Source organism: Roseomonas nitratireducens (genome assembly GCF_017813355.1).
In the GTDB taxonomy this organism is placed as follows: domain Bacteria; phylum Pseudomonadota; class Alphaproteobacteria; order Acetobacterales; family Acetobacteraceae; genus Neoroseomonas; species Neoroseomonas nitratireducens.
Genome location: NZ_JAGIYZ010000021.1, coordinates 1 through 53,848 on the forward strand (window position 1 = coordinate 1; position 53,848 = coordinate 53,848).

Here is a 53,848-nt window from a genome sequence, read left to right on the forward strand (position 1 = left end):
CGGACCATCCGCGACGGACGCGGTTGATCACTGTGGCGGCGTTCAGCCCGTGGGCGCGGGCGGCTGCGGCCAGGGAGGCGTATTCGAGATCCTTGAAGGTGACCGGGGCGGGCATGGCGCCGGCCAGTGTAGCGAGGCGCCTGGGATCATGCGCGCCCCGCCGGCGGCAGGGTGGTCCAGTCGGGCGGCTGCGGCGGCTGCGGGTCAGAGGCGGCGGCGATGCGCGCGACGGCGGCGCCGATGTCTGGCGCGATGCCGGTGGCCTCCCGGAGCCATGCGGCGGCGAGGGTGGCGATGCGCGCGGCGTCGGCACCGGGCGCGGCGACGGCGATGGCGTTCGCCGCAGCGTCCATGGCGGCATCAACAGCGGCCCGCGCGGCGGCGGCACGCTCCGTTGCCTGGATGACAAGGATCGCGGCCTCGGTCGGCGCCGTGCCGCCGGACTGCTGTTCGAGGATCTGCAGAAGTGCGCGGCGGGCTTCGTCGGTGGTCATGCGGATGGTTCCTGCTGCGCCTTCCTGGCTGCGCGGCGTTCGGCAGCCTTGCGCTTGCGCTCGGCCTCCTGGGCGGCGCGCATCGCTGCGGCGCGTCGCATCCACTCGCGCTGTTCGGCCTCCCGCTTCACCGCAGCGATCTTCGCCGCTTCTTCCTCAGGGGTCATGGCAAGCGCGGCCCGATGGTCCGTCAGGTATTGGAAGGCCTCGGTGGCGCGCGCCTCCTTCGCCGATCCGTGCCAGCGGTCGGGATGCACGGCTTCCAGCAGCAGGCGGAACATGTTGTGCGGAAAGCGACCGCGGAGCGCCGCGACGGTCGCCTCGGCTTGCGTAGCGCGTTTCTCGAGTGCGGCGATCCGGATGCCGACGGTGCGCTCGGCCTCCTGGCGCCATTCCTCCAATCGACGCGTCACCTCGGCATGGATGCGGCCCTCGAGTTCGCGGTCCAGCCGACGCTTGTGCGCTTCGATCGCCTGTTCCAGCCGCGCGCGCGCCGTGCCGCTGAACGAGGCGGGGTCCGGCGCATCGGTCGACAGTGGTGACGGCGGCGAAGGCGGTGGTGCCGCTGCCGGGGCCGGGGCCTGGGGCGGCGGCGCTGGCGTGGGCCGCCGAGGGTTCAGGATCCTTTGCCGCGACGCCGGCCGATCCTGGGCGGTGGCCTCCGCGACCTCGCGTTCGATGGCGGCCGGGCCTGCGCGGTGCATCTGCTTCGCCTGGGCCGCAGCCTTTCTGCTGCCCAGGACGTCCGCGATCTTCGGAGTGGCATTTGCACCATCGGGAACTTTGCCTCCCGTGTGCTGGTTTCCCCGGTCGCCGCCGGGCCGCTGCAATTCGCCGCGCGCCTGGGCGGCTTCCAGTTCGGCGCCGACGCGCGCCTCAGCCAGGAAGATGACGCGAGCGATGCCGTTCTGCGCCGCGCGCGCGGCCTTGATCCGGACCGCATAGACACGAAGCGCCTCGGCCGTGGCCTGTATCTTCAGCACCTCGGGCAACGTGCGCGCTTCCTTCAGCGCGGCGATGGCGAGATCGCATTGCGCCTCGATGCTGACGAGGGCGCCGTCCTGGCGCTCCCGTTCGGATGCCGCGTCGCTCATGACGCACGCTGCGTGTAGATGAGGCGGCGAGCCGGCGGCGGTGGTTCGGGCGCTGGCGCGATCTGCGCGCGCGCAGGTATGACGGCGGTAGTCACGGCGATGCTCTCCTGAAGCAGCGTTGTTGATGAGTGCGGTCGGCGGGGTGGTGCCCGCCGGCCGTGCGCCCGCGTTTCACAGGGACCGGGCGCCCGTTCCACACCAATCGAGAGAGCGATCGGCAGGACTGCACGTTTGCTCTGCATCGCGCGTGGAGTGCGCCGCGCTGCGTGATCTGGATGCCTGTGTGATCTGCGCCGGCATCGTCATCGCCGCCCCAGGGCTGCGCCGGCGATCGCACTCAGAAGCCCCTCCGGTGGCGGCCATTCCCGACCGCCTGCCACCCAGCGGTCGAACGCGATCCTGCGCAGCGAGGCGTGCTCGTAGCGCGCAGCCGGATCGTGGGTCGTCAGCAGGTCGTCCTGAACCACCTGGCTGTCGCGATCCGCGGCGACGGCGTCGAAGATGCCCGGCGCGGTCATGCCTGCCTCCCGCCCTGGGCGCGCAGCGCGACGACATTGTCGGGCGCCGCCGCCTCATCGCGCATGGAGCGCGCCACCTTGGCGAAGTAGCGGTAGAAGCGACGCCCGACCGCATCCAAGTCAGCGCCGGTGGCGCGAGCCTCCTCGTCCAGCAATTCGCGGCCGCCCTTCATCCGCGCAGCCGATGCGGAGGCCGCGCGCAGCGCATCGCGTGACAGGCCCTCTGCCGACAGGTCGGCGACCGCCTGCAAGACCCACCCGCCGAAGGCGCCGTCCTGGCCGGCCAGCGCCAGCCCGTGCAGCACATCCTCGGCGGTGTCCTGCTGATCGGCCGTCAGCGCCGCCCAGGTGGTCGGCGCCGATGGCATCAGGGCGGGGCGGTGCCCGTTGATCGGCAGACCGGGCTGACGAGGCGTGTGCGGCTTCCCGCCCTCGGTTCGGAACCGCACCGCGTTCTGCACCCAGGTCCGCCACGAAGCCGACCAGTCTGCACTCGGCTTGCCCCTGGCGAGGTGGTGGTCCCGGAAGCGCGGCGCCTCGGCATCGGGGTCGACATCCCGATCCCGGGCGAAGGCTGCATCGGCTGGTGATGGCGACCACCCAGGGGGTAGGTGCGACCGCCTTGCCGCCACCACTCGCCCCCCCTGCCCCCCATAGGGTTGGGTTCCTTCCTGGTTCCTTCCTGGTTCGGGTCGCATGGTGCGACGGGTCCCGTCGCATGGTGCGACGGGTGTAGTCGCATGGTGCGACGGGTCAGGGGGGTAACCCGTCGCATGGTGCGACGGGTCGGCAGGCGGCAACCCGTCGCATGGTGCGACGGGTCGGGCCGGTTCCTGGGGGGGGTCAACCTCGGTGCCGGGCGGGTCGCGATGCTCGTCATTCGGCATCCCAGGCCCGAGCAGCGTGTAGCGGTTGCCCTTCCCCTTCTGCTTCCTGACACGCAGGAGCCCGTTCCGGACCGCCTCGTCTATGCAGCGAAGGATGGTGTCCTTCGACATGTCGCTTTCCTCGACGAGTAGCGGAAGCGACGGGTTGCATTGCCCGCTCCCCTCGTTGTGGTGGTCGCCCAGCCGCAACAGGAAGTGCCGGCAGGCCCCCGAGACTCCGCGGACGGCGAAAGCCCAATCGCGAGCATTGCGGCTCATGCGACGATCTCCCGCAGCACGTCCCCGATGCGGGAGAGTTCGTCCTCCACCGCGACGCGCACATGCCCGCGACGGCCCTGGCGATGCTTTTCCACGAACAGGTCCATCCGGCCCCGCTCGCGGTCCAGTTCATCGTGGAACCGCGCCGCTCGGTCCGCGAATTTCTCCTCGCTCTCCCTGTCGCCTCGGACTGGGCGCCGCTTCTCAAGGTGCCGCTCGGCCCGATGCAGCAAGATCACCACATCGGCATCCTGCTCGATGGAACCCGACCACCGCAGATCGGCCAGCGTGGGCCGTGGATCCTCCCGGTTCTCAATGTCCCGGTTCAACTGCGCCGCCACCACGACAGGCACGTCCAGCGCCTGCGCCGCGCGCTTCATCGCCTTGCTGTTCTGCTCGGTGACGGCGACCAGCCCCTCGCGACCCATGCCGGCAGGCGCCTTCAGCAGCCCCAGGTAGTCCACCACCAGCAGCCCGACCTTGTGGCGCCGGACCATCGCCTGCGCGCGCATCAGCACATCGGCCGCCGTCATGTCCTGGCCGGCAACGATGTGGATGCGGTCCAGCGCGGCATCGCCGCGCGCCTGCCGAAGCGCGTCCCATTCGGCCTCGGACAGCGACCGCGCCACCTCGGGCCGCAGGCGGTCGCCAGGAATTCCGGCGAGGTTCGCCAGCAGCCGCACGCGCCAATCCTGGCGGGTCATTTCCAGCGACACGATGCAGGAACCGACCCCGCGCCGCGCGGCACTCAGGGCGATCTGCCCCGCCAGCATGGACTTCCCGATGCTGGGCCTCGCGCCGATGACGACCATCTGGCCGGGGTGCACGCCGCCCAACAGCAGGCGGTCCAAGTCGCGCAGGCCCGTCGCCACCGCCCGCGAGGGCGTGGGCGTGCTGACGGCGCGCTCCATGTCGGACAGCAATTCGTCCACGGCATCGCGGGCGCATTGTTCGCCCTCGCCGGAACCCACCGCCGCCACACCGGCCAGCGCGGCCGATGCGTCCGAGAGGATTTCGGCGCCGGCTTCGTCCTCGAGGCGTTCGATCACCGCGCGCTTGAGAGCGTCTGCAATCTCATCGGCGCGCCGGCGACGCCATCGGTCGACCACCTGTCGCGCCAGGAACCGTAGTTCCGACGCTGGCCAGAGATTCCCCAGCAACCCGGCGAGGTAGGCCGGCCCACCCACCTCGGCCAGCAGGCCCGCCGCCTCATACGAGGCCCGCAGCGTGACCACATCGGCCACCCCGCCCTTGCCGACGATGCGCACAATGTCGGCGTAGATGCGCGCGCACAGGGGGTCGCTGAAGTGCTCTGGCCGCAGTATGTCGCCCACGAGGTCTAGGCGCGCATTGTTCGCGAGCAGCGTGCCGACGATGCCCTGCTCATGCTCGGCGGTGGAGAGCAGGACCGCGCTTGCCGGCGGCGCGCCGAATACATGGACCCCGCTCATTCCCCGCCCTCCATGCCGCGCGCGATGCGCGCCAGGACGCGGTCAACAACGAAGCCAAGCGGCTGGAACCCAGGCATGCGGAATTGTTCGCCCCTATCAGGCGTTCGGCTTGCCGCGCGGGCTGTTGAGGGAGGTTCGCCGGGCCGACCCGGCGCGGATGGCTCGGGGTCGGCGCTTGCCTTGCCGACTCGGCTCGCCGCCGCCCGCTGCCGGCGCGGCGCGCGGCCGCTAATCGCCGGACGGATCACAGGCATGGGGTTGTCGATCTGGCTGGCGATCCGAAGCAGCGAGCGCCGCCGCTGGATTTCGCGGCGCGAGTCCTCTGGCGTCATGGCGTCGGCGTGCGCCTGGACCTCGGCTATGCGCCGCCGGACCAGCGCAAGGTTGGTGACCTGATGCGGGTCTTGCACGTGAAGGCTCCTGTCTGGAGCCGCCGCTTCACCCTTCCAACGTCGCCGCCGCGATGATATTTACTCCGGCGGTTCTCCTGATCGTGGCGGCGTCTTGGTAGGGCGAAGTGACGACAGGTGGTTGTGAGGCGCCCGGCTTTCGCGAGCCGGGCGTTTCGCGTTCTAGGTGGGCGGTTCGCTATCCCGCCGGGGGCCTCCTTGCCTGGGCTGAATCGGCCCGTTGCGTGCCTGCCCCCACCCTCACGCCCGGCGGCGCGCCGGGTCAACCGCCACGCGGGGCGTGCCAGGGCGCGGCAGGCCATTCACGAGATCGGGCGTCTGCACGACCCACAGCCCGCCTTCGCATGGCACCGCCATCGCCTTCACCACGTAGCCGCGCTCCAGCCAGAAGGCCTCGATCTGCGCGGCGATGCGCGCGGAGCCCTCGCGGCTCGTGGCGCTCTTGCCCGCCAGCGTGTCGCTCATGCCAACCTCCCCGCAGCGGCCAGCAGCGTGTCGTCCAGCCCGGCGCCGGCCGCGACCATCCGATCCGCCAGCGCCAGCCACGCCTTCGCGTGATCCCGGTTGGCCGGGTCGGCCTGCGCGATCCGGGCCGCGACGCGAAGGTCGGCCACGGTGGCGTGCTGCGGGAACACCGCCTTGCCGTTGTCGACGGTCAGCATTCGGGGCAGGCGCACGCCGTCGCATTCGACGTGATCCAGGCCGTCGCCCACCTGATCGGTGCGCGGCAGCGCGTCCTTCGCCATGAACTCCGCGACCATGTTGGTGAGGCCCTGCATGAACAGCGCCTCGCGCTTGGTAGGATCAAGCATGTCGGCCAGCAGGCCGATGATCATGCCAGGATTGACCGCGTAGCCCTGGCGCATCAGCGCGACGAACTCCGCGTCGGCCATGCCGCCGGTGGCCTCGTTGATCCGTTCCAGCAGCGCGTCCAGGCGAGCCGGGCTGGTGTCCTCGGCGCCGCTCACTGCGTCTGCTCGCCGCCGAATGCGCGCTCAGCGGTCCATGTCGGATCGCCCGAGGCCTCGCGACCCAGGCGCTCGAACTCCGCGCGCGGAACCAGCCGCCGCGAGCCTCCGATGTTCACCGACCGGATCACGCCCTGGCGGATCATCCCATAGACGCCGCTCTGGCTGATCCCGAGCAACGAAGCGGTCTCGGCCGTGGTGAAGGTCAGGCGCTCGGGCACGAGGCGGGGCTTCGTGGCGCGCCGGCGGACTACGGGCTGTGACATGGGGCTCTCCTGCCAATTTGCGCAACACTGCGCGCTGTGTGAGCATTGGCACCGCACCGCAGAGGGCGGCCCTTGTCAATGCTGTGGCCGCCATCTGCGTTGCGAGAATTGCAGGAGAACCACCCGATGCAGCGTATTCCCCTGGACTGGATGCCCGGCGACCAGCGCCGCCGCAGCCAGCCCCCCGAACCCGAGCCGCGCGGCTGGACCGCGCCCACCTCCGACAGCGCCATGGACAACCTCGAAACCGGCATCGCCCGTCTGCTCGCCGCCCTATGGGACGAGCCCGACGAGCGCGGCCGCTACCCCTGGCGCGACGCCGCGCAGCCCGGTCAGCCCGACTTGGTCTGGATGGGGCGCGAACTGGACGATGCCGCCGCCCGGCATGAGGTGCAGGTCAAGTTCAGCAACCTGTTCTCCACCGCGAAGCCCGAAGCCCTCGCCGCCGAGTTCATCGGCACCAGCCCGCGCGCCGCGACCCTGCTGGTCTGGCGCGCCGCCGTCCGACAGGGCCGCGACCTGGGCACCTGCGAATGGTGCGGCGGCCTGTTCGCCCATGGCTCCCGACCCGGCCCGCTGTTCTGCCGCCAGGACCATGCCCTCGCCGCCGCCGCCCATCGGCGCCAGACCAGCGGGGGGCGCTGATGGCCTCGGTTGAACGCCGCATCACCGTCGCCAAGGGCGGCGGCAAGATCACCCGCTGGCTATGCCGCTGGTCCGAAACCCAGGACGGCGAGCGCCGGCAGCGCGTGCAGACCTTCGGCACCAAGCAGGAGGCCATGGACTGCGCCGCCCGCATGACCGGCCTGGAAGCGCGCGGCATCCCCGCCACCGCCCGCATGACCTTCCGGCAGCATGTGGACCTGTGGCTCGCCGCCTGCGCCGCCACCCGCAAGCCCGCGACCGTGGAGCATTACCGCCAGAAGATCGGCATGGTGCTTCCCCACCTCGGCCACCTCGAACTCCGCAAGATCGGGGTGGAGCATGTGGAAGAAGCCGTGCGGAAGGCTGCCATCGGACAGGGCGGCAGACCCCTCGCCCCGCGCACAGTCCACCATGTCCATGCCGTGCTGCGGAACTGCCTGGGCGATGCGAAGCGGCTGCGCAGGATCAACGACAATCCGGCCCGCGATGCCCGCGCCCCGTCAGTGCCCAGGAAGCGCATGACCGCGCCGACCCTGGACGAGATCGCCGCCATGGCCGACGCCGCCCGCGATGCGCCCACCCGAACCCTGATCCTGCTCGCAGGCCTGACCGGCATGCGCCGGGGCGAACTGGCGGCGCTGCGCTGGAGCGCGGTGGACTTCGCCGAGCGGTGGATCTCGGTCCATGCCGTGATCGAGCAGGCCGGCCGCGCCGATACTGCCCGCCTTCGCGAGGGCGCCAAGACCGAGGGGAGCGTCAGGCGAATCGCCATGTCGGCCGCTGTTGAGGGGCTGCTGCGCGCCCACCGCGCACACGAGGCCGAACTCGCCCTCGCCTGCGGCGTGCGTTTGCCCAGCGATGCCTACCTGTTCCACCAGCCCAGCGGGTTCTCGGACCATTGGACCCCGAGCGCCCTGACGGCGAAGGCTGCGCGAGCCCGCGATGCCGCTGCCGTGCGCCGGGAGGTCCAGCCCCTCCATGGGGCGCGGCACCGCTATGCGACCTCGTTGATGGGCGTGGTCCCCGACTCGCTGCTTGCCGCCGCCCTTGGTCATAGCGATCCGCGGACCACGCGGGCGATTTACCAGCGCGCCGAAGAAGCGGGCGAGCGAGCGACCGCCGATGCGGCGGATGCGGCCCTGGGCGGGCTACTCCGGCGCCCTGGGCGCTGACACAACCGTGGCACACAATGCGCGCGAACTGCCCGCGAAGGGCGCATGCCCTGCGACCCGTGCGAGGTTTGCTGCGGTTTCCGAGCAATGCTGCCGGCCGTTGCAGCGTAGCGATGCGGGGACGAGGGCTGCAAAACCCTCTACAGCGGTTCGATTCCGCTCCGGACCTTGCCGCGCGGGTGGGTTTACACCGGTGGCGCCCCGGACTATACGCGGCGCCCGGCTCCGTTCCCCGATAGCTCAGCTGGTAGAGCGCGGGACTGTTAATCCCTAGGTCGTTGGTTCGAGTCCAACTCGGGGAGCCACCTTTCTCGGTCATCCCACGCGTGACACTGCCCCTGGCGCAAGCCAGGCGAGTTCGCCGCCCGCGAAGACCGCGACCGGCGCCGGCCGCGCCGGATCCACCACCACCACATCCCCGCGCATCCCAGGCGCCAGCCGTCCGCGATCGGCAAGCCCGCAGGCTTCGGCCGGGTTCGCCGAGACCAGCGCCCAGGCCCGCGGCAGGTCCATCGCGCCGCGGCGGACCATTGCGAAGGCCGCTTCCAGCATCGCCGGCCAGACGTAGTCGGAGGCAAGCACCGTCACGATCCCGCGCTCGGCCAGCGGCGCGGCGGACGCCCAGCCAAGATGGCTGCCGCCCCGCACCACGTTGGGCGCGCCCATCACCACATGCTCGCCCGCCCCGCGCGCCGCGATCGCGACCTCCTCGGCCATGGGGAATTCGCAGATCGTCGCGCCATGCGCGCGGTAATGCGCGCGGTCATCCAGGGTCGCGTCGTCGTGGCTCAGCACGGGGATGCCGGCGCGCCGCGCGGCCTCGGCCAGACGGCCCCGCGCCGCGGGGATCTCGCCGCGCCGGGCGATGACCGATTCGGCCAGCGCGCGGAACGCATCCGCCTTCATCCCGGCACGCCCGGCATACTTCGCCATGTGGGTCGAATCATCGAGGCCCGCGCGATCGCCGGCGTGTGGTCGTTGAATCCGAGCAGGTGCACCGACCCATCCGCGATGCCGTCGAGCGCGTCGTCTAGCGCGTCGAGATTGTCCGCCTCGAAGCGGAGATGCACGCGAAGGTCGGTCGCCGATGCCGCGCGCGCCGCCGGCAGCGCCGCCTTGAGCGCGCGCCACGAAGCCAGCGACCGCAAGCCAGGCTCCCAGGACAGGGTCACGCCGAGATAGGCGGTGGTGATGCCGCAGGCCACGAGCTGCGCCGCCGAATCGCGCAACGCGAGGCCGATCGGCAGGTCGACACCCGGCCGCGGCTGCATCTGCCGCTCATGCGCATCGCCATGGATGTCGACCAGGCCCGGCAGCACCAGCAGCCCCGAGGCGTCGAAGCCCCGCGCGCCGGCCGCCGGCCTTTCCGTCACCACGCCGTCCGCCAGGGCCAGTGCGCCATCCACCATCGTCCCGTCCCGCAGGACGGTGCCGCCGTTCAAGTTCCAGGTCATCGGATCAGGGTTCCACGACAAGTTGCACGCGGCCGGCCGCGTAGACCGCGAGGGTGAAGTCCACGGGCTCGCCGTCCGGGTCGACATTCAGCGATTCCGCGACGAGCACGGGACGGGAGCGCGATTGCTGCAGGAGGTCCGCTTCCTCCGGCGTCGGCAGGCGCGCGGTGATGCGGGAGGACCGGCGCCGGTAGTCCGCGACGCCGCAGGCCGCCAGCGCCGCCGTGATCGAGCCGTCCAGACCGAGCGCCTCGGCCGCCGCAGCACAGCGCGGCAGCGGAAAATGATGCTGGCCGAGCACGACGGGCCGTCCGTTCGAGAGCCCCAGGCGATCGACCCGCAGCACGAGCCGCCCGCGACGCAGCCCGAGCGCCTCCGCCACCTGCGTTTCCGCCGCGACCTCCGCGATCCGCAGGACGCGCCCGGCGGGTTCCCGGTTCAGCCGGCGGATCACCTCCGAAAAGCGCGTGCGCGGGCCGAGACGGTAGTCGACCACATCCTCCGCCACGAAGGCGCCGCGCCCCTGCTCGACGCGGATCAGCCCGCGCGCCTCCAGATCCTCGAGCGCGCGGCGCACGGTGTGACGGTTCACGGCGAAGCGTGCGGTCAGCATCGCCTCGGTCGGCAAACGTTCGCCTGCGCCCTTGCCGCCGCCGGCGATCTCGCTTTCCAGCGCCGCCGCGATCTGTCGCCACAGCGCCACGCCCTGGCCACGGGCGAGCGGCGTTCCTGTCATCGAAACTTCAACCATGAGCGGTCAGGTCCGTGGGATATCCGTGTGGACTTTGTGCCGGGCGGATGTCTATTTGTCTAGATAAGCCCGATGAGCATCATGGACACCGCCCAGACCGAACAGCGCCGCCATTGGATGGCCGTGCTTGCCCGCGCCTCCGGCGAGGAGATCGCCGGACTTCTCGCCACCCTTCCGCCCCTGCCGCCGCACGCGACCCTGCGCCCGGCCGAGACCGGCCTCGTCATGGTGCGCGGCCGCGCGGGCGGCGATGGCGCGCCCTTCAACCTCGGCGAGATGACCGTCACGCGCTGCGCCGTGCGCCTCGGCGAGCAGGTCGGCCACGCCTACGTCGCCGGGCGCGACAAGCGACAGGCGGAACTCGCCGCGCTGCTCGACGCCGCGCTGCAGGACCCCGCCCGGCGCGACGCGCTGATGGGCGGCGTCGTCGTGCCGCTCGCCGCCGGGCAGGCGGCGCGGCGGGATTCGGAAGCGCGCCGCGCGGCGGCGACGAAGGTGGAATTCCTCGCCATGCAGACGACGCGATGAGCATGCTGACCCCAGGCTTCGCCGATCCGGTGCTCGACGCGCAGGCCGCCTTCCGCGCGGTGCTGGACGCGATGAGCCGCCCGGGCCGCCTGCAGAATGCGGGCCGTGGCCTCACGCCCCCTGCCCCGCTGGCACCGGCCGCCGCAGCCGTGCTGCTCAGCCTGGCCGACGCGGCGACGCCGCTCTGGCACGATGCCGGTGCGGAGGCCGATGGCTGGCTGCGCTTCCACGCCGGCGCGCCGGTCGCGTCGGCGCCGCAAGATGCAGCCTTCCTGCTTGCGACAGGCGCGCCGCCGGCGATCGCGATGCTGGATGCCGGCATCGAGGAAGAACCCGAACGCGGCGCGACCCTGCTGATCCAGGTCGAGGCGCTGGAGGAAGGCAACGGGCTGCGCCTCACCGGCCCGGGGATCGAGCACGAGCACCGCCTGCTGGTGCGCGGCCTGCCCGAAGGGTTCGTCGCCGCCTGGGCCGCGAACCGCGCGCTGTTCCCGCGCGGCGTCGATGTCATCCTCTGCGCGGGGGACCGGCTCGCCGCCCTGCCGCGCACCGTCGCGATCGCGGAGGGCTGAACCCATGTATGTCGCGGTGAAGGGCGGGGAACGGGCAATCTCCGCCGCCCATGCCTGGCTGGACGAGACCCGGCGCGGCGATCCGGCGGTGCCGGAACTGACCGTCGCGCAGATCGAGCAGCAGATGGGCCTCGCGGTCGACCGCGTGATGGCGGAAGGGTCGTGCCACGACCGCTTCCTCGCCGCGCTGGCGATCAAGCAGGCGAAGGGCGACCTGATCGAGGCTGCCTTCCTGTTGCGCGCCTATCGCACCACCCTGCCGCGCTTCGGCGCCTCCGAGCCACTGGACACCGGCGCGATGCGGCTGCGCCGGCGGATCAGCGCCACCTACAAGGACCTGCCGGGCGGCCAGGTGCTGGGGCCGACCTTCGACTACACGCACCGGCTGCTCGATTTCGCGCTGGCCGCGGAAGGCGCGCCGCCCGCCGCGGCGCCGGAGGCCGAGACGCCCGTCGCTTCGACGCCGCGCGTGACGGAGTTGCTGGCGCGCGAAGGGCTGATGCAGCGCGAACCGGCGGACCCCGGCGAGCCGGGCGACCTGACGCGCCAGCCCCTCGCCTTCCCCGCGCCGCGCGACGTGCGGCTGCAGAACCTGGCACGCGGCGACGAGGGCTTCGTCCTCGCGCTCGGCTATTCCACGCAGCGCGGCTATGGCGGCAACCATCCCTTCGTCGGCGAGATCCGCGTCGGGCATGTGGCGGTGGAATTCACCCCGCCCGAGTTGGGCTTCCCGATCGATATCGGGGAGATCGGCATCACCGAATGCCAGATGGTCAACCAGTTCAAGGGCAGCCGGACGGAGCCGCCGCAATTCACCCGCGGCTACGGGCTGGTGTTCGGGCATGGGGAACGGCGCGCCATGTCGATGGCGCTGGTCGACCGCGCGCTGCGGTCCGCCGAACTCGGGGAAGACGTCACCGCGCCGGCGCAGGACCAGGAATTCGTGCTGTACCACTCGGACAACATCGAGGCGAGCGGCTTCGTCGAGCACCTGAAGCTGCCGCACTACGTGGACTTCCAGTCGGAGCTCGAGAACCTGCGGACGATCCGCGCCGCACTCGTCCGCGAAGCCATGCCGGAGGCCGCGGAATGAACGCCCCGATGGAAGGCTACAACTTTGCCTATCTGGACGAGGCGACGAAGCGCATGCTCCGCCGCACCATCCTCAAGGCCGTCGCCGTGCCCGGCCACCAGATTCCCTTCGGCGCGCGCGAGATGCCGCTGCCCTATGGCTGGGGCACGGGGGGCATCCAGGTGACGGCGGCGATCCTCGGCCCCGCCGACACGCTGAAGGTCATCGACCAGGGCGCGGACGACACGACCAACGCCATTTCCATCCGCCGCTTCTTCACCCGCGTGGCGGGCGTGGCGACGACGGAGCGGACGGAAGACGCGACGATCATCCAGACCCGCCACCGCATCCCGGAGGCGCCGCTGCGCGAGGACCAGGTGCTGGTCTACCAGGTGCCGCAGCCGGAGCCGCTCTCGAAGCTCGAGCCACGGCGCGCCGAGACCAAGCGCCTGCATGCGCTGGCCGATTACGGGCTGATGCATGTGCGGCTGTACGAGGACATCGCGCGGCTGGGCCACATCGCCAAGGCCTACGACTATCCGGTGATGGTGAACGGGCGCTACCTCATGTCCCCCTCCCCCATCCCCGCCTTCGACAATCCGAAGATGCATCGCATGGCCGCGCTGCAATTGTTCGGCGCGGGGCGCGAGAAGCGCATCTACGCCATCCCGCCCTATACGGAGGTCCGGAGCCTCGACTTCGAGGACCATCCCTTCCGCCCGATCCGCGCGCCGCAGGCCTGCGCGCTGTGTGGATCGCGCGAGAGCTACCTGGACGAGGTCATCACGGACGACCGCGGCGGGCGCGTCTTCGTCTGTTCCGACACGGATTACTGCGGTACGCGCGTCGCGGCGCGGAAGGGGGCGGCATGACCGGCGCGCTGCTGACGGCCGAAGGGCTCGACCTGCATTTCGGCGCCATCCCCGCCCTGGTCGATGTCGCGATCGATGTGGCGGAGGGCGAGGTCGTCGCCATCGTGGGCGAGAGCGGATCAGGCAAGACCACGCTGCTCCGCGTGCTCTCGGGCCAGATGGCGCCGGATGCCGGCACGGTGCGCTGGCTTGGCCAGGATGTGCACGGAATGGGGGAGGCCGCGCGCCGCCGCCTGATGCGGACCGACTGGGGCTTCGTCCACCAGAACCCGCGCGACGGGCTCAGGCTCAACGTCTCGGCCGGCGGCAATGTGGGCGAGCGGCTGATGGCGGTCGGCGCGCGCCACTACGGCAACATCCGTGCCCAGGCGCTGGAATGGCTCGCGAAGGTCGAGGTGGACGCGACGCGCATCGACGATCTGCCGCGCACCTTCTCGGGCGGGATGCAGCAGCGGCTGCAGATCGCGCGCACCCTGGTGACGCGACCGCGGCTCGTGTTCATGGACGAACCCACGGGCGGGCTCGACGTGTCGGTGCAGGCGCGCCTGCTCGACCTGATCCGCGGCCTGTCGCGCGAACTGGGGCTGTCGGTGCTGATCGTCACGCACGACATCGCGGCGGCGCGGCTGCTCGCCGACCGCATACTCGTGATGCGACGCGGGCGGGTGGTGGAACAGGGGCTGACGGACCGCGTGCTCGACGATCCGCAGCATCCCTACACGCAGCTCCTCGTCTCCTCGGTGCTGGCGGCATGAGCGCGCTTCTTCGAACCGAGGGGCTGTCCAAGGCCTTCACGCTGCACCTGCAGGGGGGCACGCGCATCCCGGTCCTGGGCGGCGTCGACCTCGCCGTCCATCCGGGCGAATGCATCGCGCTCTGGGGGCCTTCAGGTGCGGGAAAATCCACGCTCATGCGCTGCCTCTACGGCAATTACGGCGCGGGGGCGGGGCGTATCCTGCTGCGCCACGGCGGGGCGGAGATCGACCTCGCCACCGCCGATCCGCGCAGCATCATCGCCGCGCGGCGGGAGACGATCGGCTATGTCTCGCAGTTCCTGCGCGTTATCCCGCGCGTCGCGACGCGCGACATCGTCGCCGAACCGATGATCGCGCGCGGCGTGCCGAAGGCCGAAGCGATAGCCCGCGCCACGGCGCTGCTGCACCGACTGAACCTGCCCGAACGCCTGCACGGCCTGCCGCCCGCCACCTTCTCGGGCGGGGAGCAGCAGCGGGTGAACCTGGCGCGCGGCTTCGCTCCGGGCTATCCCGTGCTCCTGCTCGACGAGCCCACCGCCAGCCTCGATGCCGCCAACCGCGCCATCGTCATCGCCATGATCAACGAGGCCAAGCACGCCGGCGCCGCCATCGTCGGCATCTTCCACGATGCCGAGGTGCGCGAGGCGGTCGCCGACCGCCTCTTCGACGTGCTTCCCCAGCAGGACGCCGCATGACCGCCGAGACCATCCTGACCAACGCCCTCCTCGTTCTGCCTGGCGAGGTCCTGCATGGAACCCTGGTGATCCGCGACGGGCGCATCGCGGAGGTGCAGCCTGGGCGCAGCCACGCCGCCGCCGCGCGCGACATGGAAGGCGACCACCTGATCCCCGGCGTCGTGGACGTGCACACGGACAATCTCGAGCGCCAGGTGCAACCACGGCAGAACGCCCGCTGGCCGTCACGCTCGGCGATGATCGCGCATGACGCGCAATGCGCGGCGGCGGGCGTGACCACGGTGCTGGATGCGCTCTGCCTCGGCGACCTCGGCTTCGACCAGGGGCGCGGCCAGACCTTTCTCGATGGTGTGGCGGACCTCGATGCGCTGGCCGATACGGGCCTGCTGCGCAGCGAGCATTTCCTCCATCTGCGCTGCGAACTCCCGGCGCCGGACATGAAGCCGGCCATGGAACCGGTTGCCGACCATCCGCGCGTGCGCATGGTCAGCCTCATGGATCATTCGCCGGGTGTCGGCCAGTACCGCGACATTCCCCGCTACGTCGCGATGCGCCGCAAGCAGACGCAGATGACGGTCGAGGAAGTGGAGGCGCGCATCGCCTTCCTGCTCGACCAGCGCGCGCGGCTGCGCGAACCCCAACGCGCCTGGCTGCTCGACCGCATCCGTCATCGCGACCTGCCCATCGCGTCGCATGACGACGAGACAGCGGAGGAAGTGCGGCGCAACCTGGCCGATGGCATCCGCATCAGCGAATTTCCCGTCACCATGGTGGCGGCCGAGGCGGCGCGCGATGCGGGTGTCGAGGTCATCGCCGGCGCGCCGAACATCGTCCGCGGCGGCAGCCATTCGGGCAATGTCTCCGCGGCCGAGCTGGTGCGCGCCGGGGCGGCGGATGCCTTCGCCTCCGACTACGTGCCGGCCTCCATGATCGAGGCCGCCTGGCGCACGGCGGCTGAGACCGGCATCTCCCTGCCCGCCGCCGTCGCCATGATCACCGAACGGCCCGCGCGGATGTGCGGGCTCGAGGATCGCGGCCGGCTTTCCCCGGGCCTCCGGGCGGACCTGGCCCAGGTCGGCGCGGCACACGGCATCCCCGTGGTGCGCCGCGTGTGGCGCGAGGGCCGGCGCGTCGCATGACGCCCTGGCGCGTCGCGCTGTACTGGGCGCCGGAGGAAGACGACCCGCTGCACGCGCTGGGCAGCGCCTGGCTCGGGCGCGACGCGGCAAGCGGCGCGGCGCTGGCGCAACCCGAGCTGCCGGGCCTCGACATCGCGGAACTCACCGGCGATCCGCGCGGCTACGGGCTGCACGCGACGCTGAAGCCGCCCTTCCGGCTGGCCGCGGGCTATGCCGCCGCGCGCGACGCGACGGCGGCGCTGGCCGCGCGCCTCGCGCCCTTCGACCTGCCGCCGCTCGCCGTCTTCGACCTCGATGGCTTCCTGGCGCTGCGGGAGACGGCGCCCTGCCCTGCCCTGCACGCCTTCGCCGATGCCTGCGTCGAGGCACTGGACGCCCATCGCGCGCCCCCCACGGAAGCCGAGATCGCCCGCCGCCGTCCCGAACGCCTGTCGGAGACGCAGCGCGCCCATCTGGCGCGCTGGGGCTATCCCTATGTGTTCGAGGAATGGCGCTTCCACGTCACGCTCTCCCGCCGGCTGAGCGCGGCGGAGAAGGCGGTGGTGATGCCCGCGGTCACCGATGCGCTGGGCGACGCGCCGGCCCTGCCCCGCCGCGTCGCGGCAATCAGCCTTTTCGTCCAGCCCGCCCCGGGCGCGCCCTTCACGATCGCCGAGCGTCTTCCGCTGCGCGGCTGAGTGCCGCCAGGACGCGCGCGGCGCCGTCCTCCGGCGTCGAATCGTTCATCACCGTCGCGACGTCCAGCCCCGGCGCCAGCGTCATCTCCCGCGCGAGGCGGGCGGCGATGTCCTCCGCGCTCTCCCGGCCCCGCGCGGCGAGGCGTGCGGCGAGCACCGGCACGGGCGCGGTGATCGCCAGCACGCGCATCCTGTAGCGCGACGCGGCTTCGGCCAACACGCCGCGGGAGAGGTTCGCCACCACCACGCGGCGTGCCGCGACATCCGCCTCGATGTCGCGCGGGATGCCATAGAGCAGGCCATGCGCGTTCCACCAGAGGGCGAAGGCGCCTGCCTCCCGCGCCGCCTCGAATTCCGGCAGGCTCAGCGCGCGATGCGCCTCACCACCCGCCTCGGCCGGGCGGGTGATGGCGCGCTGGACGAAGCGGAAGCGGAGATCGCCTTCCAGGCGCGCGCGCGCCAGGGCCATCAGCGTGTCCTTGCCCGCGCCGGAAGGCCCGACCACCGCGACCAGCATGCCCTTCGCTCCCGCAGGATTGACGGCCCCCCAATGCTGCGCGACGAACGTCGGCGCAAGACCGAGGAAGTGCCGGGATGTCCGCTGTCTCGCCGGAAATGATCGGCTTTCCCGCCAAGGAACCGCCCAGCATGTTCACCACCCGCCCCGAGATCATCGGCACCTTCGGCGCCGTCGCCTCCACCCACTGGCTCGCGAGCCAGGTCGGCATGGCGGTGCTGGAACGCGGCGGCAACGCCTTCGACGCGGCGGCCGCGGCCGGCTTCGCGCTGCAGATCGTCGAGCCGCACCTGAACGGACCGGGCGGCGACTGCCCGATCATCCTGCACAGCGCCCGGACCGGAACGCAGCAGGTGATCTGCGGCCAGGGCCCTGCGCCGGCGGGGCTGACGGTCGAGCACATGCGCGCCCATGGCCATGAGATCATGCCGGGCACCGGGCTGCTCGCCACACCCGTGCCCGGCGCCTTCGACGCCTGGATGCTGATGCTGCGCGACCATGGGACCTGGTCGGTGCGGGATGTCCTGGCCTACGCGATCGGCTATGCGCGCCACGGCGCGCCGATGGTCCCGCGCATCCGCGCGACGATTGAGAGCGTCCGCCCGCTGTTCGAGAGCGAATGGCCGACATCGGCCGCGCTCTGGCTGCGCAATGGCGGGCCGGAGCCGAACGGGCTCTATGCCAACCCGACGCTGGCCGACACCTATGAACGCGTGGTGCGCGAAGCCGAGGCCGCCGGCGGCAACCGGGAACGGCAGGTCGATGCCGCGCGCGACGCCTGGTATCGCGGTTTCGTCGCCGAGGCGATCGGCCGCTTCGCCGCGGCGACCGAGGCGATGGACACCTCCGGCCGGCGCCATCGCGGCGTCATCACGGCCGACGACATGGCGCGCTGGTCGGCGCCGGTGGAAGCGCCGCTGGCCTTCGACTATCGCGGCCACACGGTGCTGAAGTGCGGGGCCTGGAGCCAGGGGCCGGCGATGCTCCAGACCCTGGCGCTGCTCGCCGGCTTCGACATCGGCGCGATGGACCCGGTCGGCGCGGACTTCATCCACCATGTGGTGGAGGCGCAGAAGCTCGCCTTCGCGGACCGGGAGGCCTTCTACGGCGATCCGGACTTCGTGGACGTGCCGATGGCGACGCTGCTGTCGCCTGCCTACACCGAGGCCCGCCGCACCCTGATCGGCGAGCGCGGCTCGATGGAGTTCCGCCCCGGATCGCCGGATGGCCGCGCGCCGCGCACCGACTATGCCGCCGCGATCCGCCGCGCGCAGGAACTGGCGGCGGCCGCAGGGTCGGGCGAGCCGACGGTCTCGCGCCTCGGCGCCTCGGGCGGTGATACCTGCCATGTCGACGTCATCGACCGCCATGGCAACATGGTCAGCGCGACGCCGTCCGCGGGCTGGCTGCAATCCTCCCCCGCCATCCCGGAACTCGGCTTCTGCCTCGGCAGCCGCTGCCAGATGTTCTGGCTGGACGAGACGCTGCCGAACGGGCTCGCGCCGGGCAAGCGGCCGCGCACGACGCTCTCGCCCTCGATGGTGCTGCGCGAGGGCAAGCCGTGGCTGAGCTTCGGCACGCCGGGCGGGGAGCAGCAGGACCAGTGGCAGCCCATCATGCTGCTGCGCATGATCCATCATGGAATGAACATCCAGCAGGCGATCGACCTGCCGTCCTTCCATTCCGAGCACTGGATCAGCAGCTTCTGGCCGCGCGGCGCCAAGCCCGGGAAGGTGGTGATCGAGGGCCGCTACGCGCCCGAGGTGCTGGAGGCACTCATCGCGCGCGGCCACGTGGCGGAGATGGGCGGGGAATGGTCCGAAGGGCGCCTGACCGGCGCGCGGATCGAGCCTGACGGCACCATCCGCGCCGGGGCGAACCCGCGCGGCATGCAGGGCTACGCGGTGGGGCGCTGATGCGCGTCCTGCTCGCCATCGTCCATTTCTTTCGGGCGGAGGACGGGTCGACCCATTCCTCCACCGATGCGCATCGCCGCGACCAGCGGGCTTCCGTGCTGCGCCAGGTGATCGATTCCTGGCGCGGCACCTTCGGCGCGACGACGACGATCAACATCGAGCACAAGCGCTTCGAAAGGCTGCGCGGCAATGTCGACGGGCTCGACATCTGCGTTCTGACCAACGGCACGGACCAGTTGCTCGACGAGGACCATGCCAAGGCGCGCGGCGTGCGGCATGTGCGCGTGCAGGTCGACAACCCACGGATGCTGGGCTTCGCGACGCGGCGGCTGTTCGCCGAGGCGCGCAACGCCTACGACCTGTTCTGCTTTTCAGAAGACGATCTGCGCGTCGCCGATCCCGGCTTCGTCGGCAAGATCTTGGGGTTCCAGGACGCCTTCGGCCCGCGCCGCCTGCTGATGCCGAACCGCTTCGAGTGGAACCCGTCGGGCCCGACGCTGAAGACCTGGATCGACGGGGATCTCCGGCCCGGCGTGACCGAGCGCTGGCGCGATGCGCTGCCGGACGAGCCCTTCCTGCGCCTGGGCCGCACGGAGTTTCGCCGCGCGCTGAACCCGCACAGCGGCTTCCATGCGCTGACGGCGCTGCAACTTGCCCATTGGATGCGCCAGCCGCATTTCGCCGATGCGGATTGCAGCTTCATCGGGCCGCTCGAAAGCGCGGCGACGCTGGGGCCGATGAAGACCTTCCCGATCTACAAGGCGTTCGGGACCGACATGGGTTTCCTCGAGATCGAGCATCTCGACACGCGCTTTTCCTCCATGCGTCTTCCGGGAGCCTGACCATGCGGATCATCGACGCGCAGGTGCATATCTGGGGCAGTGGGACGCCGAGTGGCGACCATCGGCAGGTTTCAGTCTTCACGGCGGAGGAACTGCTGGTGGAGATGGACGCGGCCGGCGTGGACGCCGCCGTGCTGCACCCGCCGGTCTCCTGGGACCCGGACGCGAATGCGATCTCGGAGGCGGCGGCGGCGCGCTACCCGAAGCGCTTCGCCGTGCTCGGCCAGGTGCCGCTCGACCAGCCCGAGGCCAGCCGCGCCGCGCTGCGCGGCTGGCGGTCCCGGCCCGGCCAGTGCGGGCTGCGCTACCCGCTGGTGCGCGCCGACCAGCAACGCTGGCCCTTCGACGGCACGATGGATTGGCTCTGGCCCGTGGCGGAGGAGGAAGGCCTGCCCATCGCCACCATGGCCTGGCGCTTCCTGCCGGAATTCGCGCGCATCGCCGAACGGCATCCGCGCCTGCGGCTGGTCATCGACCATTGCGGGCTGATCCGCCACGCGAAGGGCGCGGCGGCCTTCGAGAACCTCGCCGAGGTCTGCGCGCTGGCCCGCTTTCCGAATGTCGCGCTGAAGGCGACGGGCGCGCCGGGCTACTCGCTCGATCCCTATCCCTTCCGCGACATCCATGACGGGCTGCACCGCCTGTATGACGCCTTCGGCCCGGATCGCTGCTTCTGGGGCACGGACATCACGCGCATGCCGTGCAACTGGCGCCAGTGCATCACCCTTTTCACCGAGGAACTGCCCTGGCTTCGCGGCCCGCAGATGGACCGCGTGATGGGTGGGGCGGTCTGCGACTGGATCGGCTGGACGCCGCCCGCCTAGAAGATTCCCATCGCAAGGCCGGCGCCGAGCGCCGCGCCCAATTCCTCGCAGCGGGCAAGGTCCTCGGGCGGGATCGTCTTGGGCGCGAGGATCGCCTCCGGCGTCTGGGCATGGGTGCAGACGATGAGCGGTTCCGCCACGTGCCGCAGGCGCCAACCCGTCGCGATGCGCGCCATCTGGCGCACCGCGTTCGTCCCGTCGCTGCCGGCGCAGACCATCAACGCGCAGGGGCGCCCCTCGATCCGACCGAGCGCCGCATAGTAGGTCCGGTCGAAGAAATCCTTCATCAGGCCCGAGATGGCCGCGAGGTTCTCCGGCGTCGCGAAGACGTAGCCGTCCGCGGCCAGCACGTCCTCCGCCTTCGCATCCGCCGCGCGCAGCAGCCGCACCGCGGCGCCCTGCCCCGCCGCCGCGGCCGCCACGGCATCGGCCATCTGCCGCGTGCCGCCGGTCATGGAATGGAAGACGATCAGCAGCGTCTTCGTCATCGCCGTCCCCGCGCCTACACTCGCCAGGCAAGCATAGGGGAGCGAACCGCATGACGGACAAAACCGCCCACGAGGCACTGCGCGACACCGGTCGGCAAGCGATGCGGGAGGTGCTGGGCGAAGGCTACATGGCCCGCCGCGACGCCACCACCACGCCGCTCAACCAGGCGCTGCGGCACCTGTCGGAGGAATTCCCCTACGCCAGCCTCTGGACCCGCGGCACGCTGACGCGCCGCGAGCGCAGCATGATCACCATCGGCATGCTGGTCGCGATGAGCCAGCATCACGAACTTCGCGGCCATCTCGTCGGCGCGCTGAATAATGGCTGCACGCCGGAGGAGATCGCCGAGGTCATCACGCACTCCTGCGCCTATGCGGGCTTCCCCGCCGCCATCGCCGCGATGCGGACGGCGGAGGACGTCCTGAAGGAGCAGGGGCGCGCCTGATCAGCGCGCGCGCGGCCCGGTGCGGCGCGGGGCGGGCGTGCGGCTCGCCTTCGCCGTCTCGGGCGTGGGCGTCCCGCCGGCCGCCTTCGCCGCCTGCGCGCGCAGGTCGGCGATAGTGGCGCGATTGGTCACCTGCTCGGGGTTGGTGCGCACCTCGACCAGCGCCGGCTTGCCGGAGGCGAGCGCGCGCTTGACCGCCGGCACCAGTTCCTCGGTGCGCTCGACGATTTCGCCATGGCCTCCGAAGGCCTCGATGAATTTGGCGAAATCGGGGTTGGTTAGCGCGGTGCCCGAAACGCGGTGCGGATAGGTCCGTTCCTGGTACATCCGGATGGTGCCGTACATCTGGTTGTTGAAAACCAGGATCACGGGATTGACCGAATGGTGGAAGGCGGTGGCGATCTCCTGCCCCGTCATCAGGAAGCCGCCATCGCCGACGAAGCCGATCACCGCGCGCTCGGGATGCGTGATCTTGGCGCCGATCGCGGCAGGCACCGCGTAGCCCATGGCGCCGTTGGTCGGCCCGAGGAAATCCTGCTTCTCGCCGAAATGCATGAAGCGGTTCGGCCAGGTCGCGAAGTTGCCCGCATCCGTCGTGAAGATCGTGTCCTTCGGCAGTTCCTTCTCCAGCGCCTGCAGCGCGGAGGCGAGGTTCAGCGGGCCCTCGTACTCCGGCGGCACGGCCTGCGCGACGCGCAGCGCACGCAGCTCCTTCGTCCAGGCGCTCCAGCCCGGCTTCTTCACCGCGCCCGCGGCCTTGGCGGCGGCGGCGAAGGCGTTGACCTCCGAGACGATGCCGAGCGCGGGGCGATAGACGCGCCCGATCTCCGCCTGGTCGGGATAGACGTGGACGATCGGCGTCGCGCCGGCCATGTCGAGCAGGGTGTAGCCCTGGCTCACCGGCTCCCCGATCCGGGTGCCGATGGCGATGATCAGGTCGCTTTCCTTCGCCTTGCCGACGAGGCCCGCATCGGCGCCGACGCCGAGGTCGCCGACATAGTTGGGCGAGGTCCCGTCGAACAGCCCCATGCGCCGGAAGGCGACCGAGACCGGCAGGTCGTTGGCGAGCAGCCAGTCGCGGATGTCGGCCTTGCCCTGCGCGGTCCAGCGCGATCCGCCGAGCACGGCGAGCGGCCGCTGCGCGCCGGCGAGCATCTGCATCAGCCGCGGCAGCGCCTCAGGCGCCGGGTTCGGCGGCAGCACCTCGGCCGGGCCGATGTCGGGCACGGCGGCGAGGCGCTTCTGCATCTCCTCGCTGATCGCGACCACCACGGGGCCTGGCCGGCCGGAGGTCGCGACGTCGAAGGCATGCGCCATCAATTCGGGGATGCGCTTCTCGTCGTCGATCTGCGTCACCCACTTGGCGAGCGGACCGAACATCTGGCGGTAGTCGACTTCCTGGAAGGATTCGCGATCGGTCTCCTCGACCGGAATCTGGCCGACCAGCAGCACGAGCGGGGTCGAATCCTGGAAGGCCACATGCACGCCGATCGCGGCGTGGCAGGCGCCCGGGCCGCGCGTGACGATGGCGACACCCGGCTTGCCGGTGAGCTTGCCATAGGCTTCCGCCATGTGGACGGCGCCGGCCTCGAAGCGGCAGGTCACCAACTGGAGCCGATTTCGCACCGAATAGAGGCCATCGAGCAGGTCGAGATAGGACTCGCCCGGCACGCAGAAGGCATGCGTCACACCCTGGGCCACCAGCGCATCCGCCAGCAGCTTTCCTCCCGTGCGCCCCTGAGGGGCGCGCCGCGCCTCAACCATTCGGCCGTCCTTCCCGAATCACGATCATCGTGGGGCGGAGGCTAACGCCTCCCGCCCCGCGCGTCACTCCGCCGGCTGGGGGCCGTGCCCGGCGCGCGGCTGGCTCTCGAGCGCGGCGAGCCTCGCCGCGATGGCACCGATCGGCTTGGTGTAGGGCGCGAGCAGAAGGTACAGCGCCGGCACGGCATAGAGCGTGACGAAGGTCGAGAAGCTGATGCCCCAGACGATGACGACGCCGAGCGCCTGGCGGCTTTCCGCCCCCGCGCCCGTGGCCATGGCGAGCGGGACCGCGCCGAGCACCGTCGCGATCGAGGTCATCAGGATCGGTCGCAGCCGGACGACCGAGGCTTCCAGGACCGCATCTCGGACCGTCATTCCCCTGTCGCGCAGCTGGTTCGCGAACTCCACCACCAGGATGCCGTTCTTCGCCATGAGCCCGATCAACAGGATCATGCCGATCTGGCTGAAGACGTTGAGCGACTGCCCCGTCCACCAGAGGCCGAACAGGCCGCCCGTGATGGCGAGCGGGGTCGAGAGCAGGATCACGAGCGGGTGGATGAAGCTCTCGAACTGCGCGGCGAGCACCAGGAACACCACAAGCAGGGCCATGGCGAAGGTGACGTAGAGCGCGCCCGAGGATTCCCGGAATTCCAGCGACTGGCCGCGATAGGAGATCCGCGCCTCGCTCGGCAGCACTTCCCGCGCCACGCCATCGAGGAAGGCCAGCGCGTCGCCCAGCGAGTAACCGGGCGCGAGCGAGGCGGTGATGGTGATGGCGCGCACCCGGTCCTCGCGCGCCAGGGTCTGCGCCCGCGCGCGTTCGGACAGCGTGACGACGTTCGACAGCGGCACGAGCCCGCCCGAGGAGGTGCGCACGAACACGTTCTGCAGGTCGTAGGGTGACAGGCGAAGCTCGTCAGGCGCCTGCAGCAGCACCTTGTATTCCTGCCCGCCGACGACGTAGGTCGTCACCTCGCGCGAGCCCATCATCGTCTCGATGGTACGACCCACGGCGGCGATGGAGATGCCGAGGTCGGCGGCCTTGCGGCGGTCGATCTCGACCCGCACCTCGGGCTTCGTCTCCTTGAAGTTGTGGTCGAGGTTGAGCAGGCGCGTATTCGTCCGCGCGCGTTCGAGGAAGGCGTCGCGCCACTGCACGAGCGTGTCGTAGTCGGGCCCGCCGATGACGAACTGCACGGGCGGCTGGAAGCCGCGCTGGCCGAGCGAGGGCGGGTTCAGCGCGAAGCCGCGCACGCCCGGGATCTGCGCGATGCGCGGGAAGACCTCGGCGGCGATCTCCTGCTGCTTGCGCGACCGTTCGGCCCAAGGCGACAGCCGGATGAAGATGTTCGCGACATTCCCAACCGCCGGCCGCTGGAAGCCGCCGACGGTGGCGAAGACGGCCACCGCCTCGCCGTTCTCGACGTAGCGCTGCAGCAGGCGCTCGATCTGCGTCACATGCTCCATCGTATAGCCGAAGGAGGCGCCCTCGGGCCCCGTCGTCGGGATGATGACGACGCCGCGATCCTCAGTCGGCGCGAATTCCTTGGGCAGCACGTTGTAGAGCACGACCGAGAAGGCGCAGATGACGGCCGATGCACCCATCACGAGGATCGGTGCACGCAGCGCCCGGTCAAGAGTCCAGCGCAGGGCACCATTCATGCCGAGGAAGAAGGGCTCAGTGACGCGCACAAGCCAGGTCTCGCCCTCATGCGCCTTCAGCAGCTTCGAGCACATCATTGGCGTCAGCGTCAGCGCGATGAGGCCGGAGAACAGCACCGAGGCCGCGAGCGCGAGCCCGAACTCGGTGAAGAGCCGCCCGGTGTTCCCCCCCATGAAGGACAGCGGCACGAACACCGCGACAAGGACGAGCGTCGTCGCGATGACCGCGAAGGCGATCTCCCGCGCGCCGAGCAGGGAGGCGAGCAGCGGGTCCTCCCCTTCCTCGATCCGGCGATGGATGTTCTCCAGCACCACGATCGCGTCGTCCACGACGAGGCCGATCGCCAGCACGAGGCCGAGCAGCGTCAGCACGTTCACCGAGAAGCCGAGCGCGGCCATGGCGATGAAGGACGCGATGATCGACACCGGGATCGCGACCGAGGGGATGATCGTCGCGCGCACGCTGCGCAGGAACAGGAAGATGACGCCGATGACGAGCAGCAGCGCGATCATCAGCGCGTGCTCGACCTCGTAGATCGACTGGCTGATGAAAAGGCTTTCGTCGTAGCCGACGATCGTGTCCACGCCCTCGGGCAGCGAGGGGCGGATCAGGTCCATCTCCGCCTTCACGCCATTGGCGACGGACAGGGTGTTGGCCGTGGACTGGCGGAGGATGCCCAGGCCGATCGCGGGACGCCCGTTGATCCGATAGGCGCCGCGCGTATCTTCGGCGCCGACCTCGATCCGCGCGACCTCGCCGAGCAGCACCTGAGCGCCGCCGGCGCCGCGGGTGACGACGATCTCGCGGAACTGCTCGGGGCGGCTCATGCGGCTGTCGGTGCGGACCGTCAGCTCGCGCTGCTGGCTCTCGATCCGCCCGCCCGGCAGTTCGATGTTCTCGCGCCGGATCGCGTCCTCGATGTCCTGGACCGTGAGGTTGCGCGCCGCGAGGGCCTGGCGGTCGAGCCACACGCGCATCGAGAAGCGCCGCTCCCCCTGGATCAGCACCTGCGCCACGCCCTCGACGATCGCGAGCCGGTCGACGATGCGCCGTCGCGCGAGGTCGGTCAGGTCGAGCGGTGTCAGCCGGTCCGAGGCCAGCGCGATCCACAGGATCGGGCGGCTGTCGCCGTCCACCTTCGCAACCACGGGCGTGTCAGCCTGCTCGGGCAGGCGCGCCAGCGCGCGCGCCACGCGGTCGCGCACGTCATTCGCCGCGCTGTCGACATTCCGCGTGAGGCGGAATTCGAGCGTGATCTGGCTGCGCTCGTCGCGCGACTGGGAGGAGATCGTCTTGATCCCCTCGATCCCCGCGACGGCGCCTTCGAGAATCTCGGTGATCTGGCTGTCGACGACGGGGGCGGAGGCGCCGCGATAGGTGGTGGTGATCTGGATGATCGGCGGGTCGATGGCCGGGTATTCGCGGATCGGCATGCGCAGCAGCGCGAAGATGCCGAGCACGGTGAGCATCAGCGAGATGACCGTCGCGAAGACCGGCCGCTTGATCGAGACGTCCGATAGGACCATCGCCTGCCGCCCTTCCTGTCAGCTCGTCGGTCGCGTCAGCGTCTCGACGACGCGCACGGGCAGGTCGTTGCGCAGCCTCTGGATGCCGCGCACGACCACGGGCTCGCCGGCGTTCAAGCCTTCGCGGACCTCGACTTCGCCCGGCAGGCGCAGGCCGAGCCGAACTTCCTGCCGCCGCGCGCGCCCATCGCGCACCACGAAGACGAAGGCGCGGTCGCCCACCGGGTCGATCGCCTCCTCAGCGATGAGAAGGGCGCGCTCGCGTTCCTCCAGCACCAACTCGACGGTGAGGAAGAGGCCGGGGCGCAGCGCCTCGTCCGAATTGTCGAACTCGCTGATGACGCGCACGGAGCGCGTGGCGGGGTCGATGCGCGTGTCGATCACCGCCACCGTGCCTTGGAAACGGCGGCTGCCATAGGCGTTGCTGCGCGCCGTCACGCCGCTGCCGACGCGGATGCGCGCCAGGTGCACCTCCGGCACCGCGAATTCCACCCGCACGCGCGCCGTGTCGTCGAGCGTCGTGATCGCCGTGCCCGGCTGGATCAGCGCGCCGGGACTGACCGCGCGCAGCCCGACGCGACCGGCGAAGGGGGCGATGACGCGAAGCTCCTCGAGCCGCGCATCGGCCTGGCGGACGCGCCCTTCGGCCTGGCGCGCCAGCGCTTCCAGCGTTTCCAGCCGCTGCGCCGCGATGGTCTGGCCCGCCTGCAGCTGTCGCGCGCGAACCAACTGGTTTCGCGCATCGTCGAGCAACGCGCGCGCCTGGTCGAGTTCGGCGCGCAGCGCCGCGGCGTCGAGTTGCACGAGCGTCTCGCCCGCGGGAACCAGCTGGCCTTCGGTGAAGCGGATGGTCTCGACGATGCCGGCGACCTTGCTGGTGATGGTCACGGCTTCGCGGGCGCGCACGGTGCCGACGCTCTCCACCCGCTCGACGACGGGTGCCACGCGCACCGGCTGGACGATCACGCCGACCGGCCCGCCCGGCCCGCCACCCCTGGCCGCCTGCTGCGCCGGCTGCAGGCCGAGCAACTGCGCGGGCGGCGGCACGCCAAGCTTGTCGGCGTAGAAGTGCCAACCCGCGCCGGCGCTGCCGAGCACGACCAGTATCGCGACCTGGGTGATCGTTCGCATCGTCAGCCCGCCCAGTTACCGAATCTATCTGATACCTATGGAGGAATTCGGCAAGCCTGCGGGCCGCGGGGGGGGGTCACGGCATGGCGGCTCGGATGCAGCGGGCCATCCGCCCGGGCCCCATCGGACGTGCCTCCGGCACCCCCTGCTGGCAGGCCGGCTCGGCGATCGGGCAGCGCGGCGCGAAGGAACAGGCTTCGGGCAGCTTCTCGAGGCTCGGCGGCGCGCCGGGGATGGTCGTCAGGCGCTTGCCGCGCATCCCGCCATGCACCGTCGCGCCCAGCAGACCTTGCGGATAGGGATGCAGCGGGCCCGCCATGAAGGGCCCGACCGGCCCTTCCTCGACCACCCGTCCGGCATACATCACCGCCACGCGGTCGGCGATTTCGCCCGCCACGCCGAGGTCATGCGTCACGAAGATGACGCCCATGCCGAGCCGCGCCTGCAACTCGCGCAGCAGCAGCAAGACCTGGATCTGCACCGTGGCGTCGAGCGCGGTGGTCGGCTCGTCGGCGAGCAGGAGCTTCGGCTTGCAGGCGAGCGCCACCGCAATCATCGCGCGCTGGCGCAGCCCGCCGGACAACTCATGCGGGTAGGCCGCGAGCCGCCGCTTCGCCGAGGGGATCTGGACCAGCTCGAGCAGTTCGAGCGCCCGCGCCTCCGCCGCGCTGCGCGAGGCCCCTTCATGCCGCTGCACGGCCTCGGCGATCTGCCTTCCGATGGTGAAGACCGGATCGAGCGCGGTCATCGGCTCCTGGAAGATCATGGCGACGTCGCCGCCGCGGAAATCGGCCAATTGGCGCTCGTTCATCGCCTGCACGTCGCGGCCGGCGACCTCGATGCTGCCGCCGACCTTGGCCTGCTTCGGCAGCAGCTTCATCAGCGCGCGCAGCGTGACCGACTTGCCGGAGCCGGATTCACCGAGCAGGCACAGCACCTCCCCCTGCGCGAGGTCGAGGTCGACGCCATTCACCGCATGGACCGTCGTGTCGCGGTTGACGAAGCGCACGCTCAGGTCACGGGCACGGACCAGCGGAGCGCCGGGCTCCAGCTTCAGGGCGGCGCTCATGCGGCGATCCTCGGGGCGGCGCCATGGCCGCTTCCTGGCGTGACGGCGTGGCAGGCAGCCTCATGGCCGGCGGTCAGGCCCGCGGAGGGCGGCTCGCGCTCGGCGCAGACAGCCTCGGCCATCGGGCAGCGCGTGCGGAAGCGGCAACCGGAGGGCGGGTTGACGGGGTTCGGCGGGTCGCCGGTCAGCGGCGGCTCGGTCCGTCGACGCGACGGATCCATGGAGGGGCGGGAGGCGAGCAGCGCGCGCGTATAGGGATGCGCCGGGCGCTCGTAGATCTCCTCGACCGGCCCGGTCTCGGCCACCTTGCCGAGATACATCACCAGCACCCGGTCGCTGATGTACTGCACCACGTTCAGGTCGTGGCTGATGAAGGCGTAGGTCAGGCCGAACTTCTCCTTGAGGTCCATGAGCAGGTTCAGGACCTGCGCCTCGACCGACTTGTCCAGCGCCGAGACCGGCTCGTCGAGGATGACAAGGCGCGGCTGCAGCGCGAGCGCGCGGGCGATGTTGATGCGCTGCCGCTGGCCGCCCGACAATTCGTGCGGATAGCGGCGGGCGAACTGCGCGGGGGCGAGGCCGACGGCGGCGAGCAGGTCGTGCGAGCGTTCCCGGGCCTCGGCCGCCGAGACGCCGTGCACCTTCGGCGCGAAGGCGATGGTCTCCTCGATCGTCAACCGCGGATTGAGCGAGGCGTAGGAATCCTGGAACACCATCTGCACCTGGCGGCGATAGTCGCGCAGCGCGATGCCGCCGGCCTGGTCGTTGCCGCCCACGGATTCGCCATCGAACACCATCTCGCCCGCATCCGGGTCGAGCAGGCGCATGAGCAGCCGCGCGGTGGTCGACTTGCCGCAGCCGGACTCCCCGACGATGCCGAGGGTCTCCCCCTTGCGGATCGACAGGTCCACCCCGTCCACCGCCCGCACCACCGCGACCTGGCGGCCGAACAGCCCGCCGCGGATGGGGAAATGCTTCACGAGGCCGCGGACTTCGAGCAGCGGCTGGGCGGGGCCGCCGCGATCGGGCGCCTGGGTGAGCTGTGTCATGTCTTCAGGACTAGCAACCATCGTGCCGCGACCTCCCGCCCCGGCGACTCCGTGGCCGCCGGCATGCCTGCCCAAGCCTCGGGCGTTTCGCCCATTCCAGCGGCAGCATGCCGCGTCGCCGCCGTCCGTGCTAGGAGGGCCCCGGACGGGTTGGAGGCAGGCCGATGCGGGCGATCTTCGTCATGATCAAGTGCGACATGGGCCAGGCCTATCGCGTCGCCCGGGACATGGCCGACGGCATCGAGGAACTGTCGGAGATGCATTCCATCTCCGGCCAGTACGACCTGCTCGGGAAGTTCTACCTGGAGGCCGACCGCGACATCGGGCTGTTCGTGGTGGAGAAGATCCAGACCGTGCCCGGCGTGAAGGACACCTACACGCTGCAGACCTTCAACGCCTTCTCGGGCCCCCGCGGCTGATTGTGGCGCGGCGCCACGAAGGCGCCGCCGCTTCGCCAGGGCAAGGCCCCGCGCCCGACATGGCGCGGCGGAATGATGCAGGCCTCGGGAGGTTCCCTGCCATGCGTCTCATCCCCGCCCTCGCTCTCTCCGCCAGCCTCGCGCTCGGCGCCTGCACCCATCCGGACGGTTCGACCGATTGGGGCAGCACCCTGGCCCTCGGTGGCGGCGTCGCCGCGCTGACCGGCGTCGCGCTGCTCGCCGCCAACAACAGCGACGACCGGCGCTACCGCCGCGACTACCGGCGCCATGGCGGCTACTATCAGCAGCAACCGCGGCACGCCGGCTACTACCGGGACCGCGGCTACCAGCGCTCCTACTGGTAAGGCTCAGTCCCAGCCGACCGCGCCGGGCATCTCCTTGATGGCCGGCGCGGCGCGCAGCGCGGCGAGGTCCGGCGCGGGCCGGCGCAGCACCGGGTCATGCGCGAAGGCCTCCTCGATCGCCGCCGCGACGCGCAGCACCAGCGCATCGCCCCCACGCGGCCCCACGATCTGCAAACCGAAGGGCATCCCCAGCCGGTCGAGCCCCATGGGCAGCGAGATCGCCGGATGGCCGCACAGCGTCGGGTAGTAGGCGCAGGCGAGCCAGTGGAAGTAGGTCCGCGTCGGATTGCCGTCGATCTCGGCCGGGTAGAGTTCCTTCCACGGCCGGGGGGAGATCGTGATCGCCGGCGTGATCAGCACGTCGTGCCGGGCGAAGAAATGCTGCCAGGCGCGGTACATGCGCGTCTGGGCCTGGGTCGCGTTCGCCGCATCCTCGAGCGTGTAGCGCAGCCCTTCCTCGACATTGGCGCGGACATTCGGGCCGACATCCTGCGGGCGCTCCCGCACCTTCTGCGCATGGGCGGACAGGAAGCCCATGGCGCGCAGCACCTCGAAGGCCTCGTCGCCGCCGCGGCAATCCGGGTCCGCTTCCTCCGCCGCGCCGAACAGCTTCGCCACGGCCTGGGCGCGGCCGGCGAAGACCTCGCGGATGTGCTTCTCGACCGGCGCCTGACCGAAATCGGCGCTGACGGCGAGCCGCAGCGACGAAAGGTCGATCGGCCTGAGCGGGTGATAGCGGTCCGGCACGCCGCGCACGGGCTCACCCGGCAGGGTGTAGGCGAGCGGGTCCATCGCGTCGTCCGACGCCATGGCCGAGAACAGCAGCGCGGTGTCGGGCACGGAGCGCGCCATCGGCCCGAGGACCGGCAGGCCCGACCAGCCATGCCCGCGCTTTTCCGACGGCACCACGCCGGGCGAGGGCCGGTAGCCGACGATGCCGTTGAAGGCCGCCGGGTTGCGCAGCGAACCGCCGGTGTCCGAGCCCGAGCAGATCGGCGCCATGCCCGTCGCGAGCGCCACGCCCGACCCGCCGGAGGACCCAGCCGCGGACTTCGTCGGATCGAAGGGATTGCCCGTGACGCCATAGACGGCGTTGCGCGTGTTCGCCCCGGCGCCGAATTCGGGCGTGTTGGTCTTGCCGATCACGATCGCGCCGGCGCGGCGCAGGTTCGCGACCATGCCGCAATCGGCCTCCGGCACGAAATCCTTGTAGATCGGGCTGCCATAGGTGGTGACGAGGCCCTTCGTCTCCTCCAGGTCCTTGATGCCGACGGGCAGGCCGTGAAGGGCGCCGATCACCTCGCCCCGCATCACCGCCGCCTCGGCCGCCTTCGCTCCGGCGCGCGCCGCGGCTTCGTCCATCGCGACCATCGCGTTCACGGCGTGGTTCACCTCGCCGATCCGCTTCAGGCAGGAGTCGAGCAGTTCCACCGGCGAGAGGGCACGGCGCCCGATCAGGCGGCGGGCCTCGACGGCCGAGAGGTCGCAGGGTTCGGTCATGCGCCGAGTTCCTTTTCGTAAGCGTCGCGCGTGTGCTGGTCGAAACAGGCGAAGGTGACGTCGATGTCGCCGTCGCGGGCAGTCTCCCCCCGCACCGTGGCGACGGCAATCCGGGTCGCGTCCCGCAGCGGGTATCCGAAGATGCCGGTGGAGATGGCCGGGAAGGCGATGGACCGTCCGCCCGCGGCGCGGAGCAACGCCAGGCTGTTCCGGTAGCAGCCGGCGAGCAGCGCCGGCTCCCCTGCCCCGCCGCCCTGCCAAACGGGCCCGACGGCGTGGATGACGTGCCGCGCCTTCAGCGCGAAGCCCGGAGTGATGCGCGCCTGCCCCGTCGGGCAGGGCGCGAGCGGCCGGCAGGCCTCGACCAGCCGCTCCGCCCCCGCCGCGCGGAAGATCGCGCCGCAGACGCCGCCGCCCATCGCCAGGCGCTCATTCGCCGCGTTCACGATCGCATCGACATCGAGCGTCGTGATGTCGGCGACGATCGCGCGCAGCGGCATGCGCGCCCCCTCAGTAGCCCAGCGCGCAGCCATCCTTGCGCGGGTCGGACCCGCCGACGAGGCAGCCCTTCTCCCGGTCGATGTAGATCGCCTGGCCGCCGCCATGCGGCTTGTCGATCAGCTCGCAGGTATGGCCGAGCCGGTTCAGGCGATCGACGACGCTGCCCGGGATGCCGCGTTCCACCTGCACCTTGCCGTCCTGCGGCATCAGGCGCGGATGGTCGATCGCCTGCTGCACGTCGAGGCCGAACTCGAAGTGGTTGGTCAGGAACAGCGTCTGACCGGTCGGCTGGAAGCGTCCGCCCATCACGCCATAGGGCATGATCGCCTGCCCGTCCTTCATCACCATGCCGGGGATGATGGTGTGCAGCGGCCGCTTGTTCGGCGCGATGCAGTTCGGGTGGCCTTCCTGCAGGCGGAAGCCGAAGCCGCGGTTCTGCAGCATGACGCCGGCCTTCTCAGCCAGGATGCCGGACCCGAAGCCCTCGAACAGCGAGTTGATGAAGGAACAGGCGTTGCCGTCCTTGTCGACGACGCAGAGGTAGACGGTGTCCTTGTGCCGGGCGAAGTCGCTCTCGCCGGCCGGCGGCAGTTCGGCCATCGCGGCCTCGTCGCGGATGATGCCCGCGAGACGTCCGAGATACTCGTCCGACAGCAGCTTCGCGACCGGCACGTCGACCATGGACGGGTCGGCGAGGAAGGCGTCGCGGTCGCGGTAGACCAGGCGCGCGGCCTCGATGTGGCGGTGGTAGCGCTCGGCGCTCCAGGGCCCCTGCTCCGGCGTCGGCTTCTTGCCGAGGATGCCGAGGATCTGCAGCACATGCATGCCGACGCCGTTCGGCGGGCACTGGAACACCTTCATGCCGCGCCAGTCGATCGAGATCGGCTCGACGAACTCCGCCACATCGGCGCCGCGGGCGAAGTCTTCCTCCGTGTGGGTGCCGCCGGCGGCGCGCAGCGTGGCGACGATGTCGGCCGCCACCTCGCCCTCGTAGAAGGCCTTCTTGCCGCGCGCGGCGATGGCCCGCAGCGTGCGGGCGAGTTCCGGCTGGATGAAGCGGCTGCCGAGCGCGGGCGCCTCCCCATCCTTCAGGAAGCGCCGGGCGGAGGCCCCGTGCTTCATCAGCTTGCCGACCGAGCCCTGCCAGTCATTGGCGACGCGCGGGGAGACGGCAAAGCCTTCCTCGGCATAGCGGATCGCGGGCTGGAGGATGGCGTCGAGGCCGAGCCGCCCATGGGCACGGTTCAGAGCCTCCCAGGCGCTGATCGCGCCAGGCACGGTCACCGAATGGGCGGAAGTGTTGACCATGGTGGTCAGGCCCGCGGCGCGCAGCGCCTCCGGCGTCGCGCCGGCCGGCGCGCGGCCCGAGCCGTTCATCGCGATGACCTTGGAAGACCCGGCCGGGACGTAGAGGCAGAAGCAATCGCCCCCGATGCCCGTGCTCTGCGGCTCGATCACGCATTGCACGGCGCAGGCGGCGATGGCGGCGTCGAGCGCATTGCCCCCGGCCCGCAGGATGTCGAGCGCGGCGAGCGTCGCCTGGGGCATGGAGGTGGCGGCCATGCCGTTGGTCCCATAGGCGGGGCTGCGGCCGGGCAGGTGGAAATCACGCATCGCGGAATGGTCCGTTTCCTGGAAGTGCCTCGGCTGGAAGTGCCTTGGATTGCCTCCCTCATGCATCGGGACGCCCGGCAGGGAAAGCCCCGCCGGCGCGGGTCGGCCCTTCGCACCGGAAGCGACCCGGTCTAAGGGGGCGCCATGAGCGAGATCGCGACCTTCGACGAGTTCGACCGCCTCGACATCCGCGTCGGCACCATCGTCGATGCCCAGCCCTTTCCGGAGGCGCGAAAGCCGTCGATCCGCCTCTGGGTCGATTTCGGCGGCAGCCTGGGGGTGAAGCGTTCCTCGGCGCAGATCACGGTGCACTACGCGCCGGACCGGCTGATCGGCCGGCAGGTGATGGCGGTGGTGAATTTTGCGCCCCGCCGGATCGCGGGCTTCGAGAGCGAGGTCCTGGTGCTCGGCGTGCCGGACGAGAACGGGGCGGTGGTGCTCCTGAAGCCCGATCTCAGGGTGCCCGACGGGGGGAAGATGTTCTGATGGCGCAGAAATACTACACGGTCACCTGGGACCAGCTGCACCGGGACAGCAAGGCGCTGGCCTGGCGGCTGCTGGAACGCGGGCCCTATCGCGGCATCGTCGCCATCACGCGCGGCGGCCTCATCCCGGCCGCGATCATCGCGCGGGAACTCGACTGCCGGCTGATCGAGAGTGTCTCCATCGTCACCTATGACGAGGAGAAGCGCGGCGAGCCGCGCGTCGCCAAGCCCCCGGTCGCGGCGGGCGACGGCGAAGGCTGGCTGATCCTGGATGATCTCGTGGACACGGGCACGACGGCGCGCGTCATCCGCGCCCTGCTGCCCAAGGCGCATTTCGCGACGGTCTATGCGAAGCCCGCCGGCAAGCCGACGGTCGACACCTTCATCACGGAAGTGTCCCAGGACACCTGGATCCTGTTTCCCTGGGACACGGAGCCTCAGTTCATCGCGCCGATCGCGAAGTCGGTCGCGCAATAGGGCCCGAATTCACGGGCCGCCGAGCCTTTTGAGCGCACCGGAATAGTCCGGCTTGTCCCAGCTGAAGACGTCGGTGCCGCTCTCGACCGAACGGCACGCGCTCCAATGGATTGTCGCGCTGGGGGTCTTGGTCTGGACCCAGCGAACGATGTCGGACAGATGGCGGCCTGAATCCTTGTCCTTCTCGGTGATGTACTGCGGATTGGCGCTGCTCGACATGGCGAGGTTGAGGTAGCCTCCCGCCTTGCTGGAGAAGAGCCGGTAGTCCCAGCACATGCCGCCGGATGCGATGGTCTCGACCGCCGCGGGGCCCGCCCCTCCGGTCACGACCTGGTCCACTCGCTGCCCGATGGTGTTCGGCAGGCTCTCGGTATCGTTGACGTAGAAGTGGATGGTAATGCCCAGCGGCACCTTGAACTTCGCGTCGGACGGCCAGCGCGCGCCGTGGCCGCCGCACACATAGTCCAGCCGCCGAAAGAGCGAGGCCTTCAGGGCACTGACACTTGTTCCCGACATGATGCACGCCTCCGTTTCGCCAATGTGGCGAAGGGGACGTTATCCGCTTTTGCGCGATCGTCGGCAGACAAAATTCAACCGATGGTCGGACGGATCAGGCCGCCGTCTCCTCCCGGCTCGCCATCACCTTGTCCACGCGGCGCCCGTCCATGTCGACGATCTCGAACCGCCAGCCGGCCCAGACGATGCGGTCCCCTTCCCTGGGCACGCGCTGCAACAGCGCCAGCATCAACCCCGCGACCGTGTGGTAGGTGCCCGCACCGGGCAGCTCCGGCAGCTCGAGCCGCGCGCGCAGCTCGTCCGAAGGCATGGAGCCGTCGAGCAGCAGCGATCCGTCGTGCCGCTCGACCGCGACGCCCGCCTCCATGTGCTCGGTCACGCCAAGCTCGCCGACGATCGCCTCGAGCAGGTCGGAGGCGGTGACGACGCCCTCGAAGGAGCCGTACTCGTCCATCACCAGCGCCATGCCGAGCCTGTCGCCGCGCAACCGCTCGAGCGCGTCGAGCGCCGAGAGCGTGTCGGGCAGCACGAGCGGCTGGCGCATCGCGCTGCCGAGCGACATGGGCTGGCCGCCGAGCATCTGGTCGAGCAGGTCCTTGGCCACGACCACGCCGACCACGTTGTCGACGCGGCCATCGGCGACGACGAAGCGCGTCACGTCGCTCCCGCGCAGCCGTGCCGCGATCTCCTCCGCCGGGTCCGAGCGGTCGAGCCAGGCGAGGTCGTTGCGCGGCGTCATCAGGGCGCGCACCGGCTTGTCGGCAAGCCGCAGCACGCGCTCGATCATGTGCCGCTCCTCGGTCACCAGCGCGCCGGCCTGGGCGCCTTCGGCGACGACGGCCTTCACCTCCTCTTCCGTCACGGACTGCTCGGGCGGCGGCGGCGGGCCGAAAAGGCCAAGCACGAGCGCCGAGGATTTGCCCAGCACCCAGACGACCGGGGCGGAATAGCGCGCGAGCGCAGCGAGCGGGCGCGAGACGAGGATGGCGACCCGCTCCGGGTTGCGCAGCGCGACCTGCTTCGGAACCAGTTCGCCCAGGATCAGGCTGAGATAGGTGATCAGCACGACCACCAGCGCGAAGGCGATCTCGTCGCCATAGGGGGCGACGCCGGGAATCGCCTCGAACGCCGCGCCGAGCGTCGTGGCGAGCGTCGCGCCGCCATAGGCGCCGGCGAAGATGCCGACCATGGTGATGCCCACCTGCACGGTCGGCAGGAAGCGCTGCGGGTCCTCGGCGAGCGCGATGGCGGCCTCCGCCCCCAGGCTGCCCCTGCGCTGCAGCGCCAGCAGGCGGGACCGCCGCGCGGAGACGATCGCCAGTTCGCTCATGGCGAAGACGCCGTTCAGCAGGACGAGCAGGACGATGATGCCGATCTCGAGGGCGATGCCCATGATGCGTGGAACCTCCGGCGCGGCTTGTAGACGAGGCGGGGGCGCAAACGAAGCCGCGGCGCGGCTTGCTTCGCGGGCAGGATGGGCGCGATGCTTGGATTGCGCCTGTCGCGTCGGTCCGCGGGGCCTCCCGCAACCCACCGGAGGGCCAATTCGCGGAATTTCGCGACAATCTACGGATTAAGAGACAATTTCCACTCGCCTCGGTCGCGGAAGTGGGTTAATGGACCATTAACGCCCTGAGCGAGGTCCCATGTCCGCCACCGACACCGCCCTTCCCTCCACGCCCCAGGCGGCGATCTCCATGTTCCCGCAGCGCCCGGAGGACCGCCTCCGCCTCGCCCTGCGCCGCCTGGACGAGGCGATCGGCGAGCAGTCCCAGGCCACCGCCGGCCTGCGCAGCGCCATCGGCGACCTGTCCCGCACCATGGCGAAGCTCGGCCAGAGCGTGAACGGCTACCGCAGCGCGCTCGACAGCACCGCCGTCGAGATCGAGAAGGCCCTCGCCTCCGCCCGCCGCCTGCAGGCGACGGCCGACCGGATGGTCGTGTAACGCAGCTTCCGACCAGCGGGACACCGCTGATCCGGTGACGCCGTAGCACCTTCCCGCTTGCCGGCGGCCCCCGCCGGCCGAAACATGGCGCGCCCCCGAGGACGCGCCATGCATGACCTGATCCCCCGCCTGCGCCAGGCCCGCATCATTCCCGTGGTGCGCGCCAGCACCGCCGCCCGCGCCGCGACCGCGGTCGCCTGGCTGCAGGAGGCCGGGCTGCGCATCTTCGAGATCACCATGACCGTGCCCGAGGCGCCGGCGCTGATCCGGGCCCTGGCCGCCGACCCCGACCTGCTGGTCGGCGCCGGCACGGTGCCGGATGCGCGCACCGCCGAGGCCTGCCTCGAGGCCGGCGCCCGCTTCATCGTCGCCCCCTGGGTCGATGCCTCGCTCTCCGAACCCTGCCGCGACGCCGGCGCCTGCCTGATGCTCGGCGCGCTGACGCCGACCGAGGTGCGCGCCGCGCTCGCCGCCGGGGCGGATGTGGTGAAGGTCTTCCCGGCGGGATCGGCGGGGGGGCCCGCGCACATCAAGGCGCTGCGCGCCGTCTTCCCCGATGTCGCCTTCTGCCCCACCGGCGGCGTCGACGCGCGCAACGCGCCGGACTACCTGGCCGCCGGCGCCGCCTTCGTGGGCATCGGCGGGAAACTTGTGGACGAATCCCTAGTCGCGGCCGGCGACCGCGCCGCCATCACCCGCGCGGCCGAGGACGCGCTCGGCATCATGCGCGCCTGAGATGCCGGACCTGCTCTGCATGGGCGAGCCGATGCTGGAGTTCAACCAGCAGGCGCCCGGCGCCGATGGCCGCGTGCTGTACCTGGAAGGCCATGGGGGCGACACCTCCAACGCCGCCATCGCCGCGGCGCGCTCCGGCGCCTCGGTCGGCTATGTCACCGCAATCGGCCAGGACGGGCCGGGCGATTCCTTCATGGCGCTCTGGGCGCGGGAAGGCGTCGATACCGCGACCGTGATCCGCCGCGCCGATGCACCGACCGGCATCTACTTCGTCACGCATGATGCGCGCGGGCACAACTTCACCTTCTACCGGACCGGCAGCGCCGCCGCGCGCTACCGCCCCGAGGAGGTGCCGGAGGCCGCGATCCGCGCCGCGCGCATGCTGCACGTCTCCGGCATCAGCCAGGCGATCTCGGACAGCGCCTGCGACGCCGTGTTCCGGGCGATCGCCATCGCGCGGGAGGCGGGCGTCCGCGTCTCCTACGACACCAATCTTCGGCTCCGGCTCTGGCCCGCCGCCAGGGCGGCCGCCGTGATCCACGCCGCGATCGGCCTGGCGGACATCGCGCTGCCCTCGCTCGACGACGCGACGGCGCTGACCGGACTCTCCGACCCCGACGCGGTGGCGGATTTCTACCTGCGCCTGTGCCCGCTGGTGCTGCTGAAATGCGGCGCGGCGGGCTGCCTTGTCGCGACGCGGGAGGAGCGCAGGCGGATCGCGCCGCATCCGGTGGACGCGGTGGACGCGACCGGTGCGGGGGACACCTTCGCCGGCGCCTTCCTCGCCCGCACGCTTGCCGGGGACGACCCCGTCGCGGCGGCGCGCTACGCCAATGCGGCCGCCGCGCTGTCCACCACGGGCTATGGCGCCGTCGCGCCCATCCCACGCCCCGCAGAGATCCAAGCCATGCTGGCGCCATGAGGCCCGCCGCGCTCGCCTTGGCGGCACTCCTGCTCGCCGCGGCGGGCGAGGCGCCGCCAGGGGGCATCCTGTCCTGGTGCGGCGGCGGCGTGACCGGGGGCGGCGGCGGCCTGCGCATCGCCCCGGACGGCAGCGTGACGCAGTTGCGCCGTGACCGCGCCGGGGCGCCGCTGGTCGAGACGCCGGCACCGGAGCGGCGCGCGGACTATGCGCGCCTCGCCGCGATGCTCGACGCCGCCGGCTTCACGCGCCTTCCCCGCGGCACGCCCTCGAACATGACCTGCTCCCTGGCCTGGCGCGACGGCCCGCGGAACCACGAGGTCCTGTGGCCCATCGGGCAGCCGCCGGCAGCACTTGGGCCGATCCTGCGGGACATCGAGGCGCTGCGCTGACAACCGCCAGCCCCGGCGCGAGTCTCATCGGGCGGCGAGGAACCCCGTCACCGCCGCGATCGCCGCCTCCCGCGCCGCGGGATCGGCGCCGAAAGTCACGGTCTGGCCGTTCGGCAGGCTGCGCGTGCGCGGCGCCTGCGTCGGGTGGTCGAACATGTGGTGCGCGCCGGCGAAGAGCCGCAGTTCGACCCGCGCGGGCGCGCGTTCGGCCAGCGCCACGCAACGGCGCGCGGGCGTCCAGTCGTCCGCGCCGCCGAGCAGCATCAGCAACGGCACCGGCGCCGCCCAGTCGGGGCTGCCGGTGAGCGTCGCGCCGCAGCCGGGATAGAAGGCGATCGCCCCTCGCAACATCCCTTCGCGCGGCGCGCCGCCGAGTGTGGCGAGCACCGTGCTGCCGCCATGCGACCAGCCGATCAGGAAGGCGCCGCCCGGCGCTTCGCCGGGCTGGCCCGCAACCCAGGCGAGCGCGGCGCGCGCATCGCCCGCGCGCCGCGCCTCGGACCGCATCGGGTGGTCGGCACGCCCACAGGCCTCCCCCAGGCCACGGCTGCCGAAACTGTCCGGGAACAGCATGGGGTGGCCCAGGGCCGTGAGGCGCGCCGCCCAGTCGGCCTCCCGCGCCGGCAGGCGCAGCGGCTGGTCGGGCCGCGCCAGGCCGCCGCAGCCATGCAGCGCGACGACGGTCGGCCGGCGCGGCACGCCCGATGCCGCCGGGACGTGGAAGGCGCGCAGCGTCGCGCCATCCTCGGCGGGGAAGGAGATCTCCTCCGCGCCCGCCGCGATCGGCAGGGCCAGCAGCGCGGCCACGGCAAGGGCCGCCCGGATCACCGGTTCGCGCCGGGCCTGAGCCGAAGCCCCGCGCGGACATTGGTGAAGGGCAGCACCGCCGGGTCGGCGACCACGGGGCCGGGTGCGGCGACGACGATCACCTCCCGCGCGATGGGCTGGAAGTCGGCGCGGAAATGCACGCTCGACTTCACCGCGACGATGCGCTGCTCCGCGGGCTCGACGCCGAGGAAACGGAACAGCGCCTGGTCGTGCCCCTGCATCTTCCGCGTGACGACGATCACGCGCACGCCGGGTGCCACGCGGATCAGCGCGGAAGGGCCGAGATCGGCGGGATTGCCCTTGCCCATCGGGCCGGTCAGGGTGAAGCGGCCATCGGAAAGCCGCTCGATGGTGGCGGTGACGCGCAGCGGCGCGCCGTCGCTCTTGCCGCCGAGGTCGAGCGTGATCGTCGCCCCCTCCCCCGCCGCATGGCAGGCGGCGGCGGCCTCCGCGTCGTTCATCGGCGCGAGCACCGCGCCCTGCGCGCCCTGGCGGATCAGTTCCGCGAGCAGCCCGGTGGTGTCGCCATGCCCGCCGCCGCCGGGATTGTCCTGCGTGTCGGCGAGCACGACGGGGCCGCCGCCCGCACCTTCCATGGCGCGCCGCACGCCTTCGGCTGCTTCCACGACGCCGAGGGCGAATTCCGGTTCCTTCGCCGCGATGAAGCGCGCGAGCGCGTCGGCGGCCTGCGCCGCCTGCTCCTCGGTATCCGCGAAGGACGCGATCGCCATGCCGCAGCCGGGAAAGTCGGCGTAGGGAAAGCCGAAGCAGAAGCCGAGTTCCCAGACGCCCGGCGCCGCGGCCAGTCGCGCGCGTTCGGCCATCACCTCGGCCATCGGCGCGACCATGGTGCATTGGCCGGGCAGCGGGGTCCAGAAATCGAGCTCCTGGAACGCCTTCGCCGGGCGCCGCTTCTCCTGGATCATGCGCAGCAGCAGGCGCGTGGCCTGCGCGCCGGCGGGCTTCATGTCGATGTGCGGATAGGTGCGGAAGGGCACCAGCACATCCGCGTACTGCACCATGGCCGCGGTCTTGTTGGCGTGAGGGTCGAGGCTCGCGGCGATCGGCACGTCGGGTCCCACCACGGCGCGCACGCGGCGCAGCACCTCCCCTTCCGCATCGTCGAAGCCCACCGCGACCATGGCACCATGCAGGTCGAGATAGACGCCGTCGAGCGGGCCTTCCTCCAGCGCGTCGGACAGGGCAGCGACGAGAAGCGCGGCGATGCGCTCGAAGGCCTCGGCGGTCACGGGGCCAGCGGGATTGGCGAAGCCCCAGGCGAGCGGGGCGATGGCGATGCCTTCCTCCTCCGCCACCATGATGGCGCCGGCGGCGGGGCAGGAGGTCGGGCGCAGCGCGTCCAGCAGCGTCGTCGCCTTCTGCAGGGGCGGGAAGCCGCCGGGCCTGACGAATTCGGCCCAGCCCGTGGGCAGCGGCGCGAAGGAATGGCTTTCGTGCAGGAAGCCGCCGATGGCGATGCGGGTCATTGCGTTAGCCTTTCACGATCCCGGCCGTGGCAAGCACCGCATCCGCCAGCACGCGCAGCCCGGCTTCCGCCCATTCGGGCGTGATGCTCTCGGCCTCGTTGTGGCTGATGCCGCCATGGCAGGGGCAGAAGATCATGGTCGCCGGTACGCGGCGCGCGACATAGACGGCGTCGTGTCCGATGCCGGTCGGCATGTCCATGTGCGGGATGCCGAGGCGCTTGGCCGCATCGCGCACGCGCCCGACCAGCGTCGCGTCGAAGGGCGTCAGCGGCGCGTGCCAGAATTCCTCGACGGCGATGCGCACGCCACGCGCGGCCGCGATGGTCGCGGCGCGGGCGCGGATCTCCTCCCCCATCCGCGCGAGCATGGCGGGATCGCCATGCCGCGTGTCGATGCTGAACCAGATGCGGGAGGGGCAGATGTTGCGGCTGTCGGGATAGACGGTCAGGCGCCCGACGGTCGCACGGCCGGGTTCGCCCGCGGCGCTGACTGCGGCGAGCGCGATCTCCTCGACGGCCGCGATCAGGGGTGCGGCGGCCATCATCGCATCGCGTCGCCCGGCCATGGGGGAGCCGCCATGCGCTTCCTCCCCCTCGACCGTCACCTCGTACCAGGTCTGGCCGAGTGCATGCGTGACGACCCCGATGTCGAGGCCGGCGCGTTCCAGCAGCGCGCCCTGTTCGATATGCAGTTCGAAATAGGCCTCGATGTCCCGCAGCAAGGCCGGGTCGGCATCGCCGCGCCAGCCGATGCGGGCGAGCTCAGCGCCGAATTCCTTGCCCTCCGGGTCCTGCTTGGCCAGCACCTCGGCCTCGGTGAAGAGGCCCATGGCTGCGCCGCTGCCCATCATGGGCGGCGAGAAGCGCGCGCCTTCCTCATTCGTCCAGTTGACGAGCATGAGCGGTGCGGCGGTCTCGATCCCGGCTTCATGCACGGCGCGAAGCAGTTCGAGACCCGCCAGCACGCCGAGCACGCCGTCGAACTTGCCGCCTGTCGGCTGGGTATCCAGGTGGCTGCCGAAGGCGACGGGCTTGCGCGCGGGATCGCGGCCGGGCCGCGTCAGCATCATGTTGCCGAGCCGGTCGACGCGCATCGTGCACCCCGCCGCTTCCGCCCAGCGTTGCAGCAGATGCCGACCTTCGGAATCGAGGTCGGTCAGCGTCTGGCGGTTGCACCCGCCCTTCGGCGTGCCGCCGATCCGCGCCATCTCCATCAGGCTGTCCCACAGCCTCGGTCCGGACAGGGGGATATTCATGCGAGGCCTCCCGCGGTTTCGATCACCGCCGGCGCAAGCGCGGCGAGCCCCGCTGCCGACCATTCCGGCGTGATGCTTTCGGCCGGATTGTGACTCAGCCCGCCATGGCAGGGAATGAAGAGCATCGCCGAAGGCACGACGCGCCCGACATGCAGCGCATCGTGCCCGATCGGCGTCGGCAGGTCGCGATGCGCGAGGCCCGCCGCGGCGGCCGCATCGCGCAGCCGCTGCAACAGCATCGGATCGAAGCGGACGGAGGGATAGCCGGAGACGTATTCGATCGTGATCGGCTGCTCGCGGCGCCGGGCGATCTCCTCGCAGGCGGCGGCGAGTGTCGCGCGCATCCCGTCCAGACCGTCCTGCTCGATGTTGCGCAGGCTCGCCACCAGCCGCACCTCGGAGGGGATGTTGCCGCGCGCGTCGGGCGAGAGGGCGAGGCGCGTCGCGGAGGCGAGCCCGCGGCCCGCGGTGCCGAGCGCAATGCTCTCGAGCGTCAGGATCACCTCCGCCGCGCCGAGCAGTGCGTCCCGCCGGTCGGCCATCGCCCCGCCGATATGCCCGTCGCGTCCCGTGACGGTGATGGTGCAATAGGCGACGCCATAGCCATGCGTGACGATGCCGAGGGGGATACCCTCCCGCTCCAGCACCGGCCCCTGCTCGATATGCGCCTCGAAATAGGCGCCGAAACGGCGCGCGGCTGCAGGGTCTTCCGCGCCCTGCCATCCGCACTCGGCAAGCGCCGCCGCGAAGGTGGTCTCGCCGAAGCGATCGGGGGTCGCGAGAAGCCGGTCCTCGGGCGCGAAGCCCATCGCGACCTCGCTCGCCGCCATCGGGGGCGCGAAGCGGGCGCCTTCCTCGTTCGTCCAGTTGACGATGGCGATCGGTGCCTTGGCGCGCGCACCTGCCGCGTGCAGGGCGCGGACGATCTCGAGCCCCGCCAGCACGCCATAGGCGCCGTCGTACTTCCCGCCCGTCGGCACGCTGTCGAGGTGGCTGCCGACCGCGACCGCGGGCAGCGACGGATCGGCACCCGCATAGGTCAGCACCATGGAGCCGAGCCGATCGACAGAGAGCGTGCAGCCGGCGGCGATCGCCCAATCGCGCAACAGGGCGCGCGCCGCGCCGTCCTCGGGCGTCAGCGCCAGGCGGTTCACCCCGCCATCGGGCCGCGCGCCGATGCGCGCCATCTGCATCAGGCTGTCCCACAGCCGGGACGGGTCGAAGCGCGGGGTCATGCCGCCTTCTCCAGCCCGCACCATTCGGCCATGGTCAGCGCGATGGTGCGCGTGATGTCGTGCATGGAGTCCAGCCCCACGCTCTCGTCGATGCCATGGATCTCCTGCGCATCCGGCCCGAAGCAGGCGACCGGCGTGTCCTGATACAGGGTGAAGAAGCGCCCATCCGTCAGCCCCGTGGCCGGGTAGTCGCGCAGGAACCCGCCGGAGACCTCGGCGAAGTTGCGCTTCGCCATGGTCACGATCGGCGCGTTCATGTCGAAGACGCAGGGGTCGGCCATGAAGCCCTTGAAGTCGAGCTTCACCGTCGCGCCCTTCAGCGCCGGGTCGGCGGCGGCCTCGGCGACCAGGCGCTCGATGTCGGCCTTCGTCTGCGCCGCAGTGTATCCCATCATCACGCCCACGCGCATGCCGATGCGCGCGCGGGTGGGCACGGAGGAATTCCACTCCCCGCCCTCGATCGTGCCGAAATTGACGTTCACCGGATGGTTCACGCCGCGGAAGGACGGGTGGATGCGCTCGGCGCGGTTCATCTCGCGCTGGTAGTCCTCGAAGCGCGCGGCGATGGCGTTGGCGGCCTTGATGGCGTTGAGGCCGGCCTGCATGTCGCGCACATGGGCCGGGCGACCGGAGACAGTCACCCAGGCCCAGACCACGCCGACTTCGGCCGAATACATGGCGGGGAGGCCGGGGCCGGGTTCCGGGATGATGACCGCATCGGTGCGCGGCAGGGCCAGCATGGCGGCGAGCGCGCCGTTGCCGGTGCATTCCTCCTCGATCACCGACTGCATCTGCACCTCGGCGGCGGGCTGCAGGCCAGCGAGGCGCAGCGCGCGGAAGGCCGTGACGTAGGAGACGATGCCCGCCTTCATGTCCCCCGCGCCGCGCCCGTACATCCGCCCGCCGCGGATCGCGGGCGCGAAGGGCGGCGTCTCCCACATGTCGGCGGCACCTTCCGGCACCACGTCGACATGGCCCTGCAGCGCGAGGCTCCGCCCCTTGCGTTCCCGCGGCGTATGCACCGCGACGACGTTGTCGCGGCCGTCATAGGAGATGAGCGGCGGCGAGAAGCCCGGATGCGCGGCGAGCGCCGCCGGGTCCGTGGGCACGCGGCGCGGCACGAGGCCGAGATCGTGGTAGATGCGCGCCATCTCGTTCAGCGCGGATTGCTCGTTGCCGAGGGTGGAGGGGCAGCGCACCAGGCGTTCCAGCATCCGCACCGCATCGTCGCGCAACGCCTCCACGGCCTCGAGAATGGCGCGGCGGGCGCCCTGGTCGATCGCTTCGGTCATGGCGTGTCCTCAGGCGGCGATCACCGGCGGCGTCCAGTGCCGCCCCGGGATGCTGTCCAGCAATTGCTGCGTGTAGGGATGCCGCGGATTGCCGAAGACCTCGGCGGTCGGCCCCTGCTCGACGATCGCGCCGCGCTGCATCACCGCGATGCGGTCGCAGACCTGCGCCGCGACGCGAAGGTCGTGGGTGATGAACAGCATCGTCAGGCCGAGCCGCGCGCGGATATCGGCCAGCAGCGCCAGCACCTGCGCCTGCACGCTGACGTCGAGCGCGCTGACGGGCTCGTCCGCGATCAGCAGTTCAGGCTCCATCGCCAGCGCGCGGGCGATGCCGATGCGCTGGCGCTGCCCGCCGGAGAACTCATGCGGGTAGCGGTCCATCGCCCCGGGGTCGAGCTGCACCAGCCTGAGCAGGTCGCGCGCGCGGGCAAGCGCGGCGCCGCGCTCCATGCCATGCGTGATCGGCCCTTCGGCGATGATCTCGCCCACCCGCCGGCGAGGATTCAGCGAGGCGAAGGGGTCCTGGAAGACCATCTGGATCTTCTTGCGATAGGGCTTCCACGCCCCGCGCGAGAGCGGGCGGAGGTCGGCGCCTTCGAAGATGATCTCGCCCTTCTCGGGTTCCACCAGGCGCACGACGCAGCGCGCGAGCGTGGATTTGCCGGAGCCTGATTCGCCGACCAGGCCGAGCGTTTCCCCCTTGCGCAGGGTGAAGTCGGCATCGTGTACGGCGCGCACCACCGGCCTCGGGCCGAACCAGCCGCCGGACCGGCGATAGGTCTTCTCGAGCCCCCGCGCCTCGAGGACCACCGGCGCCGTGCTGGGCGGCGCCACCGAGGAGGTGGCGCCATGGGGCACGGCGGCGATCAGCGCGCGGGTATAGGGGTGCTGCGGCTTGTTCAGGATGTCGGCGGCCGCGCCCTGCTCGACGATGCGGCCATGCTGCATGACGGCGACACGGTCCGCGATTTCCGCCACCACGCCGAAATCATGGGTGATGAACATCACGCCCGTGCCGCGGCGCGACTGGATCTCACGGATCAGGCGCAGGATCTGCATCTGCGTCGTCACGTCGAGCGCCGTCGTCGGCTCGTCCGCGATCAGCAGCGAGGGCTCGAGCGCGAGCGCCATGGCGATCATCACGCGCTGCCGCTGCCCGCCGGACAGGCGGAAGGGGTAGGCGCGGGCCGTCGCCTCGGGGTCGGGAAGGTTCACGGCGGCCAGCAGTTCCGGCACGCGCCGCGCGGCATCCGCCCCGGCGCCATGCACGCGCATCGCCTCCGCGATCTGCTCGCCGACGCGCATGACGGGGTTCAGCGCCGTCATCGGTTCCTGGAAGATCATGGCGAGGCGCTGGCCGCGCAGGCGGCGCATCGCCTCGGTCCCCAGGGCAAGCAGGTCCTTGCCTTCGAAGCCGATGCGACCGGCCTTCACGGGCAGGCTATTCGGCAGCAGGCCCATCACGGCATTCGCGGTGATGGATTTGCCGGAGCCGGACTCACCCACGACGCAGACGATCTCGCCCGGATTGACCGAGAGGGTGATCTCCTCAACCGCATGCGGCCGGTCGCCGCCGGGCGGCAGCGCGACGGTCAGGCCCTCGACGGACAGCAGGCTCATGCCGCGCCCCCGCGCTGGCGGGCAAGGCGCGGGTTCAGCGCGTCCGACAACCCCTCCCCCACCAGGTTCAGCGCCAGCACCGTGAGGAAGATGGCGATGCCCGGGAACACCGACATCCACCAGGCGAGCCGGATCACGCTGCGCCCCGCGCCGATCAGGAAGCCCCAGGTCATCAGGTTCGGATCGCCGAGGCCCAGGAAGGACAGCGCGCTTTCCAGCAGGATCGCCGAAGCGACCATCAGCGAGGAGAGGACGACGATGGGCGACAGCGCGTTCGGCAGAATGTCCGTCAGCACGATGGAGAGGCGCGACTTGCCCAGCACCTCCGCCGCCTGGACGAATTCCCGGTTCCGCAGCGACAGGAATTCGGCCCGCACCACGCGTGCGACCGGCGGCCAGGACACGACGGCGATGGCGAAGACGACCGAGGAGATGGTCGGCGTGAAGATCGCCACCAGCAGGATGGCGAAGACGAAGGACGGGATGGTCTGGAAGAACTCGGTGAAGCGCATCACCGCATCGTCCGCCACCCCGCCGAGATAGCCGGCGAAGGCGCCGAGCGTGACGCCGATCGACAGCGCCGCGACGGTCGACACGGCGCCGACCATGAGCGAGATGCGCGCCCCATGCGCGATGCCCGCCGCCACGTCGCGCCCGAGGCTGTCCGAGCCGAGCAGCATCCCTTCCTCCCCAGGCGGGACGAAGGGCGCGGTCGCCATGTCCCAGGGGCTGCCCGGGAACAGGAAGGGCGCAAGCCCCGCCAGGGCGAAGACCAGCGCCAGGATGACGAGCCCCACCACGGCGCCGCGGTTGCGACGGTAGCGCCGCCAGAAATCGCTCATCCCTCGACCTCCACCCGCGGGTCCACCACGGCGTAGAGGAGGTCCGTCACGAGGTTGAACAGCACCACCATGACCGAGGTGCAGAAGAAGACGCCGAGCAGCACCGCGTAGTCGCGGGCAAGCAGCGCATCGAAGGCGAGCCGCCCGATGCCCGGCCAGGCGAAGACCGTCTCGACCAGGATCGACCCGCCGATGAGCTGCCCCGCCTGGATGCCGGCGAAGGTGATGACCGGCAGCAGCGCGTTGCGCAGCACATGCCGGCGCACCACCTGCCCCTCCGGCACGCCCTTGGCGCGCGCCGTCTTGACGAAATCCTGGTCGGCCACCTCGAGCATCGTCGCCCGCGTCAGCCGCGCATAGACCGCGAGATAGAACAGCCCGAGCGTCGCCGCCGGCAGGATCAGGTGCTTGCCCACGTCGAGCACCGCCTCGATCCCGCTCAGTTCCACGCCGACCGACGCCATGCCGAAACTCGGCAACCATTCGAGCCACACCGAAAAGAACAACACCAGCATCAGCCCGACCCAGAAGAGCGGCGTCGCGTAGAAGGTCAGCGCGAGGATGGTGATGAGGCTGTCCGCCCAGCGCCCCACGCGCCGCGCCGCCAGCGTGCCGAGCGTGATGCCCGCCGTGACCGCGAAGGCGAAGGCCGCGCCGGTTAGCAGCAGCGTCGCCGGAAGGCGTTCGGAAATCAGCTTCCACACCGGCTGCTGCTGCCGGTGCGAGAAGCCGAGGTCGAGCGTGAGCACGCCCTTGAGGTAGATCCACAGCTGGACGTGGAACGGCTTGTCGAGCCCGAACTGCTCACGCAACTGCGCGAGGAAGCGCTCATCGGCCGCCCCGGACTGCCCGGCGATGACGCTCGCCGGGTCGCCGGGGGCCGCGTGGATCAGCAGGAAGTTGCACACGACGATGGCCAGCACCACGGCCACCGCCTTCACGCCGCGCCTCAGCAGGAAGCCCGGCAGACGCGAAAGCTCCATCCCCGGCGCTCAGCCGGCGATGAAGACGTCGTCGAAGGAGGTGTGCACGCCGAGGCCCGTGGTGATCACGTTACGCACGCGCCGGTCGTGGATGGTGGGGAAGGACAGCTCCATCAGCCAGATCTGCGGCACTTCCTCGACCAGCAGCTTCTGCACCTCGCTGAAGGCCGCCTGGCGCTCGGCCGCCGCGGCGGCGGCGCGGGCACGCTGGAACAGCGCATCCACCTGCGGGTTGGCGTAGCCGCCCGTATTGGTGAAGGTCACGCGCTGGATGTTGGTGGACACGTAGGTGCGCTCGACGCCCAGGGTCGGGTCGCCGAACTGGTAGACGAAGTTGATCGTCGTCTCGTATTCCCAGTTGCCGACGCGCCGCGCCCAGGACCCGGCATCGGTGCTCTCCATGTCGAGCGCGACGCCGATGTTGCGCATCGCCTGGCGGAGATATTCCGAGAGCCGCGTCCAGATCTCGCCATAGGGCAGCGCCATGTGCTTGAGCGTGAAGCGCACGCCCTGCGCGTTCCGCGGAAAGCCCGCCTGGTCGAGGATGCGGTTCGCCTCGGCCACGTTGAAGGCGGCCAGCCGCGCCGAGGAATCGTGGAAGCGCGTGGTGCTGGCGACCGGGTTGGTCGCCGGCTTGCCGACGCCGAACCAAAGCCGGTTGACGATGAAGTTGCGGTCGATCGCCATCGACATGGCGCGGCGGACGCGCGCGTCATCGAGAGGCTTCACCCGATGGTTCAGTTCGATCCACGACAGCGGCGAGAAGTACTCCCAGCCATTCGTGTTGACCTCGAGGTTCTGCCGCTGGCGCAGCGCCGGGATGTCGAAGGGCTCGATGTCCGACGCCTGGCTCAGCAGCACCTGGCCGGATTCAAGCGCGAGGCGCCGGCTCTGGCTGTCGGGGATGATGCGGTAGATGATCGTGTCGAGGTAGGGCTGGCCCGGCTTCCAGTAATCCTCGTTGCGGTCGAGCCGGATGAAGTTGCCGCGCTGCCATTCCGTGAACTTGAACGGCCCGGTGCCGACCGGGCGCTGCACTGCGGGCGCGGTCCGGTAGTCCCGCCCGTCGAACAGGTGCTTGGGCACCATCGCCGCGGCCGTCCCGTCGAACATCAGCAGGAAAGGCTGGAAGGGCTGCTTCAGGACGATGCGCACGGTGTGCGGGTCGCGCGCCTCGCAGGTCTCGATCAGCTGGAAGATCGCGCGCGCGCGCGGCGCGAGATCCATGTGGAACTTCATGATCGAGAAGATCACGTCCTCCGCGGTGAAGGGCTGGCCGTCATGCCACTTCACGCCCTGCTGGAGGTTGAAGACGTATTCCTTGCCGTCCGGGCTGATCGTCCAGGACCGGGCGAGCAGCGGCATTGGCTCGAGCGTCGAGGAGAAGGTCAGCAGCCCCTGGAACATCTTCGGCGCGGCCGCGAGCGTCGGCCCCTGCTGGTTCACGCCGATCTGCAGCACCGGCGGCTCGGGCGTGAGCATCATCTGCAAGGTTCCGCCGCGGCGCGGCGCGACACCCTGGGCGAGCGCATCCGAGGCGCGCATCAGGATGGGGGCGGAGCCGGCGGTGGCCATGAAGCCACGACGCGAGACAGCCATGTTCTTTCTCCCTGGGCGTGAAGCGGATGGAGGCTATCCCCCGATCGCCCGCGTGGACAAGGCACGAAGCGCTGCCTAGCCTTGCGCCACGATGAAGACCTTCGCGCACGAATCCCAGGCAGGGCACTCGCCCGCATTCTTCCTCCAGCGCGGCCAGGTGCGCCGCAACTTCGAGGTTCCGGCGCGCGCCGCGGCCCTGGAAGCAGCGCTGCGCCGGCTCGGCCTGGCGCCCGAGGCGCCGCCGCCGCTCGCCCCGCGCGCGCTGGAGGCGGTGCATCGCGCCGACTACCTGGACTATCTCGCCACCGCCGCGACCGAATGGGCGAAGCTGCCGGATCCCGGGCCGGAGGCGGTCGCGAACATCCACCCGGTGCCGGAGATGGTCGCCCAGGGCGGCCGAACGGGTGCGAACATCATCGCCCGCACCGGCTGGTACACCGCGGACACCGCCTGCCCGATCGGGCCCGGCACATGGGACGCCGCGCAGGGTGCCGCGTCATGCGCCCTCGCCGCGGCGGCCGAGGCCGCGAAGGGCGGCACGGCCTATGCGCTCTGCCGCCCGCCCGGGCACCACGCCTATGCCGGGCGCGCGGGTGGTCATTGCTACATCAACAACGCGGCACTCGCCGCGCAGGCGCTGCGCGACGCGGGCGCGGCGCGGGTCGCCGTGCTGGACATCGACAGCCACCACGGCAACGGCACCCAGGGCATCTTCTGGGAGCGCGGCGACGTGCTGACCATCTCGATCCACGGCGACCCGGACAACTACTATCCCTGGTTCGTCGGCCGCACCGCGGAACGCGGCGCCGGCGCGGGGGACGGGCGCAACATGAACATGCCCCTGCCCTTCGGCACGCCCGACGAAGGCTGGCTCGATGCGCTGCGCTACGCGCTTGCCCCGATCCGCGACTTCAAGGCGGAAGCGCTGGTCGTCGCCCTCGGCTTCGATGCCTCGAAGGACGAACCGCTCGGCGCGCTCGCCGTCACCGAGGAAGGCTTCTCCCGCGCCGGCCAGATGATCGGCGCGCTGAAGCTGCCGACCGCCATCACGCAGGAAGGCGGCTACAACGTCGATCTCATCGGGACGCTGCTCGAACGCTTCCTGACCGGCTGGAGCCAAGCATGACCGAAGCGGCCGCCATCCACGAAGCGACGCTCACGCTCGACACCCATATCGACATCCGCTGGCCCGACCCGCCGGACGCGACGACGGAAACCGACCGGCGCGTCGATTTCCCAAAGATGCGCCGCGGCGGGCTGAAGGCCGCGGTCTTCATCGCCTACACGCCGCAGGGCAAGCGCGATGCCGAAGGCCTCGCCGCCGCCGCCGCGCGCGCGGACGCGATGCTGCGCCACATCCGCACCCGCGCGGACGGCGCCACGCGCCGCTTCTGCGCGACGGCGGACGAGTTGGAAGCGGCGCACGCGGCCGGCGCGCTCGCGGTGCTCTCGGCGGTCGAGAACGGGAACGCGCTGGCCCGCGACCTCTCGCGCCTCGCCGAATGGCGCAAGCTCGGCGCCATCTACCTGACCCTGACCCATGACGGGCACAACGACCTTGCCGATGCGGCACGGCCGAAGCCCGACCTCGGCGACGCGGTCGAGGAACATGGCGGCGTGTCAGCCCTCGGCCGTGCCGCGATCGTCGAGATGAACCGTGTTGGGCTGCTCGTCGACGTCTCGCATTCCGCCAAGACCACGATGATGCAGGCGGCGGAACTCTCCCGCGTGCCGATCGTCGCGACCCATTCCTGCTGCCGCGCGCTTTGCGACCATCCGCGCAACCTGGATGACGAGCAGCTCGACATGCTGCGCGCGACCGGCGGCCTCATCCAGATCACCGCGCTCGACGCCTTCCTCCGCCCTGCCCCGCCCGGCGGCAAATCCCCCGCCACGGTGCGGGACATGGCGGACCATGTGGACCACGCGGTGCGGCGGATCGGCATCGACCATGTGGGCCTTTCCTCGGATTTCGACGGCGGCGGCGGCATCCCGGGCTGGAAGGACGCCTCCGACACGGCGAACCTGACCGCGGAACTCGTCGCGCGCGGCTACGGGGCGCGGGAGATCGACCTGCTCTGGTCGGGCAATTTCCGTCGCCTGATGCGCCTGGCCCGCCACGGCGCCCAGGGCTGAGCACGCTCGTTCCGTTCCACCAGAGGACGCCTCATGCATCATCTGCTCGTCGCTGCGGCGATCCTGCTGTTCGCCTTGCCGGTCGGCGCGCAGCAGCGCCAGGCACCGCCGCCCGCCGACATGGCCGGCGCTGCCGACCATCCCCTGGTCGGCCGCTACGATGGCAGCGTGCAGCGCTTGCGCGAGCAGGTTGCCTTCGGCGAGATGCGGATCGTCACCGCGCCGGTCCTGCCTGGCGGCCGGCCGCCAGGGTCTCCCCGCGCGACCGAGGCCAACAGCACCGCCGTTGCCGGTCGCATCACGCGCATGCGTTACGAGGGGCCCGATGGCCGCTCACCGATCGAACTTGTGCGCAACTGGCAACAGCGGCTGCAACAGGGCGGCTTCAGCACCGTCTTCGCATGCGAGGCACGCAGTTGCGGCGGCGGCGGCGCGGATCTGTGGTTTGCGGTGAACGAGGCGCGACCGGGCAATGCGGGCATCGCTTCGAATTGGAGCAGCCAGGCCTACGCCGTGATGCGCCTCGAACGTCCGGCGGGCGATGTGTGGGTCTCCCTGCTCTCCGTCACCGGCCCGCGCGAGCGGCCTCAGACGCTGATCGACGTGGTCGAGGTGCGACCGATGGAGACGGACCGCATTGTCTTCGTCGATGCAGCGCAGATGGACCGCAGCATCGCCGCGACCGGCCGCGTCGCGCTCTATGGCATCGCCTTCGACACCGATCGCGCGGAACCGCGCGCGGAATCCCGCCCGACGATCGAGGAGATCGCGAAATATCTCCGCGCC

General features: G+C 71.0%; 58 protein-coding genes, 1 tRNA gene and 1 pseudogene (1 of these 60 cut by a window edge). 26 read left to right on the forward strand and 34 right to left on the reverse strand.

Features of this window, described 5'->3' with window-relative positions; translation table 11 throughout:
• Window positions 1-146: 146 nt before the first annotated feature.
• The 10 genes and pseudogenes from J5Y09_RS18740 to J5Y09_RS24660 all read right to left on the reverse strand — a co-directional run bounded on the left by J5Y09_RS18740 (window position 147) and on the right by J5Y09_RS24660 (window position 6,301).
• Window positions 147-494 carry a hypothetical protein gene (locus J5Y09_RS18740; protein WP_209353353.1) on the reverse strand — a complete coding sequence of 116 codons (348 nt, stop codon included), beginning with the start codon at window positions 492-494 and terminating at the stop codon, window positions 147-149.
• The gene (locus tag J5Y09_RS18745) at window positions 491-1,588 is read right to left on the reverse strand and encodes a hypothetical protein (RefSeq protein WP_209353354.1); all 1,098 of its coding nucleotides are present in this window, start codon (window positions 1,586-1,588) and stop codon (window positions 491-493) included. Before J5Y09_RS18745 ends, J5Y09_RS18740 begins: the two co-directional genes overlap by 4 nt.
• A gap of 302 nt (window positions 1,589-1,890) precedes the next feature.
• Entirely contained in the window at window positions 1,891-2,106 is a 216-nt protein-coding gene (locus J5Y09_RS18750) for a hypothetical protein (RefSeq protein ID WP_209353355.1), read from the reverse strand.
• On the reverse strand, window positions 2,103-2,567 hold the full coding sequence (locus J5Y09_RS18755; protein WP_209353356.1) for a hypothetical protein: 465 nt from the start codon (window positions 2,565-2,567) through the stop codon (window positions 2,103-2,105). Before J5Y09_RS18755 ends, J5Y09_RS18750 begins: the two co-directional genes overlap by 4 nt.
• A gap of 492 nt (window positions 2,568-3,059) precedes the next feature.
• Window positions 3,060-3,251, reverse strand: a pseudogene (locus J5Y09_RS24860) (helix-turn-helix domain-containing protein); the annotation flags it as partial.
• Window positions 3,248-4,702 carry a replicative DNA helicase gene (locus J5Y09_RS18760; protein WP_209353357.1) on the reverse strand — a complete coding sequence of 485 codons (1,455 nt, stop codon included), beginning with the start codon at window positions 4,700-4,702 and terminating at the stop codon, window positions 3,248-3,250. The pseudogene J5Y09_RS24860 and the gene J5Y09_RS18760, both read right to left, overlap by 4 nt.
• Window positions 4,699-5,112: a hypothetical protein gene (locus J5Y09_RS18765; protein WP_209353358.1), complete on the reverse strand. Its 414-nt coding sequence runs from the start codon at window positions 5,110-5,112 to the stop codon at window positions 4,699-4,701. The genes J5Y09_RS18760 and J5Y09_RS18765 overlap by 4 nt, the downstream gene beginning before the upstream one ends.
• A 240-nt stretch (window positions 5,113-5,352) precedes the next feature.
• Window positions 5,353-5,577 carry a hypothetical protein gene (locus J5Y09_RS18770; protein WP_209353359.1) on the reverse strand — a complete coding sequence of 75 codons (225 nt, stop codon included), beginning with the start codon at window positions 5,575-5,577 and terminating at the stop codon, window positions 5,353-5,355.
• Complete coding sequence (locus J5Y09_RS18775) at window positions 5,574-6,080, reverse strand: hypothetical protein (RefSeq protein WP_209353360.1); 507 nt, start codon at window positions 6,078-6,080, stop codon at window positions 5,574-5,576. The genes J5Y09_RS18770 and J5Y09_RS18775 overlap by 4 nt, the downstream gene beginning before the upstream one ends.
• A complete protein-coding gene (locus J5Y09_RS24660) occupies window positions 6,077-6,301 on the reverse strand; it encodes a helix-turn-helix domain-containing protein (RefSeq protein WP_209353361.1) in 225 nt (74 codons plus the stop codon). The genes J5Y09_RS18775 and J5Y09_RS24660 overlap by 4 nt, the downstream gene beginning before the upstream one ends.
• Window positions 6,302-6,472: 171 nt before the next feature.
• On the opposite strand from J5Y09_RS24660, the gene J5Y09_RS18785 reads away from it, so the two are divergent.
• From J5Y09_RS18785 to J5Y09_RS18795, 3 genes are all read left to right on the forward strand, one after another.
• Window positions 6,473-6,991, forward strand: a complete 519-nt coding sequence (locus tag J5Y09_RS18785; protein ID WP_209353362.1) for a hypothetical protein — start codon at window positions 6,473-6,475, stop codon at window positions 6,989-6,991.
• Window positions 6,991-8,163, forward strand: a complete 1,173-nt coding sequence (locus J5Y09_RS18790; RefSeq protein WP_209353363.1) for a tyrosine-type recombinase/integrase — start codon at window positions 6,991-6,993, stop codon at window positions 8,161-8,163. The genes J5Y09_RS18785 and J5Y09_RS18790 overlap by 1 nt, the downstream gene beginning before the upstream one ends.
• A 229-nt stretch (window positions 8,164-8,392) precedes the next feature.
• Window positions 8,393-8,468: transfer RNA gene (locus tag J5Y09_RS18795), tRNA-Asn, on the forward strand.
• Between the two features lie 10 nt (window positions 8,469-8,478).
• Here the strand turns inward: J5Y09_RS18795 and J5Y09_RS18800 are convergent.
• The 3 genes from J5Y09_RS18800 to phnF are packed head-to-tail and all read right to left on the reverse strand — an operon-like array spanning window position 8,479 to window position 10,353.
• Window positions 8,479-9,096 carry an amidohydrolase family protein gene (locus J5Y09_RS18800; RefSeq protein WP_209353364.1) on the reverse strand — a complete coding sequence of 206 codons (618 nt, stop codon included), beginning with the start codon at window positions 9,094-9,096 and terminating at the stop codon, window positions 8,479-8,481.
• Window positions 9,066-9,617 (reverse strand): amidohydrolase family protein, encoded by a 552-nt coding sequence (locus J5Y09_RS18805; RefSeq protein WP_209353365.1) that lies wholly within the window; start codon window positions 9,615-9,617, stop codon window positions 9,066-9,068. The genes J5Y09_RS18800 and J5Y09_RS18805 overlap by 31 nt, the downstream gene beginning before the upstream one ends.
• A gap of 4 nt (window positions 9,618-9,621) precedes the next feature.
• On the reverse strand, window positions 9,622-10,353 hold the full coding sequence (gene phnF, locus J5Y09_RS18810; protein ID WP_209353366.1) for a phosphonate metabolism transcriptional regulator PhnF: 732 nt from the start codon (window positions 10,351-10,353) through the stop codon (window positions 9,622-9,624).
• A gap of 87 nt (window positions 10,354-10,440) precedes the next feature.
• Here phnF and phnG point away from each other — a divergent pair, with 87 nt between their 5' ends.
• The 8 genes from phnG to J5Y09_RS18850 are packed head-to-tail and all read left to right on the forward strand — an operon-like array spanning window position 10,441 to window position 16,678.
• On the forward strand, window positions 10,441-10,896 hold the full coding sequence (gene phnG / locus J5Y09_RS18815; RefSeq protein WP_342451504.1) for a phosphonate C-P lyase system protein PhnG: 456 nt from the start codon (window positions 10,441-10,443) through the stop codon (window positions 10,894-10,896).
• Window positions 10,893-11,468, forward strand: coding sequence for a phosphonate C-P lyase system protein PhnH (gene phnH / locus J5Y09_RS18820; RefSeq protein ID WP_245217233.1), 576 nt, complete (start codon window positions 10,893-10,895; stop codon window positions 11,466-11,468). Before phnG ends, phnH begins: the two co-directional genes overlap by 4 nt.
• Before the next feature lie 4 nt (window positions 11,469-11,472).
• Window positions 11,473-12,561 (forward strand): carbon-phosphorus lyase complex subunit, encoded by a 1,089-nt coding sequence (locus J5Y09_RS18825; RefSeq protein WP_209353367.1) that lies wholly within the window; start codon window positions 11,473-11,475, stop codon window positions 12,559-12,561.
• Between the two features lie 8 nt (window positions 12,562-12,569).
• A complete protein-coding gene (locus J5Y09_RS18830; RefSeq protein ID WP_209353427.1) occupies window positions 12,570-13,412 on the forward strand; it encodes an alpha-D-ribose 1-methylphosphonate 5-phosphate C-P-lyase PhnJ in 843 nt (280 codons plus the stop codon).
• Window positions 13,409-14,167: a phosphonate C-P lyase system protein PhnK gene (gene phnK / locus J5Y09_RS18835; RefSeq protein WP_209353368.1), complete on the forward strand. Its 759-nt coding sequence runs from the start codon at window positions 13,409-13,411 to the stop codon at window positions 14,165-14,167. Before J5Y09_RS18830 ends, phnK begins: the two co-directional genes overlap by 4 nt.
• Complete coding sequence (phnL, locus tag J5Y09_RS18840) at window positions 14,164-14,862, forward strand: phosphonate C-P lyase system protein PhnL (protein WP_209353369.1); 699 nt, start codon at window positions 14,164-14,166, stop codon at window positions 14,860-14,862. Before phnK ends, phnL begins: the two co-directional genes overlap by 4 nt.
• Window positions 14,859-16,001, forward strand: a complete 1,143-nt coding sequence (locus tag J5Y09_RS18845; RefSeq protein WP_209353370.1) for an alpha-D-ribose 1-methylphosphonate 5-triphosphate diphosphatase — start codon at window positions 14,859-14,861, stop codon at window positions 15,999-16,001. Before phnL ends, J5Y09_RS18845 begins: the two co-directional genes overlap by 4 nt.
• Window positions 15,998-16,678, forward strand: coding sequence for a DUF1045 domain-containing protein (locus tag J5Y09_RS18850; protein WP_209353371.1), 681 nt, complete (start codon window positions 15,998-16,000; stop codon window positions 16,676-16,678). Before J5Y09_RS18845 ends, J5Y09_RS18850 begins: the two co-directional genes overlap by 4 nt.
• Here J5Y09_RS18850 and phnN read toward each other — a convergent pair.
• Window positions 16,644-17,195, reverse strand: coding sequence for a phosphonate metabolism protein/1,5-bisphosphokinase (PRPP-forming) PhnN (gene phnN / locus J5Y09_RS18855; RefSeq protein WP_209353372.1), 552 nt, complete (start codon window positions 17,193-17,195; stop codon window positions 16,644-16,646). The genes J5Y09_RS18850 and phnN overlap by 35 nt on opposite strands.
• 77 nt (window positions 17,196-17,272) lie before the next feature.
• Here phnN and J5Y09_RS18860 point away from each other — a divergent pair, with 77 nt between their 5' ends.
• The 3 genes from J5Y09_RS18860 to J5Y09_RS18870 are packed head-to-tail and all read left to right on the forward strand — an operon-like array spanning window position 17,273 to window position 20,777.
• On the forward strand, window positions 17,273-19,111 hold the full coding sequence (locus J5Y09_RS18860) for a gamma-glutamyltransferase family protein (protein ID WP_342451505.1): 1,839 nt from the start codon (window positions 17,273-17,275) through the stop codon (window positions 19,109-19,111).
• Window positions 19,111-19,953: a hypothetical protein gene (locus tag J5Y09_RS18865; protein ID WP_209353373.1), complete on the forward strand. Its 843-nt coding sequence runs from the start codon at window positions 19,111-19,113 to the stop codon at window positions 19,951-19,953. The genes J5Y09_RS18860 and J5Y09_RS18865 overlap by 1 nt, the downstream gene beginning before the upstream one ends.
• Before the next feature lie 2 nt (window positions 19,954-19,955).
• Window positions 19,956-20,777, forward strand: coding sequence for an amidohydrolase family protein (locus tag J5Y09_RS18870; RefSeq protein WP_209353374.1), 822 nt, complete (start codon window positions 19,956-19,958; stop codon window positions 20,775-20,777).
• Here the strand turns inward: J5Y09_RS18870 and J5Y09_RS18875 are convergent.
• Entirely contained in the window at window positions 20,774-21,265 is a 492-nt protein-coding gene (locus J5Y09_RS18875) for a flavodoxin family protein (RefSeq protein ID WP_209353375.1), read from the reverse strand. The genes J5Y09_RS18870 and J5Y09_RS18875 overlap by 4 nt on opposite strands.
• Window positions 21,266-21,315: 50 nt before the next feature.
• On the opposite strand from J5Y09_RS18875, the gene J5Y09_RS18880 reads away from it, so the two are divergent.
• Window positions 21,316-21,711, forward strand: a complete 396-nt coding sequence (locus J5Y09_RS18880) for a carboxymuconolactone decarboxylase family protein (RefSeq protein WP_209353376.1) — start codon at window positions 21,316-21,318, stop codon at window positions 21,709-21,711.
• Here the strand turns inward: J5Y09_RS18880 and J5Y09_RS18885 are convergent, their stop codons facing one another.
• From J5Y09_RS18885 to J5Y09_RS18905, 5 genes are all read right to left on the reverse strand, one after another.
• Complete coding sequence (locus J5Y09_RS18885) at window positions 21,712-23,475, reverse strand: thiamine pyrophosphate-dependent enzyme (RefSeq protein ID WP_209353377.1); 1,764 nt, start codon at window positions 23,473-23,475, stop codon at window positions 21,712-21,714.
• Between the two features lie 63 nt (window positions 23,476-23,538).
• Window positions 23,539-26,664 (reverse strand): efflux RND transporter permease subunit, encoded by a 3,126-nt coding sequence (locus J5Y09_RS18890; protein WP_209353378.1) that lies wholly within the window; start codon window positions 26,662-26,664, stop codon window positions 23,539-23,541.
• Window positions 26,665-26,682: 18 nt separating this feature from the next.
• The gene (locus J5Y09_RS18895; protein WP_209353379.1) at window positions 26,683-27,795 is read right to left on the reverse strand and encodes an efflux RND transporter periplasmic adaptor subunit; all 1,113 of its coding nucleotides are present in this window, start codon (window positions 27,793-27,795) and stop codon (window positions 26,683-26,685) included.
• A 76-nt stretch (window positions 27,796-27,871) separates the two neighbouring features.
• A complete protein-coding gene (locus J5Y09_RS18900) occupies window positions 27,872-28,864 on the reverse strand; it encodes an ABC transporter ATP-binding protein (RefSeq protein WP_209353380.1) in 993 nt (330 codons plus the stop codon).
• Window positions 28,861-29,913 (reverse strand): ABC transporter ATP-binding protein, encoded by a 1,053-nt coding sequence (locus tag J5Y09_RS18905; protein WP_209353381.1) that lies wholly within the window; start codon window positions 29,911-29,913, stop codon window positions 28,861-28,863. The genes J5Y09_RS18900 and J5Y09_RS18905 overlap by 4 nt, the downstream gene beginning before the upstream one ends.
• Window positions 29,914-30,077: 164 nt before the next feature.
• On the opposite strand from J5Y09_RS18905, the gene J5Y09_RS18910 reads away from it, so the two are divergent.
• Window positions 30,078-30,332 (forward strand): Lrp/AsnC ligand binding domain-containing protein, encoded by a 255-nt coding sequence (locus J5Y09_RS18910; protein ID WP_198374231.1) that lies wholly within the window; start codon window positions 30,078-30,080, stop codon window positions 30,330-30,332.
• A gap of 101 nt (window positions 30,333-30,433) precedes the next feature.
• On the forward strand, window positions 30,434-30,697 hold the full coding sequence (locus J5Y09_RS18915) for a hypothetical protein (protein WP_209353382.1): 264 nt from the start codon (window positions 30,434-30,436) through the stop codon (window positions 30,695-30,697).
• Window positions 30,698-30,700: 3 nt separating this feature from the next.
• On the opposite strand, the gene J5Y09_RS18920 is transcribed toward J5Y09_RS18915, so the two are convergent.
• The 3 genes from J5Y09_RS18920 to ggt are packed head-to-tail and all read right to left on the reverse strand — an operon-like array spanning window position 30,701 to window position 34,312.
• On the reverse strand, window positions 30,701-32,197 hold the full coding sequence (locus J5Y09_RS18920; protein ID WP_209353383.1) for an amidase: 1,497 nt from the start codon (window positions 32,195-32,197) through the stop codon (window positions 30,701-30,703).
• Window positions 32,194-32,697, reverse strand: a complete 504-nt coding sequence (locus J5Y09_RS18925) for a macro domain-containing protein (protein ID WP_209353384.1) — start codon at window positions 32,695-32,697, stop codon at window positions 32,194-32,196. Before J5Y09_RS18925 ends, J5Y09_RS18920 begins: the two co-directional genes overlap by 4 nt.
• 10 nt (window positions 32,698-32,707) lie before the next feature.
• Window positions 32,708-34,312, reverse strand: coding sequence for a gamma-glutamyltransferase (gene ggt, locus J5Y09_RS18930; protein ID WP_209353385.1), 1,605 nt, complete (start codon window positions 34,310-34,312; stop codon window positions 32,708-32,710).
• A 144-nt stretch (window positions 34,313-34,456) separates the two neighbouring features.
• Between ggt and J5Y09_RS18935 the strand changes: the two genes are divergently transcribed.
• Together J5Y09_RS18935 and gpt are read left to right on the forward strand one after the other, a co-directional pair.
• Complete coding sequence (locus tag J5Y09_RS18935; RefSeq protein ID WP_209353386.1) at window positions 34,457-34,798, forward strand: tRNA-binding protein; 342 nt, start codon at window positions 34,457-34,459, stop codon at window positions 34,796-34,798.
• Entirely contained in the window at window positions 34,798-35,274 is a 477-nt protein-coding gene (gpt, locus tag J5Y09_RS18940; RefSeq protein WP_209353387.1) for a xanthine phosphoribosyltransferase, read from the forward strand. The genes J5Y09_RS18935 and gpt overlap by 1 nt, the downstream gene beginning before the upstream one ends.
• 9 nt (window positions 35,275-35,283) lie before the next feature.
• Here gpt and J5Y09_RS18945 read toward each other — a convergent pair whose 3' ends face one another.
• Both J5Y09_RS18945 and J5Y09_RS18950 read right to left on the reverse strand, forming a co-directional pair.
• Window positions 35,284-35,790 carry a putative adhesin gene (locus J5Y09_RS18945; RefSeq protein WP_209353388.1) on the reverse strand — a complete coding sequence of 169 codons (507 nt, stop codon included), beginning with the start codon at window positions 35,788-35,790 and terminating at the stop codon, window positions 35,284-35,286.
• A 94-nt stretch (window positions 35,791-35,884) separates the two neighbouring features.
• A complete protein-coding gene (locus tag J5Y09_RS18950) occupies window positions 35,885-37,183 on the reverse strand; it encodes a hemolysin family protein (RefSeq protein WP_209353389.1) in 1,299 nt (432 codons plus the stop codon).
• A gap of 253 nt (window positions 37,184-37,436) precedes the next feature.
• Here J5Y09_RS18950 and J5Y09_RS18955 point away from each other — a divergent pair, with 253 nt between their 5' ends.
• The 4 genes from J5Y09_RS18955 (at window position 37,437) to J5Y09_RS18970 (ending at window position 39,785) form a co-directional block, all read left to right on the forward strand.
• The gene (locus J5Y09_RS18955; RefSeq protein ID WP_209353390.1) at window positions 37,437-37,736 is read left to right on the forward strand and encodes a hypothetical protein; all 300 of its coding nucleotides are present in this window, start codon (window positions 37,437-37,439) and stop codon (window positions 37,734-37,736) included.
• Window positions 37,737-37,844: 108 nt separating this feature from the next.
• On the forward strand, window positions 37,845-38,471 hold the full coding sequence (locus J5Y09_RS18960; RefSeq protein ID WP_245217234.1) for a bifunctional 4-hydroxy-2-oxoglutarate aldolase/2-dehydro-3-deoxy-phosphogluconate aldolase: 627 nt from the start codon (window positions 37,845-37,847) through the stop codon (window positions 38,469-38,471).
• A 1-nt stretch (window position 38,472) separates the two neighbouring features.
• Window positions 38,473-39,393: a sugar kinase gene (locus tag J5Y09_RS18965; RefSeq protein WP_209353392.1), complete on the forward strand. Its 921-nt coding sequence runs from the start codon at window positions 38,473-38,475 to the stop codon at window positions 39,391-39,393.
• Window positions 39,390-39,785 (forward strand): hypothetical protein, encoded by a 396-nt coding sequence (locus J5Y09_RS18970; RefSeq protein WP_209353393.1) that lies wholly within the window; start codon window positions 39,390-39,392, stop codon window positions 39,783-39,785. The genes J5Y09_RS18965 and J5Y09_RS18970 overlap by 4 nt, the downstream gene beginning before the upstream one ends.
• Window positions 39,786-39,809: 24 nt before the next feature.
• Here the strand turns inward: J5Y09_RS18970 and J5Y09_RS18975 are convergent, their stop codons facing one another.
• Genes J5Y09_RS18975 through J5Y09_RS19015 form a run of 9 tightly spaced genes read right to left on the reverse strand, consistent with a single transcriptional unit; the run spans window position 39,810 to window position 50,926 of the window.
• Window positions 39,810-40,613, reverse strand: a complete 804-nt coding sequence (locus J5Y09_RS18975) for a dienelactone hydrolase family protein (protein WP_209353394.1) — start codon at window positions 40,611-40,613, stop codon at window positions 39,810-39,812.
• The gene (locus J5Y09_RS18980; RefSeq protein ID WP_209353395.1) at window positions 40,610-42,100 is read right to left on the reverse strand and encodes a M81 family metallopeptidase; all 1,491 of its coding nucleotides are present in this window, start codon (window positions 42,098-42,100) and stop codon (window positions 40,610-40,612) included. The genes J5Y09_RS18975 and J5Y09_RS18980 overlap by 4 nt, the downstream gene beginning before the upstream one ends.
• Window positions 42,101-42,104: 4 nt before the next feature.
• A complete protein-coding gene (locus J5Y09_RS18985) occupies window positions 42,105-43,355 on the reverse strand; it encodes a Zn-dependent hydrolase (protein WP_209353396.1) in 1,251 nt (416 codons plus the stop codon).
• Window positions 43,352-44,590, reverse strand: a complete 1,239-nt coding sequence (locus J5Y09_RS18990; RefSeq protein ID WP_209353397.1) for a hydantoinase/carbamoylase family amidase — start codon at window positions 44,588-44,590, stop codon at window positions 43,352-43,354. Before J5Y09_RS18990 ends, J5Y09_RS18985 begins: the two co-directional genes overlap by 4 nt.
• A complete protein-coding gene (locus J5Y09_RS18995) occupies window positions 44,587-45,882 on the reverse strand; it encodes an ArgE/DapE family deacylase (RefSeq protein ID WP_209353398.1) in 1,296 nt (431 codons plus the stop codon). The genes J5Y09_RS18990 and J5Y09_RS18995 overlap by 4 nt, the downstream gene beginning before the upstream one ends.
• Window positions 45,883-45,891: 9 nt before the next feature.
• Window positions 45,892-47,502, reverse strand: coding sequence for an ABC transporter ATP-binding protein (locus tag J5Y09_RS19000; RefSeq protein WP_209353399.1), 1,611 nt, complete (start codon window positions 47,500-47,502; stop codon window positions 45,892-45,894).
• The gene (locus J5Y09_RS19005) at window positions 47,499-48,344 is read right to left on the reverse strand and encodes an ABC transporter permease (protein ID WP_209353400.1); all 846 of its coding nucleotides are present in this window, start codon (window positions 48,342-48,344) and stop codon (window positions 47,499-47,501) included. Before J5Y09_RS19005 ends, J5Y09_RS19000 begins: the two co-directional genes overlap by 4 nt.
• Window positions 48,341-49,327, reverse strand: a complete 987-nt coding sequence (locus tag J5Y09_RS19010) for an ABC transporter permease (protein WP_209353401.1) — start codon at window positions 49,325-49,327, stop codon at window positions 48,341-48,343. The genes J5Y09_RS19005 and J5Y09_RS19010 overlap by 4 nt, the downstream gene beginning before the upstream one ends.
• A gap of 9 nt (window positions 49,328-49,336) precedes the next feature.
• A complete protein-coding gene (locus tag J5Y09_RS19015; RefSeq protein WP_245217235.1) occupies window positions 49,337-50,926 on the reverse strand; it encodes an ABC transporter substrate-binding protein in 1,590 nt (529 codons plus the stop codon).
• Between the two features lie 91 nt (window positions 50,927-51,017).
• Here J5Y09_RS19015 and J5Y09_RS19020 point away from each other — a divergent pair, with 91 nt between their 5' ends.
• The 3 genes in view from J5Y09_RS19020 to J5Y09_RS19030 are tightly spaced (at most 33 nt apart) and all read left to right on the forward strand, a layout consistent with a single transcriptional unit that may run on beyond the window.
• A complete protein-coding gene (locus tag J5Y09_RS19020) occupies window positions 51,018-52,052 on the forward strand; it encodes a histone deacetylase family protein (protein WP_209353402.1) in 1,035 nt (344 codons plus the stop codon).
• Window positions 52,049-53,062 carry a dipeptidase gene (locus tag J5Y09_RS19025; protein WP_209353403.1) on the forward strand — a complete coding sequence of 338 codons (1,014 nt, stop codon included), beginning with the start codon at window positions 52,049-52,051 and terminating at the stop codon, window positions 53,060-53,062. Before J5Y09_RS19020 ends, J5Y09_RS19025 begins: the two co-directional genes overlap by 4 nt.
• A 33-nt stretch (window positions 53,063-53,095) precedes the next feature.
• Window positions 53,096-53,848, forward strand: partial view of an OmpA family protein gene (locus tag J5Y09_RS19030; protein ID WP_209353404.1) — the 5' portion only. It continues 237 nt past the right edge of the window; 753 of the gene's 990 nt are visible here — the first part of the coding sequence; the start codon lies at window positions 53,096-53,098; the stop codon falls past the right edge of the window.

Coding starts and splice junctions, on each gene's coding strand:
- J5Y09_RS18740 (WP_209353353.1), bottom strand. CDS start 494: ATGACCACCGACGAAGCCCGCCGCGCACTTCTGCAGATCCTCGAACAG.
- J5Y09_RS18745 (WP_209353354.1), bottom strand. CDS start 1,588: ATGAGCGACGCGGCATCCGAACGGGAGCGCCAGGACGGCGCCCTCGTC.
- J5Y09_RS18750 (WP_209353355.1), bottom strand. CDS start 2,106: ATGACCGCGCCGGGCATCTTCGACGCCGTCGCCGCGGATCGCGACAGC.
- J5Y09_RS18760 (WP_209353357.1), bottom strand. CDS start 4,702: ATGAGCGGGGTCCATGTATTCGGCGCGCCGCCGGCAAGCGCGGTCCTG.
- J5Y09_RS18770 (WP_209353359.1), bottom strand. CDS start 5,577: ATGAGCGACACGCTGGCGGGCAAGAGCGCCACGAGCCGCGAGGGCTCC.
- J5Y09_RS18785 (WP_209353362.1), top strand. CDS start 6,473: ATGCAGCGTATTCCCCTGGACTGGATGCCCGGCGACCAGCGCCGCCGC.
- J5Y09_RS18790 (WP_209353363.1), top strand. CDS start 6,991: ATGGCCTCGGTTGAACGCCGCATCACCGTCGCCAAGGGCGGCGGCAAG.
- J5Y09_RS18800 (WP_209353364.1), bottom strand. CDS start 9,096: ATGGCGAAGTATGCCGGGCGTGCCGGGATGAAGGCGGATGCGTTCCGC.
- J5Y09_RS18805 (WP_209353365.1), bottom strand. CDS start 9,617: ATGACCTGGAACTTGAACGGCGGCACCGTCCTGCGGGACGGGACGATG.
- phnF (WP_209353366.1), bottom strand. CDS start 10,353: ATGACAGGAACGCCGCTCGCCCGTGGCCAGGGCGTGGCGCTGTGGCGA.
- phnG (WP_342451504.1), top strand. CDS start 10,441: ATGAGCATCATGGACACCGCCCAGACCGAACAGCGCCGCCATTGGATG.
- phnH (WP_245217233.1), top strand. CDS start 10,893: ATGAGCATGCTGACCCCAGGCTTCGCCGATCCGGTGCTCGACGCGCAG.
- J5Y09_RS18825 (WP_209353367.1), top strand. CDS start 11,473: ATGTATGTCGCGGTGAAGGGCGGGGAACGGGCAATCTCCGCCGCCCAT.
- J5Y09_RS18830 (WP_209353427.1), top strand. CDS start 12,570: ATGGAAGGCTACAACTTTGCCTATCTGGACGAGGCGACGAAGCGCATG.
- phnK (WP_209353368.1), top strand. CDS start 13,409: ATGACCGGCGCGCTGCTGACGGCCGAAGGGCTCGACCTGCATTTCGGC.
- phnL (WP_209353369.1), top strand. CDS start 14,164: ATGAGCGCGCTTCTTCGAACCGAGGGGCTGTCCAAGGCCTTCACGCTG.
- J5Y09_RS18845 (WP_209353370.1), top strand. CDS start 14,859: ATGACCGCCGAGACCATCCTGACCAACGCCCTCCTCGTTCTGCCTGGC.
- J5Y09_RS18850 (WP_209353371.1), top strand. CDS start 15,998: ATGACGCCCTGGCGCGTCGCGCTGTACTGGGCGCCGGAGGAAGACGAC.
- phnN (WP_209353372.1), bottom strand. CDS start 17,195: ATGCTGGTCGCGGTGGTCGGGCCTTCCGGCGCGGGCAAGGACACGCTG.
- J5Y09_RS18860 (WP_342451505.1), top strand. CDS start 17,273: ATGTCCGCTGTCTCGCCGGAAATGATCGGCTTTCCCGCCAAGGAACCG.
- J5Y09_RS18865 (WP_209353373.1), top strand. CDS start 19,111: ATGCGCGTCCTGCTCGCCATCGTCCATTTCTTTCGGGCGGAGGACGGG.
- J5Y09_RS18870 (WP_209353374.1), top strand. CDS start 19,956: ATGCGGATCATCGACGCGCAGGTGCATATCTGGGGCAGTGGGACGCCG.
- J5Y09_RS18875 (WP_209353375.1), bottom strand. CDS start 21,265: ATGACGAAGACGCTGCTGATCGTCTTCCATTCCATGACCGGCGGCACG.
- J5Y09_RS18880 (WP_209353376.1), top strand. CDS start 21,316: ATGACGGACAAAACCGCCCACGAGGCACTGCGCGACACCGGTCGGCAA.
- J5Y09_RS18885 (WP_209353377.1), bottom strand. CDS start 23,475: ATGGTTGAGGCGCGGCGCGCCCCTCAGGGGCGCACGGGAGGAAAGCTG.
- J5Y09_RS18890 (WP_209353378.1), bottom strand. CDS start 26,664: ATGGTCCTATCGGACGTCTCGATCAAGCGGCCGGTCTTCGCGACGGTC.
- J5Y09_RS18895 (WP_209353379.1), bottom strand. CDS start 27,795: ATGCGAACGATCACCCAGGTCGCGATACTGGTCGTGCTCGGCAGCGCC.
- J5Y09_RS18900 (WP_209353380.1), bottom strand. CDS start 28,864: ATGAGCGCCGCCCTGAAGCTGGAGCCCGGCGCTCCGCTGGTCCGTGCC.
- J5Y09_RS18905 (WP_209353381.1), bottom strand. CDS start 29,913: ATGACACAGCTCACCCAGGCGCCCGATCGCGGCGGCCCCGCCCAGCCG.
- J5Y09_RS18910 (WP_198374231.1), top strand. CDS start 30,078: ATGCGGGCGATCTTCGTCATGATCAAGTGCGACATGGGCCAGGCCTAT.
- J5Y09_RS18915 (WP_209353382.1), top strand. CDS start 30,434: ATGCGTCTCATCCCCGCCCTCGCTCTCTCCGCCAGCCTCGCGCTCGGC.
- J5Y09_RS18920 (WP_209353383.1), bottom strand. CDS start 32,197: ATGACCGAACCCTGCGACCTCTCGGCCGTCGAGGCCCGCCGCCTGATC.
- J5Y09_RS18925 (WP_209353384.1), bottom strand. CDS start 32,697: ATGCCGCTGCGCGCGATCGTCGCCGACATCACGACGCTCGATGTCGAT.
- ggt (WP_209353385.1), bottom strand. CDS start 34,312: ATGCGTGATTTCCACCTGCCCGGCCGCAGCCCCGCCTATGGGACCAAC.
- J5Y09_RS18935 (WP_209353386.1), top strand. CDS start 34,457: ATGAGCGAGATCGCGACCTTCGACGAGTTCGACCGCCTCGACATCCGC.
- gpt (WP_209353387.1), top strand. CDS start 34,798: ATGGCGCAGAAATACTACACGGTCACCTGGGACCAGCTGCACCGGGAC.
- J5Y09_RS18945 (WP_209353388.1), bottom strand. CDS start 35,790: ATGTCGGGAACAAGTGTCAGTGCCCTGAAGGCCTCGCTCTTTCGGCGG.
- J5Y09_RS18950 (WP_209353389.1), bottom strand. CDS start 37,183: ATGGGCATCGCCCTCGAGATCGGCATCATCGTCCTGCTCGTCCTGCTG.
- J5Y09_RS18955 (WP_209353390.1), top strand. CDS start 37,437: ATGTCCGCCACCGACACCGCCCTTCCCTCCACGCCCCAGGCGGCGATC.
- J5Y09_RS18960 (WP_245217234.1), top strand. CDS start 37,845: ATGCATGACCTGATCCCCCGCCTGCGCCAGGCCCGCATCATTCCCGTG.
- J5Y09_RS18965 (WP_209353392.1), top strand. CDS start 38,473: ATGCCGGACCTGCTCTGCATGGGCGAGCCGATGCTGGAGTTCAACCAG.
- J5Y09_RS18970 (WP_209353393.1), top strand. CDS start 39,390: ATGAGGCCCGCCGCGCTCGCCTTGGCGGCACTCCTGCTCGCCGCGGCG.
- J5Y09_RS18980 (WP_209353395.1), bottom strand. CDS start 42,100: ATGACCCGCATCGCCATCGGCGGCTTCCTGCACGAAAGCCATTCCTTC.
- J5Y09_RS18985 (WP_209353396.1), bottom strand. CDS start 43,355: ATGAATATCCCCCTGTCCGGACCGAGGCTGTGGGACAGCCTGATGGAG.
- J5Y09_RS18990 (WP_209353397.1), bottom strand. CDS start 44,590: ATGACCCCGCGCTTCGACCCGTCCCGGCTGTGGGACAGCCTGATGCAG.
- J5Y09_RS18995 (WP_209353398.1), bottom strand. CDS start 45,882: ATGACCGAAGCGATCGACCAGGGCGCCCGCCGCGCCATTCTCGAGGCC.
- J5Y09_RS19000 (WP_209353399.1), bottom strand. CDS start 47,502: ATGAGCCTGCTGTCCGTCGAGGGCCTGACCGTCGCGCTGCCGCCCGGC.
- J5Y09_RS19005 (WP_209353400.1), bottom strand. CDS start 48,344: ATGAGCGATTTCTGGCGGCGCTACCGTCGCAACCGCGGCGCCGTGGTG.
- J5Y09_RS19010 (WP_209353401.1), bottom strand. CDS start 49,327: ATGGAGCTTTCGCGTCTGCCGGGCTTCCTGCTGAGGCGCGGCGTGAAG.
- J5Y09_RS19015 (WP_245217235.1), bottom strand. CDS start 50,926: ATGGCTGTCTCGCGTCGTGGCTTCATGGCCACCGCCGGCTCCGCCCCC.
- J5Y09_RS19020 (WP_209353402.1), top strand. CDS start 51,018: ATGAAGACCTTCGCGCACGAATCCCAGGCAGGGCACTCGCCCGCATTC.
- J5Y09_RS19025 (WP_209353403.1), top strand. CDS start 52,049: ATGACCGAAGCGGCCGCCATCCACGAAGCGACGCTCACGCTCGACACC.